This window comes from Deinococcus aerius (assembly GCF_002897375.1).
Lineage (GTDB): Bacteria > Deinococcota > Deinococci > Deinococcales > Deinococcaceae > Deinococcus > Deinococcus aerius.
Genome location: NZ_BFAG01000004.1, coordinates 199,956 through 253,149, shown reverse-complemented (window position 1 = coordinate 253,149; position 53,194 = coordinate 199,956). Strand labels below are relative to the sequence as shown.

The 53,194-nt window shown below is 70.3% G+C and carries 49 protein-coding genes and 1 CRISPR repeat array (1 of these 50 running past the window's edge); of the genes, 28 read left to right on the top strand and 21 right to left on the bottom strand.

The features are described from left to right. Positions 1-28: 28 nt before the first annotated feature. Positions 29-493: a CRISPR direct-repeat array (repeat unit 37 nt; unit sequence GTTTCAATCCTCAGCCCACCCGAAGGCAGGCTGCAAC). A 353-nt stretch (positions 494-846) separates the two neighbouring features. From DAERI_RS08070 to DAERI_RS08000, 15 genes are all read left to right on the top strand, one after another. Next, entirely contained in the window at positions 847-1,182 is a 336-nt protein-coding gene (locus DAERI_RS08070; RefSeq protein ID WP_103128907.1) for an NADH-quinone oxidoreductase subunit A, read from the top strand. 49 nt (positions 1,183-1,231) lie between these two features. Beyond that, a complete protein-coding gene (locus tag DAERI_RS08065; protein ID WP_103128906.1) occupies positions 1,232-1,768 on the top strand; it encodes a NuoB/complex I 20 kDa subunit family protein in 537 nt (178 codons plus the stop codon). Continuing rightward, positions 1,765-2,409, top strand: coding sequence for an NADH-quinone oxidoreductase subunit C (locus tag DAERI_RS08060; protein ID WP_103128938.1), 645 nt, complete (start codon positions 1,765-1,767; stop codon positions 2,407-2,409). Before DAERI_RS08065 ends, DAERI_RS08060 begins: the two co-directional genes overlap by 4 nt. Positions 2,410-2,456: 47 nt before the next feature. Further along, a complete protein-coding gene (gene nuoD / locus DAERI_RS08055) occupies positions 2,457-3,689 on the top strand; it encodes an NADH dehydrogenase (quinone) subunit D (protein ID WP_103128937.1) in 1,233 nt (410 codons plus the stop codon). A gap of 94 nt (positions 3,690-3,783) precedes the next feature. Further along, positions 3,784-4,299, top strand: coding sequence for a DinB family protein (locus DAERI_RS08050; protein ID WP_103128905.1), 516 nt, complete (start codon positions 3,784-3,786; stop codon positions 4,297-4,299). Between the two features lie 15 nt (positions 4,300-4,314). Further along, positions 4,315-4,929: an NADH-quinone oxidoreductase subunit NuoE gene (gene nuoE / locus DAERI_RS08045; RefSeq protein WP_103128904.1), complete on the top strand. Its 615-nt coding sequence runs from the start codon at positions 4,315-4,317 to the stop codon at positions 4,927-4,929. Further along, entirely contained in the window at positions 4,926-6,266 is a 1,341-nt protein-coding gene (gene nuoF, locus DAERI_RS08040) for an NADH-quinone oxidoreductase subunit NuoF (protein WP_103128903.1), read from the top strand. Before nuoE ends, nuoF begins: the two co-directional genes overlap by 4 nt. A gap of 49 nt (positions 6,267-6,315) precedes the next feature. Next, on the top strand, positions 6,316-8,502 hold the full coding sequence (gene nuoG, locus DAERI_RS08035) for an NADH-quinone oxidoreductase subunit NuoG (RefSeq protein ID WP_103128902.1): 2,187 nt from the start codon (positions 6,316-6,318) through the stop codon (positions 8,500-8,502). A gap of 88 nt (positions 8,503-8,590) precedes the next feature. Next, on the top strand, positions 8,591-9,757 hold the full coding sequence (nuoH, locus tag DAERI_RS08030) for an NADH-quinone oxidoreductase subunit NuoH (RefSeq protein ID WP_103128901.1): 1,167 nt from the start codon (positions 8,591-8,593) through the stop codon (positions 9,755-9,757). A 150-nt stretch (positions 9,758-9,907) separates the two neighbouring features. Beyond that, on the top strand, positions 9,908-10,447 hold the full coding sequence (gene nuoI, locus DAERI_RS08025) for an NADH-quinone oxidoreductase subunit NuoI (RefSeq protein ID WP_103128900.1): 540 nt from the start codon (positions 9,908-9,910) through the stop codon (positions 10,445-10,447). Between the two features lie 106 nt (positions 10,448-10,553). Further along, the gene (locus DAERI_RS08020) at positions 10,554-11,129 is read left to right on the top strand and encodes an NADH-quinone oxidoreductase subunit J family protein (RefSeq protein WP_103128899.1); all 576 of its coding nucleotides are present in this window, start codon (positions 10,554-10,556) and stop codon (positions 11,127-11,129) included. Next, positions 11,129-11,431: an NADH-quinone oxidoreductase subunit NuoK gene (gene nuoK, locus DAERI_RS08015; RefSeq protein ID WP_103128898.1), complete on the top strand. Its 303-nt coding sequence runs from the start codon at positions 11,129-11,131 to the stop codon at positions 11,429-11,431. The genes DAERI_RS08020 and nuoK overlap by 1 nt, the downstream gene beginning before the upstream one ends. Before the next feature lie 8 nt (positions 11,432-11,439). Next, complete coding sequence (gene nuoL, locus DAERI_RS08010) at positions 11,440-13,356, top strand: NADH-quinone oxidoreductase subunit L (protein ID WP_103128897.1); 1,917 nt, start codon at positions 11,440-11,442, stop codon at positions 13,354-13,356. A gap of 109 nt (positions 13,357-13,465) precedes the next feature. Beyond that, positions 13,466-14,890: an NADH-quinone oxidoreductase subunit M gene (locus DAERI_RS08005; RefSeq protein ID WP_103128896.1), complete on the top strand. Its 1,425-nt coding sequence runs from the start codon at positions 13,466-13,468 to the stop codon at positions 14,888-14,890. Next, positions 14,891-16,339 (top strand): NADH-quinone oxidoreductase subunit N, encoded by a 1,449-nt coding sequence (locus tag DAERI_RS08000; protein ID WP_103128895.1) that lies wholly within the window; start codon positions 14,891-14,893, stop codon positions 16,337-16,339. Positions 16,340-16,409: 70 nt separating this feature from the next. Here the strand turns inward: DAERI_RS08000 and DAERI_RS07995 are convergent, their stop codons facing one another. Further along, positions 16,410-17,861 carry a sensor domain-containing diguanylate cyclase gene (locus DAERI_RS07995; RefSeq protein ID WP_103128894.1) on the bottom strand — a complete coding sequence of 484 codons (1,452 nt, stop codon included), beginning with the start codon at positions 17,859-17,861 and terminating at the stop codon, positions 16,410-16,412. Continuing rightward, positions 17,845-19,383 carry a hypothetical protein gene (locus DAERI_RS07990; RefSeq protein ID WP_103128893.1) on the bottom strand — a complete coding sequence of 513 codons (1,539 nt, stop codon included), beginning with the start codon at positions 19,381-19,383 and terminating at the stop codon, positions 17,845-17,847. Before DAERI_RS07990 ends, DAERI_RS07995 begins: the two co-directional genes overlap by 17 nt. Positions 19,384-19,440: 57 nt before the next feature. Between DAERI_RS07990 and abc-f the strand changes: the two genes are divergently transcribed. Beyond that, a complete protein-coding gene (gene abc-f / locus DAERI_RS07985) occupies positions 19,441-21,312 on the top strand; it encodes a ribosomal protection-like ABC-F family protein (RefSeq protein ID WP_103128892.1) in 1,872 nt (623 codons plus the stop codon). 63 nt (positions 21,313-21,375) lie between these two features. Here the strand turns inward: abc-f and DAERI_RS07980 are convergent, their stop codons facing one another. From DAERI_RS07980 to DAERI_RS07935, 10 genes are all read right to left on the bottom strand, one after another. After that, entirely contained in the window at positions 21,376-22,317 is a 942-nt protein-coding gene (locus tag DAERI_RS07980; protein ID WP_165794126.1) for an Ig-like domain-containing protein, read from the bottom strand. A gap of 194 nt (positions 22,318-22,511) precedes the next feature. Continuing rightward, entirely contained in the window at positions 22,512-23,840 is a 1,329-nt protein-coding gene (locus tag DAERI_RS07975; RefSeq protein WP_103128890.1) for an erythromycin esterase family protein, read from the bottom strand. A 4-nt stretch (positions 23,841-23,844) separates the two neighbouring features. Next, entirely contained in the window at positions 23,845-24,510 is a 666-nt protein-coding gene (locus tag DAERI_RS07970; protein ID WP_103128889.1) for a phosphoribosyltransferase, read from the bottom strand. 58 nt (positions 24,511-24,568) lie between these two features. Further along, positions 24,569-25,468, bottom strand: coding sequence for a phosphotransferase family protein (locus DAERI_RS07965; protein WP_103128888.1), 900 nt, complete (start codon positions 25,466-25,468; stop codon positions 24,569-24,571). Between the two features lie 178 nt (positions 25,469-25,646). Then, positions 25,647-26,867 carry a toxic anion resistance protein gene (locus tag DAERI_RS07960; protein ID WP_103128887.1) on the bottom strand — a complete coding sequence of 407 codons (1,221 nt, stop codon included), beginning with the start codon at positions 26,865-26,867 and terminating at the stop codon, positions 25,647-25,649. An 80-nt stretch (positions 26,868-26,947) separates the two neighbouring features. After that, positions 26,948-28,018, bottom strand: coding sequence for an NAD(P)-dependent alcohol dehydrogenase (locus DAERI_RS07955; protein WP_103128886.1), 1,071 nt, complete (start codon positions 28,016-28,018; stop codon positions 26,948-26,950). Between the two features lie 102 nt (positions 28,019-28,120). Next, positions 28,121-29,629, bottom strand: coding sequence for a mannitol dehydrogenase family protein (locus DAERI_RS07950; RefSeq protein WP_103128885.1), 1,509 nt, complete (start codon positions 29,627-29,629; stop codon positions 28,121-28,123). 120 nt (positions 29,630-29,749) lie between these two features. Further along, a complete protein-coding gene (locus DAERI_RS07945) occupies positions 29,750-30,595 on the bottom strand; it encodes a carbohydrate ABC transporter permease (protein WP_103128884.1) in 846 nt (281 codons plus the stop codon). A gap of 1 nt (position 30,596) precedes the next feature. Continuing rightward, positions 30,597-31,529 carry a carbohydrate ABC transporter permease gene (locus tag DAERI_RS07940; RefSeq protein WP_103128883.1) on the bottom strand — a complete coding sequence of 311 codons (933 nt, stop codon included), beginning with the start codon at positions 31,527-31,529 and terminating at the stop codon, positions 30,597-30,599. A gap of 89 nt (positions 31,530-31,618) precedes the next feature. Beyond that, on the bottom strand, positions 31,619-32,959 hold the full coding sequence (locus DAERI_RS07935; protein ID WP_103128882.1) for an ABC transporter substrate-binding protein: 1,341 nt from the start codon (positions 32,957-32,959) through the stop codon (positions 31,619-31,621). 238 nt (positions 32,960-33,197) lie between these two features. Between DAERI_RS07935 and DAERI_RS07930 the strand changes: the two genes are divergently transcribed. After that, a complete protein-coding gene (locus tag DAERI_RS07930; protein WP_103128881.1) occupies positions 33,198-34,232 on the top strand; it encodes a LacI family DNA-binding transcriptional regulator in 1,035 nt (344 codons plus the stop codon). Positions 34,233-34,325: 93 nt separating this feature from the next. On the opposite strand, the gene DAERI_RS07925 is transcribed toward DAERI_RS07930, so the two are convergent. Continuing rightward, the gene (locus DAERI_RS07925; protein WP_103128880.1) at positions 34,326-35,171 is read right to left on the bottom strand and encodes a protease complex subunit PrcB family protein; all 846 of its coding nucleotides are present in this window, start codon (positions 35,169-35,171) and stop codon (positions 34,326-34,328) included. Between the two features lie 71 nt (positions 35,172-35,242). Between DAERI_RS07925 and gatC the strand changes: the two genes are divergently transcribed. The 4 genes from gatC to DAERI_RS23070 all read left to right on the top strand — a co-directional run bounded on the left by gatC (position 35,243) and on the right by DAERI_RS23070 (position 39,720). Then, positions 35,243-35,533, top strand: a complete 291-nt coding sequence (gene gatC, locus DAERI_RS07920; protein ID WP_103128936.1) for an Asp-tRNA(Asn)/Glu-tRNA(Gln) amidotransferase subunit GatC — start codon at positions 35,243-35,245, stop codon at positions 35,531-35,533. A 70-nt stretch (positions 35,534-35,603) separates the two neighbouring features. Beyond that, a complete protein-coding gene (gene serS / locus DAERI_RS07915; protein WP_103128879.1) occupies positions 35,604-36,899 on the top strand; it encodes a serine--tRNA ligase in 1,296 nt (431 codons plus the stop codon). A gap of 107 nt (positions 36,900-37,006) precedes the next feature. Further along, a complete protein-coding gene (locus DAERI_RS07910; protein ID WP_103128878.1) occupies positions 37,007-37,726 on the top strand; it encodes a hypothetical protein in 720 nt (239 codons plus the stop codon). A 56-nt stretch (positions 37,727-37,782) separates the two neighbouring features. Beyond that, entirely contained in the window at positions 37,783-39,720 is a 1,938-nt protein-coding gene (locus DAERI_RS23070) for an endonuclease (RefSeq protein WP_103128877.1), read from the top strand. Between the two features lie 61 nt (positions 39,721-39,781). On the opposite strand, the gene DAERI_RS07900 is transcribed toward DAERI_RS23070, so the two are convergent. Beyond that, positions 39,782-42,091 (bottom strand): 4-helix bundle domain-containing protein, encoded by a 2,310-nt coding sequence (locus tag DAERI_RS07900; protein ID WP_235610300.1) that lies wholly within the window; start codon positions 42,089-42,091, stop codon positions 39,782-39,784. A gap of 2 nt (positions 42,092-42,093) precedes the next feature. Continuing rightward, positions 42,094-43,116, bottom strand: a complete 1,023-nt coding sequence (locus tag DAERI_RS07895; RefSeq protein ID WP_235610299.1) for an imelysin family protein — start codon at positions 43,114-43,116, stop codon at positions 42,094-42,096. A gap of 75 nt (positions 43,117-43,191) precedes the next feature. On the opposite strand from DAERI_RS07895, the gene DAERI_RS07890 reads away from it, so the two are divergent. Further along, positions 43,192-43,596 (top strand): hypothetical protein, encoded by a 405-nt coding sequence (locus DAERI_RS07890; RefSeq protein WP_103128875.1) that lies wholly within the window; start codon positions 43,192-43,194, stop codon positions 43,594-43,596. 7 nt (positions 43,597-43,603) lie between these two features. Here the strand turns inward: DAERI_RS07890 and DAERI_RS07885 are convergent, their stop codons facing one another. Further along, positions 43,604-43,897 carry a hypothetical protein gene (locus DAERI_RS07885; RefSeq protein WP_103128874.1) on the bottom strand — a complete coding sequence of 98 codons (294 nt, stop codon included), beginning with the start codon at positions 43,895-43,897 and terminating at the stop codon, positions 43,604-43,606. Positions 43,898-44,116: 219 nt separating this feature from the next. On the opposite strand from DAERI_RS07885, the gene DAERI_RS07880 reads away from it, so the two are divergent. From DAERI_RS07880 to DAERI_RS07865, 4 genes are all read left to right on the top strand, one after another. After that, positions 44,117-44,641: a hypothetical protein gene (locus tag DAERI_RS07880; RefSeq protein WP_235610298.1), complete on the top strand. Its 525-nt coding sequence runs from the start codon at positions 44,117-44,119 to the stop codon at positions 44,639-44,641. Next, positions 44,634-45,275 carry a ComF family protein gene (locus DAERI_RS07875; RefSeq protein ID WP_103128873.1) on the top strand — a complete coding sequence of 214 codons (642 nt, stop codon included), beginning with the start codon at positions 44,634-44,636 and terminating at the stop codon, positions 45,273-45,275. Before DAERI_RS07880 ends, DAERI_RS07875 begins: the two co-directional genes overlap by 8 nt. Before the next feature lie 32 nt (positions 45,276-45,307). Then, on the top strand, positions 45,308-45,814 hold the full coding sequence (locus tag DAERI_RS07870) for a hypothetical protein (RefSeq protein ID WP_103128933.1): 507 nt from the start codon (positions 45,308-45,310) through the stop codon (positions 45,812-45,814). Between the two features lie 70 nt (positions 45,815-45,884). Then, the gene (locus tag DAERI_RS07865) at positions 45,885-46,583 is read left to right on the top strand and encodes a DUF2259 domain-containing protein (RefSeq protein ID WP_103128872.1); all 699 of its coding nucleotides are present in this window, start codon (positions 45,885-45,887) and stop codon (positions 46,581-46,583) included. A gap of 9 nt (positions 46,584-46,592) precedes the next feature. Here the strand turns inward: DAERI_RS07865 and DAERI_RS07860 are convergent, their stop codons facing one another. From DAERI_RS07860 to DAERI_RS07845, 4 genes are all read right to left on the bottom strand, one after another. Next, positions 46,593-48,245: a VOC family protein gene (locus DAERI_RS07860; protein ID WP_103128871.1), complete on the bottom strand. Its 1,653-nt coding sequence runs from the start codon at positions 48,243-48,245 to the stop codon at positions 46,593-46,595. A 155-nt stretch (positions 48,246-48,400) separates the two neighbouring features. After that, positions 48,401-48,898: a MarR family winged helix-turn-helix transcriptional regulator gene (locus DAERI_RS07855; protein WP_103128870.1), complete on the bottom strand. Its 498-nt coding sequence runs from the start codon at positions 48,896-48,898 to the stop codon at positions 48,401-48,403. A gap of 103 nt (positions 48,899-49,001) precedes the next feature. Continuing rightward, a complete protein-coding gene (locus DAERI_RS07850; RefSeq protein ID WP_103128869.1) occupies positions 49,002-50,276 on the bottom strand; it encodes an aspartate aminotransferase type Ic in 1,275 nt (424 codons plus the stop codon). 134 nt (positions 50,277-50,410) lie between these two features. Then, positions 50,411-50,869: a hypothetical protein gene (locus DAERI_RS07845; RefSeq protein WP_103128868.1), complete on the bottom strand. Its 459-nt coding sequence runs from the start codon at positions 50,867-50,869 to the stop codon at positions 50,411-50,413. Positions 50,870-51,000: 131 nt separating this feature from the next. Here DAERI_RS07845 and DAERI_RS07840 point away from each other — a divergent pair, with 131 nt between their 5' ends. Together DAERI_RS07840 and queA are read left to right on the top strand one after the other, a co-directional pair. Then, entirely contained in the window at positions 51,001-51,546 is a 546-nt protein-coding gene (locus DAERI_RS07840) for a LabA-like NYN domain-containing protein (RefSeq protein WP_103128867.1), read from the top strand. A 12-nt stretch (positions 51,547-51,558) separates the two neighbouring features. Further along, complete coding sequence (gene queA, locus DAERI_RS07835) at positions 51,559-52,638, top strand: tRNA preQ1(34) S-adenosylmethionine ribosyltransferase-isomerase QueA (protein WP_103128932.1); 1,080 nt, start codon at positions 51,559-51,561, stop codon at positions 52,636-52,638. A gap of 53 nt (positions 52,639-52,691) precedes the next feature. Here queA and DAERI_RS07830 read toward each other — a convergent pair whose 3' ends face one another. Beyond that, positions 52,692-53,194, bottom strand: the 3' portion of a protein-coding gene (locus tag DAERI_RS07830; RefSeq protein ID WP_103128866.1) for a GNAT family N-acetyltransferase. The gene runs 487 nt beyond the window's last position; 503 of the gene's 990 nt are visible here — the last part of the coding sequence; its start codon lies beyond the right edge, outside the window — the gene reads right to left on this strand; its stop codon occupies positions 52,692-52,694.

Sequence of the window (53,194 nt, the reverse complement as noted above, 5' to 3'; positions counted from 1 at the left end):
ACAGCCCCGGCACCGCTGAGCTGCTGGTGTTTCAATCCTCAGCCCACCCGAAGGCAGGCTGCAACGCCCGTTCCCGAAGGCGTCCGGGGTGCGGCCGGTGTTTCAATCCTCAGCCCACCCGAAGGCAGGCTGCAACGCAGGGCCGCGGCCTTCGCCAGCATCAAGGGATTGTTTCAATCCTCAGCCCACCCGAAGGCAGGCTGCAACTCGAGGCCGACATGGGGCGGATCAGCCCCACCGAGGTTTCAATCCTCAGCCCACCCGAAGGCAGGCTGCAACACTCGCTCTCGGACGCCCCCGCAGCAGCCGCACGTTTCAATCCTCAGCCCACCCGAAGGCAGGCTGCAACCTGATGCCGGACCTAGGAGAGAGGACGACATGACCGGTTTCAATCCTCAGCCCACCCGAAGGCAGGCTGCAACGATGCCGGTGACGGTGGGGGAGACGCAAACGGCGGTTTCAATCCTCAGCCCACCCGAAGGCAGGCTGCAACGGTAGTGTCGCCGCTCCTCGACCAGAACGCAAGTTCCGCAGGTTGCAACGCGAACTCCCTATTGAAGGAGGGGTGGAACAGCCCGCCCGCCCCGCCTCGAGGGAAAGGAGCTGCGCGACGCCTGTACTTTCCGGCGGCGCGAGACCCCCACCTTCCCCCCACCAAACCAGGTTCGCGCATCGTCTCAGGCGCCGTTTCGTGATAGAACATGAGGCGTACCACAAGTCGGTTCGGATCAGGTTCGTCAGCCCTCTCTTTTTTTACTCCCGCTAGTGCTCTTTTTCACAAAGTAGTAGGAGTAGAGAAACAGAGGCAGAAGGGAGACTCCCATCGAGTACGCGAATTTCGTGATCATGCTGCTTATCGCGCTGGGCATCGGCGTGCTGGCGGTGGTCGTCTCGGCGCTGCTGGGGCCGAAGAAGGCGAGCCGCACCAAGCTGATGGCCTACGAGAGCGGCAACGACCCGGAGCACGGCGGCGTGGGCACCGGCCAGCGTTTCCCGGTGCATTTCTACCTCGTCGCCATGCTGTTCATCGTCTTCGACATTGAGACGGCCTTTTTCTACCCGCTCGCAGTGGCTTACCAGAAGCTGGTGCCCTTCGCCTTCTGGGAAGCGGTGACGTTCGTGGGCCTGCTGCTGGTGGGGTACTACTACATCCTGAAAAAAGGGGTGCTGGAGTGGTCTTGAGAGCAAGGGCAACGCAGAGGGTCCCCTCAAGCCTCCTGGAGGTTCCCGTATGGCGCTGAAAGAACTCTTCGACCGCGACTGGCAGGAACTGGAATCCGAGGGCATCCTCTTTTCCAGCCTGGAGAAGCTGGTCGCCTGGGGCCGCTCCAACAGCCTGTGGCCCGCGACCTTCGGCCTGGCCTGCTGCGCCATCGAGATGATGAGTAGCACCGACGGGCGCAACGACCTCGCGCGCTTCGGGTCGGAGGTGTTCCGCGCGAGCCCGAGACAGGCAGACGTGATGATCGTGGCCGGTCGGCTAAGCAAGAAGATGGCCCCGATCATGCGCCGGGTGTACGACCAGATGCCCGACCCCAAGTGGGTCATCAGTATGGGTGCCTGCGCGAGCAGCGGCGGCATGTTCAACAACTACGCCGTCGTGCAGAACGTGGATCATGTCGTGCCCGTGGACATCTACGTGCCCGGCTGCCCGCCCCGCCCCGAGGCGCTGATCTACGCCGTCATGCAGCTTCAGAAAAAGGTGCGCGGCGAGGCCTACGACGAGCGCGGCCAGGAACTCCCGATGGTGGAGGCGTGGACCAGATGAGCGAGCGAATTGTCGTGACGACTGCGACGCCCGGGGCCGAGGTCGTGGAAAGCGGCAGTGTCGGCGAGTTGATGATGGAACTTGGACTGGGGGCGGACAAGACGAGCGAGCTGACCGCTATCGTTCCCGCCGAACGTCTGCGGGAGGTGGCCTCCCTGCTCAAGGAACGCGGCTTCATGCTGATGGACGTGGTGGGGGTGGATTACAGCGCCTACCCCGAGCGCCGCCCCGCCCGCTTCGCCGTGCTGCATAACGTCTACCACCCCGAGTCGCACCGCCGCCTCTTCCTGCGCGTGTGGCTGAACGAGGGCGAGCCGCTCGACAGCCTCTACCCCGTCTGGAAGGCCGCCAACTACCTGGAGCGCGAGGTGTACGACCTGATCGGCGTGGAGTTCGTCGGGCACCCCGACCTCCGCAAGATCCTGACGCCGGACGACCTGGAAGGCCATCCCCTCCGCAAGGACTATCCCATCGGCGAGACGCCCGTGCCCTTCCGCGAGGGCCGCTTCATCGACCCCGCCGCCTTCCGCGCGGGCCTGACGGGGCAGAGCCGGGGTCTGACGGGCTGGCGTGGCGAACTCCGGCGCGGTGAGGGCGAGGACCGCGTGCCGCCCGTGATGCCCGCAGGGGGACCGAAATGACCATCAAGGACCGGGACCCGAACTCCGGCACGTTGCCCCGCACCCAGATGACGCAGGGGCATCAGGAGTCCACGTCGGCCGAGCGGCTCGGGGGGCAGACGGGCGCCCTGCTGCACACCGAGATCATGAGCCTGAACGTAGGGCCGCAGCACCCTTCCACGCACGGCGTCCTGCGGCTCGTGGTGGATATGGACGGCGAGTACGTGGTGAAGGTCACGCCGCACATGGGCTACCTGCACACGGGCTTCGAGAAGACCTTTGAGCACCGCACCTACCACCAGGGCGTGACCTATGCGCCGCGCACCGACTATCTCCACTGTTTCGGCCACGAACTCGCCTACGTGCTGAGCGTGGAAAAGCTGCTGGGGGCGCAGGTGCCCGAGCGGGCGACCACCGTGCGCGTGATCCTGCACGAACTCGGGCGCATTCACTCCCACCTCGTCTTCGTGGGGACGGGGCTGCTCGACCTCGGCGCGCTGACGCCCTTCTTCTACGCCTTCCGCGAGAAGGAGGCCTTGCAGGACCTCTTCGAGGCCGTGTGCGGCTACCGGATGAACCAGGGGTATTTCCGGGTCGGAGGCCTGTCGCGCGACATCCCCGAGGACTGGCCCGCCCGCGTCTCCGCCTTCCTCGACACCTTCGAGAAGGGCGTGGACGAGTACGAGACGCTGTTCGCCAAGAACCCGATCTTCCTCGACCGGGCGACGGGTGTGGGCGTCATTCCGCGCGACGTGGCGATTGACCTGGGGCTGACCGGGCCGAACCTGCGCGCGTCCGGCGTGCCCCTCGACCACCGCAAGGCCAACCCCTACTGCGGCTACGAGACCTACGACTTCGAGGTGCCGTACTCCACGGCCGGGGACAGCCTCGCCCGCTTCCAACTGCGCCTGATGGAGTTCCGCGAGAGCGCCAAGATCGTCCGGCAGGCGCTGAAACGCCTCGCGCCCGGCCCGATCAAGGACCCCAACCGCAAGATTTCCCTGCCGCCCCGGCAAGAGCTGGAGACGAGCATGGAGGCGGTCATCCACCACTTCAAGCTCGTCACGGAAGGCTTCCACCCCCCGGTCGGCGAGGTGTACGTGCCCATTGAGTCCGCCCGCGGTGAGGTCGGCTACTACATCGTCTCGGACGGCGGCTCGATGCCCTACCGGGTGAAGATCCGCGCGCCGAGCTTCGTGAACCTCCAGGCGCTGGAGTACGCCTGCGTGGGGGCGCAGTTCGCCGACCTCATCACCATCCTGGCGACGATCGACCCGGTGCTGGGGGATGTGGACCGGTGAACAGGAACGTGGTCAGCGTTCAGCCGTCAGCAGATCGGGCGCTGGGGTTCACAGGCAACGGCCAACACTCCCCAGACCCATTTGAGGAGTTGTCATGACTTCCATGCCCCGTGAACTCCCCGCCGTCCTGCTCGAATCCTTTCAGCGCAATGGGCGGGTGAATGCGGCCATGCTGGACGCGATCACGGAGGCCGACCTGGACCTGAGTGACGGGCAGGGCGGCATGAGCGTGGGGCAGCATCTGGAGCACCTGGCGGGGATGCGCCGTTACTGGGTTGGGCGCGTCTCGCCCGCGCACGCCGAGGCCATGACGTTCACCACCCAGGAGGCCGATCAGCGCTTCTGGACCGTGACGCTGAGCCCCGCCGAACTCCGCGAAGCCTTCAGCCAGGGCGACGCGGCGGCGCTGGAGGCCGTGCAGAGCGCCTATGCCGAGGGCCGGAGCTTCACGGGCGTGTACGAGAGCGACCCGGCGCACTTCCTGCAACACACCATCGTCCACGACGCGCACCACCGGGGGCAGGTCATGAACCTGCTGCGGCGTGGCGGGCGCAGCCTGGAACAGATGGACGCGCTCGAACAGGCCACCTGGCCGATCTGGAAGGAGTAGGTGGGAACCTTTTCTATGGGTTACTTTTCCGACAAACAACCCCTCGTCGCCGACATCTTCAGCCGCTACCCGTCCTCCCCACAAGGGCGACGCTCGGCGCTGATGCCGCTCTTGCGCGAGGTGCAGGACGCCTTTGGGTACGTGTCGGAGACGCACATGGCGGAGATCGCCGCGTTGTGCGGCACGACGGCGACCGAGGTGCGGAGCGTGATGAGCTTCTACTCGACGTACCACACGTTGCCCACCGGCAAGTACCACCTCCAGGTCTGCTCGACCCTGATGTGCGCGCTGGCCGGAAGCGACGAGCTGTGGGACCACCTCGTCTCCACCCTGGACGTGCAGCCCGGCGAGGTCAGCCCGGACGGTCGCTTCAGCGTGCAGAAGGTGGAGTGTCTGGGGAGTTGCGGCACTGCGCCGGTCGTGCAGATCAACGACGAGGGGTACTACGAGCAGGTGACCCGTTCCAAGTGCGACCGGATGATCAAGGCGATGCGGGCGGACGCGCCCCCTCCCCCCGACAACCCCGTCCCTGTCACCGTACGGGAGGACGGGCGGCAGATGACGGCGAAGGGCGAGCGCGTCGGGGCCAGCATCCATGACCTCGCTCCCCTAACTGGAGGTGAAGTGTGACCGTCGCCGAACCCGCACCGAAACCCATTACCAGCGGCAAGGACCCGCGCTTCGCCCCCACCCTGTACGCGCACGTCGGGCAGCAGGGGAGTTGGACGCTCGACTACTACCGGCAGCACGGAGGCTACGAGGCCGTCAAGCGTGCCTTCGCCATGGGTCCCGACGCCGTGATCGACGAGGTCAAGAAGTCCGGCCTGCGCGGGCGAGGCGGAGCAGGCTTCGCCACCGGCCTCAAGTGGTCCTTCATGCCCCTCAAGGACGGCAAGCAGCACTACATCATCTGCAACGCGGACGAGTCGGAGCCGGGGTCGTTCAAGGACCGCTACCTGCTGTCGGAGGACCCCCACCAGCTCATTGAGGGCATGCTGATTGCCGGGTACGCCATGCGTGCCTCCGTCGGCTACATCTACATCCGTGGCGAGTACGTCCACGCCGCCGAGCGGATGTGGGCCGCCATCTTTGAAGCGCGGGCGGCGGGGCTGCTGGGCAAGAACGTCCTGGGCAGCGGCTTCGACTTCGAGTTGCAGGTCCACCGGGGCGCCGGGGCGTACATCTGCGGCGAGGAGACGGCGCTGATGAATTCGCTGGAGGGCCTGCGCGCCAACCCGCGCCTCAAGCCGCCCTTCCCCGCCGCCGCCGGGCTGTACGGTCTGCCGACGACGATCAACAACGTCGAGACCTTCTGCGCCGCGACCCAGATTCTCAAGTACGGCGCCGACTGGCACACGGGGATGGGCACCGAGAAGTCGAGGGGCATGAAGCTCTTCCAGATCAGCGGCCCCGTGCGGCGGCCCGGCGTGTACGAACTCCCGCTCGGCACCACCTTCCGCGAGCTGATCTACGACTGGGCGGGCGGCCCGCTGGAGGAGATGAAGGCGATCATCCCCGGCGGCTCCTCCTGCCCGATGCTGCCGTGGGACGAGAAGACGCTCGACACGCCGATGGATTACGAGAGCGTGGCTGCCGCCGGGTCCATGCTCGGCACGGGCGGCGTGACCCTGATTCCGAAGGCCGACTGCATCGTGAACGCGACCTGGAACCTCGTGCGCTTCTACGGGCACGAGTCCTGCGGCAAATGCACCCCCTGCCGCGAGGGCATCTCCTCGTGGATGACCCGCATGTACGAGAAGCTCGTGCGCGGACGCGGCCAGCCGGGCGACGTGGACCTCATCCTCGACATGAGCGACAACATCGGCGGGCGGAGCTTCTGCGCCCTCGCCGACGCCTGCCTGGGGCCGGTCCTGAGTTCCATCAAGCTCTTCCGCGAGGAGTACGACGTGCTGGCGCAGACGGGGCAGCCGATGTACCCGGCGCGGCGGCGGTGGAGGGAGAGTTGATGCTTCCGCCCCCGGTGCTGTTTTCCGTTCCCTGCCGTAAGGAGCAAGCATGAAAGTCGTTGTGGACGGCATCGAACTCGACCTGCCAGCGGGCACCAGCGCCATCGACGCGGTGTTCTCGGCAGGACGGGACGTGCCGTATTTCTGCGCCCACCAGTACCTCTCGCCCGTCGGCGCCTGCCGGATGTGCCTGATCGAGTCCGGCTCGCCGCGCAAGAACCCGGACGGCACCTTCGTGATGGAGGGCGAGGGCGACGAGGCCAAGCCCAAGATCTTCTGGTTCCCCAAGCCGATGGCCGCCTGCACCATGCAGGCCACGGAAGGGATGCACATCCGCACGGCGGCGACCTCGGAGGTCGTGGCGAAGTCGCAGGCGGGAATGATGGAGTTCACCCTCCTGAACCACCCGCTCGACTGCCCGACCTGCGACAAGGGCGGCGCGTGCGAGCTTCAGGACCGTGCCTTTGAGTACGGTTACGGAGCGAGCCGCTTCGGCTTCGACCGCCGCCACGCGGACAAGCACTACCCGCTCTCGGACTTCATCATCCTCGACCAGGAGCGCTGCATCCACTGCAAGCGCTGCGTGCGCTACTTCGAGGAGGTGCCGGGGCAGGAGGTCCTGGACTTCATCGAGCGCGGCGGGCACACCTTCATCGACACCGAGGAGGGCGGGCTGCCCACCGGCTTCCAGGGTAACATCGCGGACATCTGCCCGGTGGGGGCGCTCCTCGACAACGTGGCGCGCTTCCGGGGCCGCAATTGGGAGTACGACCACACGCCGACGACCTGCACCCTCTGCCCGGTCGGGTGCTCCATCACGGTGGATGCCCGAAATGGGCGGCTGGAGCGCATCGTCTCGCGCGAGAACCGCGAGGTGAACGAGTTCTGGCTGTGCGATGCGGGCCGCTTCGGGCACGTCTTCGCCTCCGAGGACCGGCTGACCAAACCCCTGATTCGCGTGAACGGCGAACTCCGCGAGGCGACCTGGGAGGAGGCCATCGTCGCCATGAAGCGCGGGCTGAGCGGCATGTACGCCTCCGACCTCGCCCTGTACCTGAACTCGGACTCCACGCTGGAGGAGGGCGCGGCGCTCGAAGCCCTCGCCGGGCTGACGGGCGCGCCCTCCGTGGACCACTGGCCGCGCTACCCGGTGAATGTGCCCTCCACGGCAACTCTGACGGATGTGGCGACCGCCGACGCCGTGGTGGTGCTGGGCGCCGACCTGGGCGAGGAGGCCCCGGTCGTCGAACTGCGCGTGCTGGAGATGATGCGCGGCGGCATCATCCCGCCCGAGTTCCCGCACGGCACGGCGATTGCCGACCTGCGCCTCGTCGAGCGCCCGACCCGCCACCCGGAGCGGCTGGCCGTGATCGGCCCGGATTCCCGTCTGGCGAAGCACGCCGGAACGCGCGTGAAGGTGGAGGGTGGGGGAGACCTGCTGGGCGCCCTCCTGAACCCGCGCACCGACGAGGCACGGGCGGTGTGGAAGCTGCTGACGGAGGCCAAGAACCCGGTCGTGATTCTGGGCGCGGACGTGCTGAACAATCCGTCCGGCGCGTTTGGGGCACAGGTCGCTAACCTCACCCGGCAGACGGGGGCGAAGATCCTCGCCATTCCCGCTGGGCCGAACAGCACAGGGCTCGCCCACCTCAACCTTGTCCCCCGTGCGGGCGGGCTGAGCTACAGCCGACTCGCGGACGCACGCGCGGCCTTCATCTCCCGCCTGGACCCCGGGGTGCGGGCGCGCGGCTTCACCATCGTTCACGACACACACCTGACGACGACCGCGCGACTTGCTGACGTGGTTCTCCCCGCCGTGACGAACTACGAGAAGCGCGGGACGACCGTGAACCTCGAAGGCCGCCTCCTGCCGCTGACGCAGGCAGCGCTGGATGCTGGGGAGGGCGCCGACCTGATCCGCACCCTGACCGCGCTGGCGGAGGTGCTGGAGGTTCGCGCTCCCGCCCGTGGGCTGAAGTCCGCACAAGCCCTGTTGCATAGCCGCCTCGGGGTGAATGTCGCCGACCTGCCCGCCAGTGGCCGGATTCAGCCGTTGGGCCGGACCTTCGACGCTCCAACGGGACAAACCTATGTCCCAAAGCTCTGGAAGGAGCGGATGCACGTGGACCCCGAGCGCAGGGGCAGCGGCGTCATGAACCACGCCGAGCGGCGGGAGGACCCCATGTGGGAGCTGCCCATGCTGGGCGCGGCGGTCCGCCCGGGGGGTGACGACTGATGGCTTCCACTCCGCGAAAGTCATCTCCGCTCCTGCTCGCTGCGCTCGGATGGCCGGGCGCGGGTGCCCAGCCATCGGAGGATTTCTGATGCCCGAGTGGCTCGTCCAACTCCTGATCACGCTCCTCAAGGGCGTGCTCGTCGCCTTTGCGCTGCTCACCACCTTCGCCTACATGACCCTGATCGAGCGGCGGCTCCTCGCCCGGATGCAGATTCGCCTGGGGCCGAACCGGGTGGGGCCTATGGGTCTGCTCCAGCCCCTCGCGGACGCGATCAAGAGCATCTTCAAGGAGGATGTGAGCGTCACGCTCGCGGACAAGCTGGTGTACACGCTCGCGCCCATCGTCGCCATCGGGATGGCGCTGACAGCGTTCGGCGGCATTCCCGCTGGTCCCGCCGGGTCCCTCTTCGGGGCCGACCCCTGGGTGTACAACCTCGACGCCGGAATCCTCGCGCTGCTGGCGATCACCTCGATGGGCGTGTACGGCATCTTCCTGGGCGGCTGGGCGTCGGGGTCCAAGTACCCCATCCTGGGCGGCCTGCGGTCGAGCGCGCAGATGATCTCCTACGAACTCGGCATGGGCCTGAGCATCCTGGGCCTGCTCATGCTGGTGGGGAGCACCAACTTCGTGCGGATCGTGGAGTGGCAGGCGGTGAGCGGCTGGCTGATCCTCTTCCAGTCGCTGGGCTTCGCGCTCTTCCTGGTCTCCTCCTTTGCCGAGACGAACCGCACGCCCTTCGACCTGCCCGAGGCCGAGCAGGAGATCGTGGCCGGATACCTGACCGAGTATTCGGCGATCAAGTGGGCGCTTTTCCAGATGGCGGAGTACGTCAACATGATCACCGCCTCGGCCGTGATGGCGACGCTGTTCTTCGGCGGCTACCGGGGGCCGGTGTTCCTGGAGGGCCTGATTCCCGGCATTTCCGGCTGGCCGATCATCTGGCTGGTCGTCAAGATCGCCTTCTTCCTCTTCATGTTCATCTGGGTGCGCGCCACGCTGCCCCGGCTGCGCTACGACCAGCTCATGCGCTTCGGCTGGAAGCTGCTCCTGCCCGTCGCGCTCGCCAACACGCTGCTCACCGCCGCTTACCTGGCGTTCGCGCGGGGCAGTGGGCTGTGGCTCCTCGGCCTGCTCAGCCTCGGCGGGCTCGTGCTGCTTCTCGCCCTGAGTGACCGCGTGCGCGCGCTGTGGAACACGCCGACGCAGCGGCGCGAGGGAGAGGCAGCGCCCGTCCGCACGGTGGGGGGCGACTGATGCGGGGTTACAGCGGGTTGTGCGTCTGTTTTGCAGGGGCGCCAGGCTCGCTCACCCCCTCCCAGCCTCCCCCCTCAAGGGGGAGGAGCAAAAGAGCGAACTCCCGTCAACCCATAACCCACCTCCCACAACCCTCCAAAGGAGCCACACATGGGCGTTCTTGAAATCGCCAAGGGCATGGGCGTCACGCTCGGGAAGCTCTTTCAGAAGCCGGTGACGGTGAGCTACCCCGAGCAGCGCGCGACCCTGCAACCCCGCTTCCGCGGGCGGCACGTCCTGACCCGCCACCCGGGCACCGGCCTGGAGAAGTGCATCGGCTGCTCGCTGTGCGCCGCCGTGTGCCCCGCCTACGCGATCTACGTGGAGGCCGCCGAGAACGACCCGCAGAACCCCACCAGCCCCGGCGAGCGGTACGCGAAGGTCTACGAGATCAACATGCTGCGCTGCATCTTCTGCGGCCTGTGCGAGGAAGCCTGCCCGACCGGCGCCGTGGTCCTCGGCAACGAGTTCGAGATGGCGGACTACCGTTACCGCGACCTCGTGTACGGCAAGGAGGACATGCTCGTCGGGGTGGAGGGCTCGCTGCCCCAGCGCCGGGAAGCTGCACGCACGGGCAAACCTGTGCGGCTGGGCTTCCAAGTGCCGCAGGGCCCGCGCCAGGAACTGGAGGGGGTGGAGTACCCGAGATGATGGCCGAATGTGTTGGTAGGACAGGGAAGTGGGCCGCACGCCCCCTCACCCCGGCCCTCTCCCACGAGGGGAGAGGGAGCAAGACACGCCACACCCGGGGCCGCCCATGATCGCCTTCATGCTCCTCGGCGCGCTGGCCCTGGTGGGCGCGATCATCACCATCGCGGCGAAGAATGCGGTTCACGCGGCGCTGGGGTTGGTTGGCACGCTGCTCAGTGTTGCCGGGCTCTTCGCCAGCCTGAACGCCTCGTTCCTGGCGGCGACGCAGGTGATCGTGTACGCGGGCGCGATCATGGTGCTGTTCCTGTTCGTGATCATGCTGCTGGGCGCCAATCAGCCCATCTCGGGGCGCGACCCGGTGCCCTTCGTGCGGGAGCTGGCGGGCATCGGCGGGGTGGTGCTGGCGGGGGCGCTGGCGGTGCTGGCGCTGACGTACCGTGATCCCCGCCCGCTGGCCGAGGGGGCTCAGGCGCTGCGCGGCGGCGGGGCCGGGCCGGTCGGCGAGGTGCTGCTGACCCGCTTCCTGCTGCCGTTCGAGGCGGTCAGCATCCTGCTGCTCGTGGCGATTGTGGGGGCGGTGGCCCTGGTGCAGCGGCCCGTGCCGCAGCCGGACGGCGTGCCTGACACGGAGGCCGTGAGCCTGCCCCTCCCCGGCGCCGAGCGGGAGGAGGTGCGCGCCTGATGGCCCCGACCGGCTACTACGTCGCCCTCTCGGGCCTGCTGTTCGCCATCGGCATGATCGGCGTGCTGACCCGCCGCACCGCGATCATGGTCTTCCTGAGCGTCGAGCTCATGCTGAACGCCTCGAACCTCGCGCTGGTGGCCTTCGCGCGCTCGTGGGGGGACCTCACCGCGCAGACGGCCGTGTTCATCGTGATGACCCTCGCCGCCGCCGAGGTCGCCATCGGCCTGGCGATCATCGTCGCCATCTTCCGCAAGCGCGAGACCACGAACGTGGACGACCTCGCCACCCTGAAAGGCTGAGTGCGGGCGTGCCCCTGTATTTGCTGCCTCTCTTCCCGCTGCTCGGCTTCGCGCTGCTGATCTGCCTGCCCCGCCTCTTTCCCGGCCGCTCGGCGGGCTGGCTCGGCTCGGCCACCGTGCTGGCGAGTTTCGTCGTCGCCGTGCTGCGCTACCTGGGCCAGACGGACACCGCCGCCCACGAGGTGCTGTGGACCTGGCTGCCGAACATGGCGCTGAACGCCAACCTCGCGGTCGGGTTCTGGTATGACCAGCTCTCCGCGCTGATGGCGCTGATCATCACGGGCGTGGGCTTCCTGATCCACGTCTATTCCGTCAGCTACATGGGCCACGACCCCAAGTTCGTCCGCTTCTTCGCGTTCATGAACTTCTTCGTGGCGATGATGCTGATTCTGGTCCTCGCCGACTCGTATCCCCTCATGTTCGTGGGCTGGGAGGGGGTGGGCGTGGCGAGCTACCTCCTGATCGGCTTCTGGTTCAGTGGCCGCAACTCGGAGGCCGAAGCCAGCGACATCCGCGCGGCGAGCGACCGCGAGGGCGTGGCGAACTCCAACGCCGCGCGCAAGGCGTTCATCATGAACCGCATCGGCGACCTGGGGTTCATGTTCGGGATGTTCCTGATCTACAAGCTCTACGGCACGCTGGTCATCCCCGAACTCTTGCAGCGGGTGGAGGGCGCGCAGGTCGCCGTCGCCGGAATCGAACTCGCCTGCCTGTTCCTGCTCGTCGGGGCGGTCGGCAAGAGCGGTCAATTGCCGCTGACGACGTGGCTCCCGGACGCGATGGCCGGTCCCACGCCTGTCTCTGCCCTGATCCACGCGGCCACGATGGTCACGGCGGGTGTCTACCTCGTCGCGCGCAGCCACTTCCTGTACGACCTCGCGCCCGTCGCCTCAACCTGGGTGGCGTGGGTCGGCGGGCTGACGGCGCTCTACGGGGCACTCTCGGCGCTGAACCAGCACGACATCAAGAAGATTCTGGCGTACTCGACGGTCTCGCAACTCGGGTACATGTTCATGGGTGTGGGCCTGCACGCCTACTCGGCGGGCGTGTTCCACCTGCTGACGCACGCTTTCTTCAAGGCGCTCCTCTTCCTGGCGGCGGGGGCCGTGATCCACGCCCTGCACGAGGAACAGGACGTGCGCGCGATGGGCGGGATGCGGCGCTTTATGCCCTTCACGCACATCGTCTCGCTGATGGGGGTGCTCGCCATCGCCGGGATCCCGATCTGGAGCGGCTTCTTCTCCAAGGACGCGATTCTGGCCGCCGCCTTTGAAGCCAGTCCGGGCCTGTACGTGATCGGGCTGGGCGTGGCGCTGCTGACCGCCTTCTACATGGGGCGCTGGTACTTCCTGGTGTGGCGTGGGGAGTACCGGGGCCACGTCGCGCACCCCCATGAGGCCGACACGGTGATGCAGGTGCCGCTGGGCATCCTGGCCGCGCTCGCCACGTTCGGCGGGTTCCTGAATATCCCCACCTTCCTGGGGGGCGGGCACGCCTTCGACAACTACCTGAGCCGGGCCGTTCCCGTTCATGCCCACGAAATCCCCGTGACGACCGAGTGGGTGCTGACGATCCTCGCGGTTGCCGCTGGTATTGGCGGGTTGCTGTGGGCGCTCGCCGAGCACCGTGCCCGCAGCCTGGCGAATGGGCCGCTGGGGCGGACGAGCTCCAATGCCCTGTACCTCGACCGCATCTACGACAGCCTGTTCAGCATCCCCAGCCGCGCGATTGCCGACGGGCTGGACGTGGTGGACCGGGGCGTGGAGGGCACGCTGGGCGGTATCGCGCGCAACAGCGCCGCTCCGGGAGGCCTCTTCACCCGCTGGCAGAGCGGCTTCGTGCGGGCCTACGCGGTCTCGATGCTCCTGGGCACGGCGCTGATCCTGGGGTACTGGGCGATCAAGACGATTGGGGGCGCGGCGTGAGGGGTGAGTCAAGGTTGCCGGGTCGCCCCCTCACCCCCAACCCCTCTCCCACGGGGGGAGAGGGGAGAAAAAAGGCTCTCCCGGCTCTCGATTCGGTAAGGGGCGCTCAATGATCCACCTGATGATTTTCCTGCCCCTGCTGGGGTCGCTCGCGCTGCTCGCCACCCCCCGGCGCTGGCGGGAGGAGGTGGCGGGCTTCGTCGCCGCCCTCACCCTGGGGCTGGGTCTGCTGATCTGGCGGGGGGGCGGCGCGGAACTCTTCAGCGTGAACTGGGTGCCCGCGCTCGGCGTGACGTACTCGGTGGCGCTGGACGGGGTGAGCCTCGCGCTGGCGCTGGTCACGGCCTTCATGTCCCTCGTCGCGGTGCTGTACGCGGCGCGGCGAATCGAGAATCCCGGCACCATGCTCTCGCTCGTGCTGGCGATGGAGACCGGCCTGCTGGGCATCTTCGCCGCGCGGGACCTCGTGCTGTTCTACGTGTTCTTCGAGGACGCTCTGCTGCCCGCGCTGATGATGCTGGCGATCTACGGCAAGCCGAACCGGATGCGGGCCCTCGTGCAGTTTGCGGCGTACACGCTGTTCGGCAGCCTGCTGATGCTGCTCTCGATCATCGGCGTGAAGTATTACGGGGGCAGCCCGACCTTCGCGCTCGCGGACCTTGTCAACTACCCGGTGACGGGGGTGACGCAGACGTGGCTGTACCTGGGCTTTCTCGCCGCGATGGCCGTCAAGCTCCCGATGTGGCCGCTGCACGCCTGGCTGCCCGACTTCCACGAGCAGAACCACGACAGCGGCGTGCCGGACGTGATGGGCACGCTCTACAAGGTGGGGGGCTACGGCATCTTCACCTTCGGCTTGCCGCTCTTTCCTGACGCCTCGGAGCAACTCCGCCCGATTCTGATGGGGCTGGCGGCCTTCACCGCCCTGTACGCCGCGTGGATCGCCTTTCGGCAAACGGACTGGAAACGGCTGCTCGCCTACGCGGGCCTGTCGCACATGGGGCTCGTGGCGCTCGGCGTGTTCAGCCTGAACGAGACGGCGACCATCGGGGCGATGTATCTCCTCGCCTTCCAGAACGTGTACACCGGGGCGCTCTTCCTCTCGGTCGGGATGCTTCAGGAGCGGGTGGGCAGCGTCCACACCCGCGTCGGCGGGGTGATGACCCAGGCGGGGGCGCTCGGCGGGATGACGATGGCGCTGTGGTTCGCCTCCATCGCCGTGCCGGGCCTGGCGGGCTTCGTGGGTGAGTTCAGCGTGCTGCTGGGCTCCTATCAGGTGCAGCCGTGGATCACCTTCGTGGCGGGCCTCTCAACCATCGCCGCCGCCGCCTACGCGCTGACCGCCTACCAGACGACCTTCTGGCAGGGCCGACCCCTCGGTGGCGTTCGGGTGGCCGACCTGCGCCACACCGAATGGCTGGTCCTCGGCCTGCCGCTCGCCGTGGCCCTCTTCTTCGGGGTGTACTCCTCACCGGCCCTCCGCCTGATTCAGCCCGCCGTGCGCGGCGTTCTTTCCGCTCTGGGGGGCCAGTAGATGCTGCAAATTCCTGACGTGTACCTCGCGCCGCTGCTGCCCATCCTGATCGTGCTGGCGGGGGCGGTGGCGAGCACCGTGCTGGGCTTCTCGCTGCCCCGCCGGGCGCTGACGATCATCAACCTCGTGCTGCTGGGGGTGAGTGCGGTCAGCATGGGCGCACTCTGGAACAGCGGCGCAACGGCCTTTGGGGGAGGCCTGCGGGCCGACAACGCCGCCATCCTGCTGGGCATCAGCATCCTGGTCGGCAGCGCGATGACGCTGCTCGTGAGCCTGGACACCGCCTTCCGCGCCCGCGTCAGCTTCCCCGAGTTCGACGCGATGCTGATGTACTCGGTGACGGGCACGCTCCTGATCGCCTTTTCGGGCGACCTGATCACCATGCTGATCGGCCTGGAGATCATGAGCCTGAGCAGTTACGTCCTCGCCACCCTGCAAGACTCGCGCCGGGCGGAGGAGTCGGGCCTGAAGTACTTCCTGCTGGGCGCGGTGGGGAGCGCCATCCTGATCTACGGGATCGCCCTGGTCTACGGCGCGACGGGCAGCCTGAACTACGCGGGGATCGCGGAGCGGACGGCGGGGCTCACCCCGCAGAACGTCGCCATCCTGGTCGGCGGGGCGCTGCTGCTGCTCGCGGGCTTCGCGTTCAAGGTCGCTCTCGCCCCCTTCCACCAGTGGACGCCCGACGTGTACACGGGCGCGCCGACGAGCGTGAGCCTCTTCCTGAGCACCGTGGTCAAGGTCGCCGCCTTCGCCGGGATGCTGCGGGTCTTCGGCGGGGCGCTCCAGAACGCGCCGGGCTGGGCCTCGGTCCTCCAGATCCTGACGGCGGCGACGCTCATCATCGGGAATGCCGCCGCACTCTTCCAGCCCAACTTCAAGCGGATGATGGCGTACTCGGCGGTCGCGCACACGGGCTTCCTGGCGATGACGCTGCTGGGCGTGCCCGGTCTGGGCGGGGCAGCATTGGCGTACTACCTCCTCGTCTATACCTTGATGACCGCCGCCGCCCTCGCCATCGTCGCGGCGCTGCAGCGCACCGAGGCGGGCATGAGCATCTCCGACCTGCGCGGGCTGTACTACCGCCACCCGGCCTACGCCGTCGCCCTGGCGGTCTGTCTCGCTTCTCTGGCCGGGCTGCCGCCCTTCGCGGGCTTCTTCGGCAAGTATCTCGCGTTCCAGGCGGCCTTCCAGAACGGGTACGTGTGGCTCTCCGTCCTCGCGGCCCTCGCCAGCGTCGCCGCGCTCGTGTACTACCTGCGCCCCGCGATGCTCATGTTCATGCCCGACCGCACCCCCGCCCGCGAGTACCCCCACGGGGAGCGCGCGGCCACGACCTTTACCGTCGCCCTGGGCGTGGTCGGCATCACCGTGCTGGGCATCCTGCCCAACCTGTGGTACGGGTGGGCGGCGAACCCGGCGATCTGGGAGACGCTGGCGGGAAGGTAAAAAGCGATCAGCATTCAGCCGTCAGCGAGCTGCTGGCGGCTGTTTCCTTTCTGTCTGACGGCCGACCGCTCTACTCCCGCTGCTCCTGCTGGTACTTCATCCGGTAGCGGCTGCGGCTGGCCGCCTCCACCAGATCGGTCGGGGTGCGGGTTTCCGGGCCGGTGGCGGCGGCGCCCACGCTGGCTCGCACGGTCAGGTCGCGGTAGCTCAGGCCGTCCACGGACTGCTGCACGCCCTCGCTCAGGCGGGTGAGGTCGGCGGGCCGGGCGTTGTCGAGCAGGACGGCGAACTCGTCGGGACCCCAGCGGAAGACCATGTCGCCCCGGCGCTTGGAGGACTGGAGCCGGGTGGCGAGCTGGCGCAGCACCTCGTCCCCGGCGGCGCGGCCATAGGTCTCGTTGACCCGCCGGAAGCCGCTGAGGTCCACGAGCAGCAGCCCGATGGGGCGCCCGGCGCGGCCCGGCCAGCGGTCCTCGATGGCGCGGGTAAAGGCGAGGCGGTTGCCGAAGCCGGTGAGGGGGTCGCGGGTGCCCAGGTTTCGCAGGGTCCACCAGCGTTCCAGAGCGACCAGGGCGGTCCCCACGATGGCGGCAAGCGAGACCGTCATCCCCGGGAACAGCACATTCACCAGCCACAGCGGCACTGCCAGGCCGAGCGCCCCCAGCGCGATCACAAAGCCCCACAGGCCCCGCACGAGCACGGCGAGCACGGCGGCGGCCACCGCCAGCAGCGCGGTGAGCCACAGCGGCAATTTCAGCAGCGGCGCGCCCAGCAGTGTGGACACCGCCCGCGCGTGGAGGAGTACGGCGGGCGTGACCTCCCCCGCCACGTCGCGCCAGGCGGCACCGGGCCGCCCCTCGGCCGTCAGCCCGATCAGGACCACCCGGCCCTGGAGGTCCCCGAAGCGCACGTTGCCGTTCACCACGTCCCGGAAGGGGATGACGGCCAGGTGCGCGGGGTCGCCCCGGCGGTGGCGCAGGAGCTGGGGCCGGGTCTCCAGCGGCACGGGCTGCCCGGCACTCACCGCGAGCTGGCGGGCGAAGGACGGTTGGAGGGCTCCGCCGGGGGCCGGGTAGGCCGTCTGGAAGCGGCGCACCGTGCCGCCCGGGTCGGTATTCAGCGTATCCACCCCCGTCCGCGCCCGGGGCACGGCGAGCGTCTCCCCCGGCTCCACCGCCACCACGACGTTCGGGCGGGCGAAGATTGTGGTCAGCGCCCCACCCCCACCCAGGTCGGAAAGGGGCAGGTCGAGGCCGACCGTCTGCACCCCCGCCTCGTCCAGGGTCCGCAGGGCCTGCCCGTACAGGCCGCGCGGCCAGCCCGGCAGCGGGCCGTAGTCTTGCAGCGAGGCGTCGTCGATGCCCACGACGACCACGCGCGGGTCGGGGGGCGCGGGCAGGGCGCGGTTCAGCGTGTCCCACAGCCGATCGTTGTCGGGAAGCGCGAGCGCCAGCCCCAGCGCGAGCAGGGCCGCGGCGGGCACCATCAGCCGCGTGAGGCGGCGGTCAGGAGAGGACCGCATGGGCCTCGTTCCCCGCCTCATCGCGCACGGTCAGGCGGACGGGCGTGCCCGGGGCCGGGAGGGTCAGGCGGAACGTGCCCGCGCCCCCCGCCAGCAGAACCGACTGCCGGAAACTCTCCCCGCCCAGGTTCGCGGTCAGGTCCACCCGCCCCGCCCCGGCGTCGCGCACGCTGCCGCTCAGCAGGAGGACCCGGCCCGTGCGCTCGGCGCGCACTCCTGACAGGGTCGGGGGCGTGCGGTCAATGGTGACCTTCAGGAGGCGCGTGCGCAGTTGCCCCCGCCCCTCGGCCCGGACCTGGACCGTGTGCGGCCCCTCGCTCAGGGCCGCGCCGCTCAGGCGGAAGCGCCCGGGCTGGCCGTCCACCGGGGTCAGGGGAAAGGTGCGCGTGCCCACCCGGGCGACCACGCGGGCCCCCGGCAGGCTGCTCACGCCCAGCGTCAGGTCCCGCAGCGCCCTGGGGACCGGGTCGATCTGGAGGGTCAGGGCGGCCCCGGCCGGAGCGGCGGGCACGGGCGGGCGGGAAGGGGGGGTGGCCGCGGTGCGGGCCGTTCCCGCGCTGGCGACCACGCCGGGGTCCCCGAACGTCTGCGCCAGCCTCGCCGCCCCCACCCGGAACAGGCTGCCGCGCACGGCGGAACTGGCGAGCAGCGTTCCGGGCCCCCCGCCCTGGACCACGTTCAGGACGGTGCCGCGCGTGAGCCCCAGCGTGACCTCGTGGCCCAGGACGGTGCGCTCGGTGCCCAGCACGCCCAGTTCGCCCCCCGCCTGGAGGCGCAGGTAGCCGCCCCCCGCGTAGCCCACCTCGGCCCAGGCGTTGCCCCCAGTGATCAGCCGGTCCCCGGTCCCCAGGGGGGCGCCGATCCGCGCGATCTGCCGCCCCGTGTCCCCGCCCACGTAGACCGGGCCGCGCGTGGCCTGCACGGTCACCCGCCCCACCCCCGTGAACTGGGCGGCGTACCAGGGGTCCGTCTCGGCGAAGGCGCTCACCGCCCCCGAGCCCAGCGCGACCTGCCGCCCGGCATTCAGCCGCACGACCCCGCCCGCCAGCGCGAGCCGAGCGTTCCCCGCGAGCAGGGCGACCCGGCGGGGGGCCCCGTTCGTCCCCAGGTCCACCCGCGCCTGGGCGCCCCCCTCCAGCACGAGGTGGTTCCCCAGGACATGCGTGCCGACCGGCCCCCGCAGCAGGAACTGGCCCCCCTGCAGGTCCGCCTCGTCCCGGTACGCCCGCAGGCGCGACTCCGGCCCGACGAGGACCGCGCCCGAACGCCCGCCCCCGTTGCTCTCCAGCCAGACCCGCCCCGCCCCGGTCCGCAGGCCCTGGCGCACCGGAGCCGGCCCGCTGATGGCCCGCCAGGTGATCCCCTCCAGCACCTCCGCGCGGCCCAGGACCTGCTGGGCCACCAGCGGGGCGGTCTGCGCGGCGGCCGTGCCCAGCAGCAGCGGGGCGGCCAGCAGCGCGGCGAGGGCGGGACGGGACCGGCGGCGAGTGGGGGCGGCGGGGGGCCACGGGGCGGCGCTCACCCCCCCAGCTTACGGGAAAATAGGGGCGGGGGCGTGGAAAAACGTATACTGCCCGGCGTGCTGGTCGCTGTTCAGGACGCCACGAAGGAGTATGGACCCCTCACCGTCCTGTCAGGGGTGAATTTTGCCGTCGAGCCGGGCGACCGGGTGGGGCTGGTGGGCCGCAACGGGGCCGGCAAGAGCACGTTGATGAGGCTGCTCACCGGCGAGGTGCGGCCCGATGGCGGAACGGTGCGCCGCTCCCCCGGCGTGCGCGTCCGGGCACTGACCCAGGACCCGGCCTTTCCCGAAGGCTCCACCGTGGACAGCGTGCTGGAGGCGGCCTTCCACGACCTCGACGCCCTGGAGGCGGAGCTGGCCGAGGCGGCGGCGGCGATGGCGAGCGGCACTCCCGAGAGCGTGCTGCACCACGAGGAGGTGCTCGAACACTATGTCCGCCGGGGCGGGTTCGAGCGCCGGGGCCGCAAGGAGGCGGTCACCCTGGCCTTCGGCTTCCGGGGGCGCGAGGGGGAGCAGGTGTCCGGCCTCTCGGGCGGCGAGCGCACCCGCCTCGCCCTCGCCGCCCTCCTCGTGGAGAATCCCGACGTGCTGCTGCTCGACGAGCCGACGAATCACCTCGACATCGTGATGGTGGAGTGGCTGGAAACATTCCTGGGCCGCTACCCCGGCGCCGTCCTCGTGATCAGCCACGACCGGGCCTTTCTCGACGCGGTGACAAAGGAGACGGCGTACCTGCGTGGGGGGACCCTGAAGGTCTATCCGGGCGGTTACACGACCTTCCGCGAGACGCTGGACGCCGAACTGGAGCGGCAGGCGGCGCAATACGCCCAGGACGCGAAGGCCATCGCCACCCTCCAGGCGAGCGCCGACCGCATGAAGGTCTGGGGCCTGGGCATGAGCAAGCTCGCCCGCCGGGCGAAAGCCATGCAGGCCCGGGTGGACCGGATGCAGGCCCGCGCTGCGGGTGCCCCCCCGCCCGAGGAGCGCACCACCCGCATCACCTTCCACGCCCCCGAGAGCGGCGACGTGGTGCTCGACGCGCGGCATGTTTCCAAGTCGCTCGGCGGGCGAACCCTCTTCCGGGACGTGAACGTGCAACTGCGCCGGGGCGACCGGGTGGCGATCATCGGGCGCAACGGGGCGGGGAAGACCACCCTCTTGCGGACCCTGCTGGGCCTGACGCCCAGTGACGATCCGCGCGCCCGGGTGCTGACCGGCGCCCGCGTGAGCGTCGGGTACTACGACCAGGCCCTGCGCGGGGTGGACCCCTCCCAGACGCTCTACGACGTGGCCCGCGAGTACGTCCAGAAGGACGTGGAGGCGCACACGCTGCTGGGCACCTTCATGTTCCCCTACGACCAGCACGACAAGCCCGCGCGCATCCTCTCGGGCGGCGAGCGGGCGCGGCTGGCGCTGCTCAAGCTCGCGCAGGAGGACCACAACCTCCTCGTGCTCGACGAGCCGACCAACCACCTCGACATGGAGATGGTCGAGGCGCTGGAGGAGGCCCTGGGCGCCTACACGGGCACCCTCATCATGGTGAGCCACGACCGCGCCTTTATCGAGGGGCTGGCCGACCGCATCTGGCTCATCGAGGACGGGGAGTTCTACGAGTACCCCGGCTGGGAGGACTACAAGGCCAAGCACCGCCCCGTGCAGGCGGCAGAGGTCCGGCCCGAACCGAAGCCTGCCCTCGCACCAAAGGGCAAGGGCCTGTGGCACCTCAAGCGCGAGGTGGAGGTGATAGAGGCCGACATCTCCCGGCTGGAAACTGAGTTGCTCCACGCCCAGGCCGCATTGTCCAGCGCCCCGCCCGGCGCCGACTTCGTGACATTGGGGCAGGCCGTGCACGACCTCGAAGTGCAGTTGGAGGCGAGGATGGAAGCCTGGGGCGAGAAACAGGCCGAGGTGGAGGCGCGGGGGGGCTGAGGAGCCAGGGCAAAAGGGAAGAGGGAGGCGTGCCGGGCCTCCCCCTTCCCCTGGTCCCGGCGCTTACTCCACGCGGGTGATCATGATGTAGTTGATCTTGGTATTCGTCCCGCCGATGGCGTCCACCGTGAGCAGACCGTCCGTAACGGGGACTGCGTTGGCCGTGGTCGCCTCCCTGAAGGGGTTGGCACGGGTGGCGGAGAACTTGTCGATCAGCGTCACGCCCTCGACGTTGACGGTGTGCTGGCTGGGGCCGCTGTCCTGGGTGCTCTGGTTGGCGTCACCCACACCGACCGTGACGTTGTACTTGCCGGGCTCGACCCGGTACTCCCAGGCCACGTTCTCGGTGATGTGCGGCAGCTTGCAGATGTTGCCGCATTGCAGGTGAATCAGGGTGTACTGGCGCTCCTCCACCGCAGTGGTGGCGCCCAGGTCGGTGCGGCGGTCGCGGGTGTTCTTGGAGGCGTCTATGGGGGTGGGAGTCACGCTGCGGGCGGTGTCCTGGGTGACCCAGCCGTAACCACGGGTGGTGTTGTAGGGCAGGCCGTTGTCGGCGGTGTAGCCCGTCGGCACCGGACCCGCCGTCTTCACCGGGCGGAAGCTGAAGCGGGCGGTGGGGTACGCCGTTTCCGCCGCTACCACCGTGATCGTCGTCTCGCTGAAGATGTTGGTGAAGCCGGGAACCGCCGAGGCCGCGCGGATGGTGGCCTTGCCGACCGCCTTGGCGGTGATCAGGCCATTCTCGTCCACCGTCGCGACGGTCTTGTCGCTGGAGGTCCAGGTCACCGCCTGGTTGGGCAACTGCTCCACCACGTTGCCGCGAACGACGACGTGGGCCTTGGTGGTCTCACCCGGGGACAGCGTGTTCCTGTCCAGGGTGATGTTGACATCGGTGACCTCGATAACGGTCGGGGTGATCCCGCCCCCGCAGGCCATCAGGCCCAGCGAGAGGGTCAGGGCGAGCGCGACGGTGGCCGAACGGCGAAGGGGTGCTTTGTTCATCATGCGGACCTCACGTGTTTTAAGGGGGCGGATATGGCGAGAACGGGAGAGGGACGTGTGTGCAGCCGCCTCACCCCATGTCATATCCAGCCGTGCGACATCAAAACGTTAATGGCAGCGTTAATAGCGTGAGATTACGGGTCGTCGCCATGTGGGCACGAAACGGGGAGAGGGCAGGTTCGTTCTCCCCTGTGCCCCTACTGCCCGAAGGGGAAGGTGTCGGCCACCTCTTCCGCCTCATCCCCGGCGGTCGCGTCGAGGGGCACCACGGCGCTCGTCTCGTCGAAATGCAGGAGGGCGTCGTACATCTCGGCTGGCCGGGTGTGGACGTAGTGGCTCCACCGCTCGGTCTCAGGCCGGTAGATCACGCCGATGAAGCGTTGCAGCCGCTCGTCCCGCAGCCCATCCGCCACGTCTGGGCTACGCAGGTCGAGCCAGAAGTCGCCGCCAACCTGGTGCAGCACGTCCTCCAGGCTGCCGGGCAGGCCGGGTCGCACCCGCCCCGTGCGGGCAGGCTCGCCCCAGTCGCCTGCGGCGGTCACGGTGCCGTGGTGGGTGCTCTGGCCGATGATGAAGGTCTCCTCGGGCCACCGTTCGCGCGTGAGTTGCCCCAGGTTGAGTTCGCCGCGCAGCCAGCCCATCTCGCTCGCGCGGGCGTCGCCCAGGTGCGAGTTGTGCGCCCACACCACGATCTTGGGTCGGCGGCCCTGCCCCTCGCCGTGTTCGACCAGGGCCTCCAGCGTCTCGGCCATGTGCGAGTCGCGGATGTTCCACGACTCGTCGCGGCCCCGGAACATCGCCCGGTAGTAATTCTCGGCGTTGATCGCCAGCCGCGCGTTCTGCTCGGCGTAAAAGTGCTCGTCCTCGCCCAGCGGTCCGCGGCTGGGCTCCGCCTCCCGCCGCTGGAGTTCGAGGAGCTGGGTCACGGCGGCGTCCTCGCAGGGCTCGCGGTTGCCGTACTCGGTCGCGTAGCCGTAGGCCTGGGGATTCTCGCCGAAGTGGTCGAAGCAGGCGTAGCGCTTCCGTGCGCGGGCCGCCGCCTCGGGGTCCACCGTGTCCAGGTACTCGACGACCGCCCGCATGGAGCGGTGCAGGCTGTAGAGGTCCAGGCCGTAGAAGCCCGCCTCCGCGCCCGGGTGGCGCCCGTTGTGGCCCCGCAGCCATTCCACGAAGTGGTGGACATCCTCGTTGCGCCACATCCACTTCGGGAAACGCTGGAAGTCCTCCAGGGCCTCCTCGGCGCTGCCGTCCTCGCTCTGGCCGCGCACGTAGCGGTTCACCCGGTAGGCGTCGGGCCAGTCGGCCTCCACCGCGACCGCCGTGAAGCCCCGCTCCTCGATCAGCCGCCGGGTCAGCCGCGCCCGCTCCCGGTAGAACTCATGGGTGCCGTGCGACGCCTCGCCGATGAGGACGAAGCGCGCGTCACCGATGCGTTCCAGCAACTCGTCGTAGTCGTGGGAGGCGCCGGAGAGGGGCCGGGCGGCGTCTTGCAAGGTCTGGATGAGGTCGGCTTCGGCGTGGGGCATGGCGTCACTCCTGGGTGGGGTGGAGGGAGGCGGCGCGGGTGAGCAGGTCGCGCACCTCGTCGTCGGTGGTCTGGTGGAAGTCGGCGTAAAACTGGCCGACCGCCATGAAGTCGCCCGGGGTGAACAGGCACACCACCTCGTCGGCCTGGGTCTCCAGCATCCGGCAGGCCTCGGGTGGGGCGACGGGCACGGCGACCACCGCGCGGGCGGGGGAGAGGGAGCGCAGCGCCTGGAGCCCGGCGCGCAGGGTGGCCCCGGTCGCCACGCCGTCGTCGATCAGCAGCGCGGTGCGCCCCTCGACCGGCGCCGGGGTGCGGCCCTCGCGGTACGCGCGCTCCCGCCGGGCGAGTTCGGCCTGCTCGCGCGCCTCGACGGCGGCGATGGCCCGTTCCGACACGCCCGCACGGCGCACCAGATCGTCGTTCAGCACCCGCACGCCGCCGGACGCGATGGCGCCCATCGCCACCTCCTCGTGCCCGGGCAGGCCGAGCTTGCGGACGAGGAACACGTCGAGGGGTGCGCGCAGGGCATACGCGACCTCGTAGGCGACCGGCACACCGCCCCGGGGAAGCGCGAGCACGGTCGTATCCGGCCAGCCGTGCCGTTCCAGCAGCCTTGCCGCGAGCTGCCGCCCCGCGTCCCGGCGGTCGAGAAAGCGGTCCTGGGCCATATCGAACCCCCGCCCCGATTGTCGGCGCCCCCCCCGAGCGGTGCCAGCCGTCTTCGCTTTAGGCCCCGTTGGCAGGGCGCTCATGCGGGGAGGACCGCGCCCCCGCCAGCCGCGCCAGACAGCCCCGGGCAAAGGTCACGGCTTCCGCCGTCCGGGCCGGGCGGTTCAGGGTGACGGCGCGGCTGGCCCGGTGAAAGGCGAGGAGCAGGCCGAACAGGGCCGCCTCGCGCCCGCAGGGGAGGGCCGCTGCCCGTGCCACTTCCACCGCCGCAGGCCAGCCGTGGAAGTAGGCGAGGCTCGCCACATCCCAGGCGGGTGGGCCGATGGCAGCGTCCCCGAAGTCCAGCAGGGCGGCCAGTCGGCCCGCCTGCCAGCGGAATTGCTCGCCGTGCAGGTCGGTGTGGCAGAGGGCCGTTCTGCCCCCGATCACGTCCCGCAGGTCCCCCTCCAACCCGGCCAGCGGCCCGGCGAGGTCGGGGGCGGCGACGATCAGGGGATGTCCTGTGAGGCCCGTTGTTCCGAACGGCCAGACCTCCTCAAGGCGGGTTCGCAGACCGTCCGCGGGTGTACAAGCGAGGCCTTGGAAGAGGTCCGCCCGGTCCTCCAGTAGCCCGTAGCCCGAGTGGGGGAGGGCGTGGAGGACGGCCAGCGCGCCGCCCAGGTCCGCCCAGCCTGCCGGGGAAGGCCTGCTCCCGTCTCCGCCCGCCAGGGTGTCCACCGTGAAGGCCCGGCCGGACGGGAGGAGGCCGACCTCCAGCACCTCCGGCGTGGGCACTCCGGCGGCGCGAAGGGCTCGGCGAACGGCGGCCTCCACGGTCAACCGGGCATCCTGCTCAGGGACGGTGAGTCGGGCCACCCGTCTCCCATCCGTGTACGCCACACAGGTAGCGCCAGACGCCAGGAACCGCGCGGAAGGCCCCAAGACCACCCGCGCGTCCTGCTCGTCAATCCCCGGCATCCCTGCCCGGCAGGAAAAAGGGGTGGTTCAGATCGGTGTTGTCCACGACCATGCCCGCGTATCCGTGATGTCGAGTTCCGGCGTTCGCACCCCGCCGAGAAGCAGGAGCATTGCAGCTCCGATCTTTGGGAGGATCACGTGCTCGGCGACCCCTGGTGGTGGAAAGCCCTGGCGTCCCTCAAAGCTTCAGGTCACCCTTCTCGGTCACGTTCAGCCCCTGCGCCACCTCGCGCGAGGCGTTCTGGCGCTCGCGGTCGAGGTAGGTCTGCGCCTGGCCGACCTCACGGCTCAGCACCTGGATGGTGTCCTTGAAGCGGTCGAGGGCCTGGGCGCGGTAGGTGCTGATCGCGTCGAGCGCGCCGTAGACCTCGCGGAAGGCGTTCTGGATCACCTGCGGGTCCACCGTCGCGCTGCCCGCCTGCTTCTGAATCTCGGTGGACTGCTGGCGCAGGAGGCTGGCGGTCGAACCGATCATGCGGCCCGTCGTGTTGTTCAGCGCCGTGACCTGGCCCAGCACCGCCTGCTGGGTGCCCAGGGCCTGCGCGACCATGATCGCCGTCCTGAGGGCACTCACCGTGGTCGTCGTCGCCCGGTCCACCCCCTTGATGAGTTCGAGGTTGTTGCGCCGCACGAGGTCGAGCGCGAGGTAGCCCTGAATCCCGACCGCGAGTTGCGTGAGCAGGTCGGTCACCCGCTGGCGCACCGCGAAGAGCAGTTCCTCGCGCACGATGCGGGCCTTCTCGGGGTCGGTGCTCTCCAGCAGGGCCAGGCGCTGCGTGAGGGCGTCGTCCACCGCCTTGCCGACGTGGGCGTACTGGCGCAGCTTCTGCATGGTCTCCCAGAGGTGGACCTTTTCCGTCTCGATGCTCGCGTTGTCGCGCCGCAGCTCGTCCTGCGAGCGGTAGAGCGTCTCCAGAATGGCGTTGAGGTGGCTCTGGGCGCTCTGGTAGCGGTCCAGGGCGTTCTGGGCCTTGCGCCCACCCGGCAGCTTGCCGAAGAAGCCGCGCATGGTGGGCGTGCGGCTGGGGTCGAGGTCCTCCACCGTGCGGCGCAGGTCGGTCAGGCCCTTCAGGATGTCGCTGCCCTCGGCGAGGGCTCCGGCGCGGGTGGCGCGCAGCGGGCGCTCCAGCATCCGGCTCGACACCTGCGCCGCCGCCCGCTGCTCCGGGGCGCCCAGGTCATGCACGGCGTCGAGCTTGCGCTTGAACTCCGGGCTGTGGGTGCCCGCGTGCAGCACGTCCTCGACAAAGGCCCGCGCCATCGTGTCCAGCCGGGCGCGGTCCTCGGGCGAGAGGGGCACCATGTCGGGGGCCTCCTGCGCCGGAACCTGTGGCACCGCCGCCGGAGCGTTCAGCAGCGACTCGGGGGGCGTCAGCGGCTCGGGTTTATCGGCACTCATGCCCCACAGTACGCCCCCCGGGGGTCAGGGGTTGCATCCGGCAAAAGGCGTATGGGTGCCGGAGGGCACATCACGGCAGGTCAGCCCACGTCGATCATGACCTTCATGCTCGTGCGCTTCTCGCGGTCGGCGAACTCGAAGGCCTCGGGCGTCCGGTCGAAGGTGTAGCGGTGCGTCACCAGGGCGTCGAGGTCCACCGCGCCCCTCTCCACGAGTGCGATGGCCGCCGGGTAGCAGTTGGCGTAGCGAAACACGCCCCGGATGCTGACCTCCCGGCTGGCCGCGCTCACGATGTCGAGGCTGACCTCGGGATCAGGCGGCAGGCCCACCAGGACGGTCGTTCCACCAGGACGAGGCGCGGCCAGGCTCAGGCGGGTGGTCGGCAGGCTCCCCGCCGTCTCGAAGGCCACGTCCACCCCGGCGTGCGAGAGCGGGAGGTCGCCCCGGGTGATCTCCTTGACGCGCTGAATCGGGTCCTCGTGCCGCGCGTTGATCGTGTGCGTCGCCCCGACCCTCCGCGCCAGGTCGAGTCGGAAGTCCTCCAGGTCGGCGGCAATGAGGGTCGTCGCCCCCGCCGCCTTGGCCGCCTGAAGCGTCGTGCAACCGATAGGCCCGGCCCCGAAGACGGCGACGCTCTGCCCGGGCGAGACCGCTCCCTTCCGCGCCGCCCAGACACCCACGGCCAGAGGTTCGATCAAGGCGCCCGCATCGTCGCTGAGCGTGTCGGGGAGCCTGAAGGTGAAGTCGTCGGGCCAGATCACATGCTCCGACAGTGCCCCGTGGACGGGCGGGGTCGCCATAAAGGTCATCTCCGGGCAGAGGTTGTACTCGCCGCGCTTGCAGTAGGCGCAGCGGCGGCAGGAGTAGCCGGGCTCCAGCGCCACGCGGTCACCGGGCCGCACGCGGGTCACGCCCTCGCCCACCGCGTCCACCACGCCCATGACCTCGTGGCCGAGGATGAGCGGCGCCTCGACCACGAACCCCCCGATCCTGCCGTGCGTGTAGTAGTGAACGTCGCTGCCGCACACGCCGATGCGCCGCACCCGCACGCGGACCTCCCGGGGGCCGGGCGCCGCCACCTCGCGCGTCTCCCAGCGCAGGTCGCGGATGCCGTGGAGGACGCTGGTGCGGGAGGAGCGGGAGTCTGTCATGCTTTCACCTTCTCGCGCGGCCCGGCGAGGCGGAAGGGGTCGAGGGTGGTCATGGAGCCCCCTGGGTGGGGAAAAGGGCCGGGTGTGGGGGTTGTCCCACGTTCACTCCGGCCGCGAGCCGACCGGGGCTCCGGTGGGGTTCTGGGCAGCGGCCTGAATCGCCCCCAGCACTCCCTCCCGGCGCAGACGGTCCCGCGCCTCCAGGTACGCCGAGCGGAAGCGGGCGCTTTGCCCCAGGTCCCCGAAGATGTCCCGGAGGTCCAGGAACGCGCCCGGCTGCCCGGCCTCGCGGAGGGCGGCGTCCGTCAGGCGTTCGGCCCGGGGGTCCACCAGGGGCGGGAAGCGCCCCTCCTGCACGGCGGCGACGTACAGGCTCCACGCGGCGATGACCAGCGCCGAGCGCCCGATCTCCCCGCCCGAGGCCAGTTGCTCCCCGACGACCGGGAGCAGGAACTTGGGGATGCGCTCCGAGCCCTCCACGACCAGGCGGGCCAGGGTGTCCCCGATGGCGGGGTTGGCGAAGCGGGCGATGAGTTCCTGTTGGTAGGCCGCCAGGTCGACCCCCGGCACCGGGCGCAGGGTGGGCGTGGCCTCGTGGGCCATGTAGCCCAGCAGGAACTCCACGAAGGCCGGGTGCTGGCAGACCTCGTGCGCGTAGGTGAAGCCCGCCAGCAATCCCAGATGCCCCATCGCCTGGTGCGAGGCGTTCAGCAGCCGCAGCTTCATCAGCTCGTAGGGCTCCACGTCACCCACGACCTGCACCCCGACCTCTTCCAGCGGGGGCCGCCCCAGGGTGAAGTGATCCTCCAGCACCCACTGGGTGAACGACTCGGCCACCACCGGCCACTCGTCGTCGATGCCGTACTCGTCCGCCACCTGCTGCCGCATCTGCGGGGTGGTCACGGGCGTGATGCGGTCGACCATCGAGTTCGGGAAGGCGACGTGCCGCGCGACCCATTCCCCCAGCTCAGGGTCCTTCAGCCGCGCGAACGCGGTAAAGGCCCGCCCCGCCACATGGCCATTCCCCTGCATGTTGTCGCAGGACATGACCGTGAAGGGAGCCAGGCCACGCTCCCGGCGGCGCCGCAGCCCCTCCGTGACGAAGCCGAAGACGGTCCGGGGGACCGAGCCCGGTGTCAGGTCGTGCCGCAGGTCGGGCGCCGAGGGGTCGAACTCGCCGGTCGCGTTGTTGATGCCGTAGCCGCCCTCGGTGACCGTCAGGGAGACGATCCTCGTTGCCGGGTTGGCCAGTTTCTCCAGCACCGCCTCCGGGTCGTCGGGCGCGAACAGGTATTCGCGGATCGCCCCGATAACCCGGGCCTCCGACGTGCCGTCCGGCGACCGGGTGACGAGGGTGTACAGGTTGTCCTGCCGGGCGAACACGCCCTTCATCCGGGCGTCGCCGGGCAACACGCCCACGCCGCAGATCGCCCATTCGGAGTGCCCGCCCGCGTTCAGCAGCCGGTCGAGGTACATGGCCTGGTGGGAGCGGTGAAAGCCCCCGACGCCGAAGTGGACGATGCCGGATGTGAGCTTCCCAGGGTCGTACCGGGGCACGGCGACCCTGGGGCCGAGGGTGGCGAGGGTGGACAGGTTGAGTTTGACCGTCATGGGCACTCCAGCAGGATGGGGGATCGGCGGGCCGGGCGCGGGAAGGAGAAGACCAGAAGGCGGGGCGGTTCAGCGCCGGTCTCCCTCCCCCACTTTCTGAGGCGGGGTTCCGGCCCGACCCTACTTCACTGCCCCGAAGCTCAGGCCGCGCACGAGCTGGCGCTGGGCGATCCAGCCGAAGACGAGCACGGGCAGCACGGTCAGGGTGGCGGCGGCGCTCAGTTGTGCCCAGAACAGGCCCTGGCTGGTCTTGAACTCGCCGATGAACACGCTCAGCGGCGCGGCGTCCGCCGAGGTGAGGTTCAGGGCGAAGAACACCTCGTTCCAGGCGAAGATCAGGGCCAGCAGCGCGGTCGCGGCGATGCCCGGCATGGAGAGCGGCAGCGCGATCCCGAAGAACTCCTGCGCCACCGAGGCGCCGTCCACCTTCGCGGCCTCGTAGATGGCGAAGGGAATCTCGGACATGTACGAGTGCATCATCCACACGACCAGGGGCAGGTTCATCGTCGTGTACATCAGGATCAGGCCGGGCAGCGTGTCGAGCAGCCCCAGGTTGCGAAACAGCAGGAAGAGGGGCACGATCACGCCCACCGCGGGCATGAACTTGGTCGAGAGCATCCAGGTCAGCACGCCCTGCGCCCGGCGGGTGGGGTACACCGCGAGCGCAAAGGCGGCGGGCAGCCCCAGGATGAAGGCGAGGAGAGTCGAGCCCAGCGCGGCGATCAGCGAATTTCTAAGCGCGGGCAGGTAGGTCGGCAGCGCCCGTTGGAAGTTGTCGAGAATCGGCGTGAAGAAGAAGACGGGCGGGGTGGCAAAAGCCTGCGCCTCGGTCTTGAAGGCGTTCAGGATCATCCACACGAGGGGAAACAGGAAGGCCAGCGCGATCAGGTAGGTCAGCAGCGTGAGCAGGATGTTGCGCCAGCGGTGGCGGTCACTGACGGTTCGGGATGCGGGTACGGTCGTCATCTCAGCCTCCCCGGTTGCTCGCGGTCGTGCGGCTGATCAGCCGCAGCAGGTACACGGCCAGGATATTGGTGAAGATCACGGTCAGCACGCCCGCCGCGCTCGCCAGCCCGATGTTGTACTCGGCGAACGCCTTCTGGTAGATGAAGTACGGCAGGTTCGTCGTGGCGATGCCCGGCCCCCCCGAGGTCGAGCCGTAGATTTCCCCGTACACCTGGAGCAGGGCGATGGTCTCCATGAGAACGACGACCTGGATGGCCTGCATCCAGTGGGGCAGGACGATGTGCTGGAATTCCTGCCAGGGGCTGGCGCCGTCGAGCCGCGCCGCCTCGATCTGGTCGTCGGGCAGGCTTTGCAGGCCGGTGAGCAGGATCAGCGCGGCAAACGGGGTCCACTCCCAGGTGATCATCATGATGACCGAGAGCATGGGGTGCTGGCCCAGCCAGTCCACGGGCGCCTGCCCGAAGCTCTGCGACACCCAGGCGAACAGGCCCGAGGTGGGGCTCAGCAGCATGTTCTTCCAGATCACCGCCGTCACGATGGGCATCACCAGGAACGAGGAGATCAGCAGGGTCCGCAGCAGCGCCCGCCCCAGAAAGTTGCGGTTGAGCAGCAGCGCCAGCGCCCCGCCGATGATCAGGGTCAGGATCAGCGTGCCGCCCGCCAGCACGACCGTGTTCAGCAGGATGCGGAGGTTCTGCGGATCGGTCAGCAGGTTCTGGTAGTTCTCCAGCCCGATGAAGGGGCGGCTGGTGGGGTCCACGAGGTTGTACCGGAAAAACGAGTAGTACACCGTCATGAAAAACGGCACCTGGGTCGTCAGGATCAGATACAGCATCGCGGGCCAGATCAGGGCGGCGGGCGTGAGCCGGATGCCGCGCTTGGGGGCGGGCGGCACCCGGGTCGTGGTGGTGGGCAGGGATTGGGCGGTGGTCATGGGGTCACCTCGGGGAAGGGGCGAGGGGGAACCGGAGGAATGCGAACGCCCCCAGTCCCCCCCACCCCAGCGTCACGTCAGGGGCCGCGTTACTTCTGGTAACCCGCTTCCCTGGCGACCCGGTTGGCCTCGTCCTGGCCCTGCTTGAGCGCCTGGTCGATGGAGGTCTGCCCGCTGAGCGCCCCCGCCATGATCTGCCCGACCCGGGTGCCCAGCGCCTGGAACTGCGGGATGGACACGTACTGGATGCCGGTGTAGGGCACCGGGTCCTTGGTGGGCCTGGTCACGTCCGCCCGGTTGATGGAGCTCAGCACGATATTGCTGAACGCCCCGGCGGCCTTCTTGTAGTTGGGGTTGGTGTAGGTGCTCGTGCGGGTGCCGGGGGGCACGGCGGCCCAGGTGCCCTTGGTCTTCGCAACGAGGTTGATGTACTCGGGGCTGGTCGCCCAGGTCAGGAACTTGAAGGCGGCGTCCTCCTTCTTGGTGCTCTTGGGAATCGCCAGGTTCCACGACCAGAACCAGTTGCTGCCGCGCGGGGTGCCGGGGCCGACCGGCGCGTTGGCAAACCCCACCGAGTTCACGATCTTGGAGGAGGAGGGGTCACTCAGGAACCCGGCGGCCACCGTCGCGTCCACCCACATGCCGCACTTGCCCTGGCTCATCAGGGTCAGGTTCTCGGTGAAGCCGTTGCTCGTCGCGCCGGGGGGGCCGTACTTCTTCAGCGTGTTCACGTAGAAGGTCAGGGCGTTCTTCCACGCCGGGGTGTTGAGCTGCGCCCGCCAGTTCTGGTCGTACCAGCGCCCGCCGAAGGTGTTCACCATCGTGGTGATAAAGGCCATGTTCTCGCCCCACCCGGGCAGGCCGCGCAGGCAGATCCCGTACACCCCCTGCGAGGGGTTGTGAATCTTGCTGGCAAAGGTCTGAATCTGCTGCCAGGTGGGGTTTTGCGGCATGGTGAGCCCCGCCTTCTTGAACAGGTCCTTGTTGTAAAAGGTCATGCTCGACTCGGCATAGAAGGGCACGGCGTACAGTTGCCCGTTCACCGTCAGCGCGCCACGGACGCTGGGCAGGATGTCATTCAGCTTGTACGAGGCGGCGATGCTGGGGTTCTTCTGGAAGAGGGGGGTGAGTGGGTCCAGCCAGCCGTTCTTGGCCCAGATCGGCACCTCGTACACGCCCACGGTGGCGATGTCAAAAGAGCCCGCGCCGCTCGCCACGTCCAGCGTGATCTTCTGGCGCAGCTCGTTTTCGGGCAGCACGACCCACTTCACGTTGATGTCGGGGTACTTCTTGTTGAACTCCGGCGTGAGCTTTTGCATCGTCACCATGTCCGGGTTGTTCACCGTGGCGATGGTGATGGTGGTCGCGGCCTGAGCGGCGCCGCCGAGGGCCAAGGTCAGAAGGACGAGCGGGAAACGGGAACGTGGCATGCGGGAACCTCCACCGGGGCGGGAGACGGCGCGGTGCGGCGCCCCCGGCACGTGGGCGGGGACGGGCAGGGTGGCCGCTCCACCCCGCGCTCTAAATGGTCTCGTGTCCATCAGTTAAACACAGCCGCACCGCCCTGTCTACGGGGGAGAAGAGCTAGCTGAACTCGGTTCATCAACCCGAATGGTCACGAGGCCAGCCGCGCCTTAGCATGGGGGCACAGGAGGCGAGGCGACTACAATGTTTCCCGTGGCTACCATCCAGGACGTCGCGCGGCTCGCGGGCGTGTCCCCCACCACCGCCAAGCGGGCGCTGCGGGAACCCGACAAGCTCTCGCCCGAGACCCTCGCCCGCGTGCGGGCCGCCGTCCAGACCCTGGAGTACGAGCCCGACCAGCGCGCGGGCAGCCTGCGCGGGGGCCAGAGCCGGACGGTCGGCCTGATCGTGGCGAGCGTCGTCGAGCCGTTTTTCGCCGAATTCGCGCGGGTGGCGGGCCGCACCCTGGCGGCGGCGGGCTACACGCTGATCATCAGCGAGAACGAGTACAGCGCCGCCCGCGAAGTCACGGAACTCCAGCGCCTCTACGGCCAGCGCGTCGCAGGCATCATCCTGCGCCCCGGGTACGGCGACGAGAGCCGCGACTACCTGCGCCGCCTCGCGGGCCGGGGCGTTCACCTGCTGGAGTTCGACTATGTCCCGCCCGGCAGCCCGTATCCCGGCCTCATGCTCGACAACGAGCGGGCGATGGAGGAGGCGGTCCGGCACCTGCACGGCCTGGGGCACGAGCGCATCGCGGCGCTGGGCACCTACCACCCGCAGATTCACCCCGAGACGCGCAGCAAGGCCTTTCCCCAGATCATGGCCGGGCTGGGGCTGACCGTTCCCGCCGAGTACCAGCGCGTCACCCTGCTCACCGAGGAGACGGCCTACCGCCTGACCCACGAGCTCATGGCCCTGAGCACACCCCCCACCGCGATCATCGCCTTGACCGGCACCGGGGGTATCGGGGCCTTCCGCGCCATCCGCGAGCGGGGCTGGCGCATCCCCGACGACCTCAGCCTCGTCACCTTCGACAACTACCCCTGGACCTCGCTTGTCACGCCGCCCATCACGGTGCTGGAGCAGCCGGTGGGGGAGATGGCGGTGAGCGCGGCGCGGGGGATGATTTCGCTCATCAGCGGTGAAGCCGTCTCCAGCCGTGTTTTCCCGGCGAAGCTGATCTCCCGCCTCAGTTGCGCCCCTCCGCGGGCCGTGCCGTCGAGCCGGGCGGGGTAGGGGCGGCGGTCCTCCGGCCCTGTCGCCCCCGTGCCACGCAAAAACCCCTTCGCGGGAAAGGGGTTTGGGAAGTTCTAACGGCTTCGGTGAACCTCAGCGGGTCTGCCCACCACCTGCGCCGGTCTGGAAGGGCCGGCCTGAGGAGTCCACCACCTGCACGCTGCGGAAGGTCCCCGGAACACGCACCAGCGTCCACGGGCTCGTGAGCGCCTGGGTGGTGATGGCCCCGGGACCGGGGGCGCGCACCTCCACCGTCAGGGTCAGGGTGTCGCCCTGCACGCTGGCCCCGGTCACCCGAACGCCGTAGCCCCCGGTGGGCCGCTGGCCCAGGAAGATGCCGACGACCGTTTCGCCCGGGCGCAGGCTGGGCACGGCGGGCGTTCCGGTCTGGCGTCCGTAGGCGAGGGTATACAGGGCGTTCAGAGCCGCCTGGCTGGTCGCCACCTGCACGGCGGTGGTGGCAACGTTGGCATTGGTGCCGCTGGCGAGTTCAGTGACCGTCACGCGGCCTCCGGCAGAGGGGGGAGTGGTGGGCGCCGCCGGGGTGCCCGTCCCCGGAGTGGTCGTCACGGTCCCGGTCGCCCCCGGGAGAGTGGGGGCCGCCCCGCTCGCCGTGAAGGTCACGAGGCTGCTGCTCAGCCCCGCCTCCCGCAGGCGTTGCAGCACGGCGACCCGCTCCACGGCGGTGCCGACCGTCACCCGCAGGCGGCCCTGGGCGGGGTCGATCTCCTTCGCCGTCAGGCCGGGCAGCCCTTCGAGCGCGGCGGAGGCGGCCTGAAGCTGCGAGAGGCGGAAGCCCGAGGGGTAGACGGGATCGGCCGCGTTCGTTGTGGCTGGGGCGGGGGCACTGAGCGGCGTGGCGGGAATCGAGTTCACGCCCTGGGCCGAGGCGTACGCACCCAGGGCCAGGGACAGGCAGAGCAGGACTTTTGCGGTCATACCCCAGCCTCGCGTGCCGCTCCTGACCGTGCATGAGTGCCCGTATACTCCCTTTCATGATTGATGCCGTCATGATTGACGCGGCGGAGGTCGAGCATCTCGCTCGCCTCGCGCGGCTGGAGCTGACCCCCGGGGAGCGGGAGACGATGCGCGCGGACCTCAACGCCATCCTCGGCTACTTTCAGCAGCTCAGCGCCGTGGACACGAGCGGGGTGGAGGAGATGCAGCGCCCGGTGGACCTCGTGAACGTGCTGCGCGAGGACGAACCCGGCGCCGTGTTCAGCCGCGACGTGGTGGAGGCCCTGGCCCCCGAGACCGAAGGCGGCTTCGTGCGCGTGCCCCGCACGGTGGAGGCCGAGTAATGGCTGGCCTCAGGCTCGGGGGCGGCCCCTCGCCTTTCTTGCCGGTCGCTGACCGGCTCTGGAGGCTGTGATGCTGGACCTCAAGTTCATCCGCGAGAACCCCGAGGCCGTGAAGCGCGCCATCGAGGTCAAGGGCGTGAACCTCGACCTGGACGAGTTGCTGCGGATCGACCGGGAGTTGGTCGCCCTGAAGCAGCAGGTCGAGGCCATGCAGACCGAGCGCAACGCGAACGCGAAACTCGTCCCGAAAGCCAGCCCCGACGAGCGCCCCCGCCTGATCCAGAAGGGCAAGGAACTCGCCGAGGAGATCAAGGCCCGCGAGCCGGAACTCCGCGCCCACGAGGACGCGCTCAAACAGCTCCTCCTGCGGGTGCCCAACATCCCCCACCCCAGCGTGCCCGTCGGGAAGGACGACTCCGAAAACGTCGAGTTGCGCCGCGAGGGCCAGCTCCCCGAATTCCCCTTCCAGCCCCTCGACCACGTCGAACTCCTCGAACGGCAGGGCTGGGCCGACCCCGAGCGGGTGGCGCGCGTCTCCGGCAGCCGCTCGTACCTCCTCAAGGGCGACGCGGTCATGCTGGAGATGGCCGTCCTCATGTTCGCGCTCGACTTCCTGCGTGGGCGCGGCCTGACCCCGCTCAGCACCACCGCCCTCGTTCGCCCCGAAACCTTTGTGGGCTCGGGCCACTTCCCCGGCGGCGAGGATCAGGTCTACAAGATCGAGGGCGACGAGCTGATGCTGGCCGGAACCGCCGAGGTGCCGGTCAACAGCCTGTACGCGGGCGAGCAGCTCTCGTCCGATCAGCTCCCCATGGCCTACGCCGCGATCAGCGCCGCCTTCCGCTCGGAGGCCGGGTCGGCGGGCCGGGACGTGCGCGGCCTGATCCGCGTCCACGAGTTCCGCAAGGTCGAGCAGTACGTGATGACCCGGGCAGACGAGGCCGAGGCGCTGCGCTGGTTTGAGGCCATTCTGGAGAATGCCGAGGCGATCCTGCGGGCGCTGGAACTCCCCTACCGCGTCGTGCAGAACTGCACGGGCGACATGGGCGCGGGCAAGGTGCTGATGTATGACATCGAGACCTGGGTGCCCAGCGAGGGGCTCTACCGCGAGACCCACTCCTGCTCGTACCTGGGCGACTGGCAGGCCCGCCGCACCGGCCTGCGCTACCGCGACGAGCACGGCAAGCTGGTGTACGCCCACACGCTCAACAACACCGGCATCGCCGCGCCGCGCATCCTGGTGCCCCTGCTCGAGAACCACCAGCGGGCGGACGGGACCATCCGCGTGCCGCAGGCCCTCCGCCCCTACCTGGGCGGGCGCGAGGTGCTGGGCGTGCCGGTGCGCGAGGTGGACGTGACGGCCTGAAGGGTCAGCATCTCCATGGGGACCGGGCTGACTCCTCCCGGTCCCCGACTTTTGGCGCGTCCACAATTTCGTCCTCAGCGCTGCATCTGGTCCCGTACTCTGGAGGGGTGAAACGTCTCGCGCTGCTGCTCCCCCTGGCCCTCGCCGCCTGCGGGCACGTCGTGGTTCCGCCCGGGGCGCTGCCGCCCCTGCGCGAGAGCGCCCTGGGGGAAACCCTGGTGCTGTCGGGCATGGCCCAGAACTGGACAGCAGGCCAGACGGCCCAGATTCGGTTCGAGCAGACCCCTGTGGGGACCGTGCGGGCGGACGGGACCTTCGGCGTCTCGATCCAGGCCAGCCCCTCCTCCCTTGCGGAGCCGTTGCCGTGGCTGCTGCCCACTCCGGCCGGCGGGGAGGAACGGGCGTGCGCGCTCCAGACCGTTACCCTCTCGGATGCACAGGCCCGGATGTACCGGCTGGACAGCTTCCTGCTGCTGACCGGCGCGGCCCAATCGTTGGGTCCCCAAACGTCTCCGGCCGTTCCGGCCCCCTTGCTGCTGCGCGAGCAGGGCGACACCAAGGTCGTCCTCGTCTACGCGGACCGGGATGTGCGCGTCAGCGGCCAGAAGTCCTGCACGGGAAAGTTCTGGCCGTGGAACGCCTCGTCCGCCGACTGGGCACAGGGATCGTCCATCAACGTGTTCCTGCGCCGGGGGTGGAACACCGTCACCCTGACCCAGAAATACCTGGGCGAGAACAAGTGGCAACTCGTCGTGCAGGGCGGAGAGACTGAGCCCCCTACGCCCTGGCGGTACAACGGCGTCCCCCTCCTGGGTGGGGGTGCCTGAAGCTGCGCCCGGAGGTCCGCCCCACCCTCCTCACCGCCCACCCGCTAGCCTGACCTATGGACATTCCGCCTGAGGTGCTGGAGCAGACGCAGGCCCGCTTCACCCGCCGTGACCCCGAGCGGGCCGTGACGATGCAGCACCTGACCGTGGGCGGCCCCCTCGCCGCCGACTCGCGGTTCCGGGTCGAGGCCCGCCTGACCCGCCTGGGGGTGCCCCTGCCCGACGCCCGCGCCGTCGCCGAGGGCCACGAGGACGCGCTGACGGTCGCCGCCCGGTTGCCCGACGATGCCCGGCTGCCGCTGGAACGCATCATCGGCGCGAACGATCTGGTGGGGGTGGCGTACCTCGACCTCGCGCGGGCGGCGGCGCGTTCGGTGGGGCGGGTCGTGCTCAAAGATGCCCAGGGCCGCACGGTGGGCTTTGGGACGGGCTGGCTGTGTGGCCCCCACGCGATCCTCACCAACCACCACGTGCTGGAGGACGCGGCGGCGGCCCGCACCTCGGTCATCGAGTTCAACTACGAGTTGAAGCCGGACGGCACCCTGCGGGACCGGGTGACCCTGGACCTCGACCCGGACACCCTCTTCCTGACCTCGGAGACGCTGGATTACTCGCTCGTCGCGGTGAAGGGGGACACCTCCGCCTTCGGCTGGCTGCCCCTCTTCGGGACGACGGGGAAGGTGCTCGTCGGCGAGGCGCTGAGCATCGTCCAGCACCCCTCGGGCGAGCCCAAGCAGATCGCGCTGCGCGAGAACCGGCTGGTGGACCTCCTGCCCGACTTCCTGCACTACGAGACGGACACGGCGCCGGGGTCGAGCGGCAGCCCCGTCTTCAGCGACTCCTGGGAGGTCGTGGCCCTGCACCACAGCGGCGTGCCCCGCACCGACGCCCAGGGCCGTCCCCTGCGCCGCGACGGCCAGCCCCTGCAACCCGGCGACTCGGACACGTTGATCGACTGGATCGCCAACGAGGGCGTGCGTGTCAGCCGCATCGTGGAGGACCTGCGCGCCCGCCCGGACGCCGCCGGAAACGCGATTGTCGCGGAGGTCCTCGCCGCCCAGCGCCCGCCGCTGCCCGGTCCTTCCGAGGTGCGGGGCGGGGCGGAGGTGGGGCGCGTCCTCGACCTGGGCGCCATCACCGTGGGGCCGGACGGCGTGGCGACCCTGCCCGTCACCCTGCGCCTGCGCGTGGGGGGGGAGGAGGGAGGACAGCCCAGCCCACCACCCGCCCGCCCCTACCTGGACCCCGAGGACGCCGGACACGTGGCGGCCTACTACGCGGGGGTGCCGGAGGGGGGCACGCCCCAGGCCCGCTTCCTGGCCCTCTCGGACCTCGTCACCCGGACGCATACCCGCACCCCCACCTACGACCCCGCCGACGAACTCTACCCCTGGGTGGACCTCTGGCCGGACGGAAAACTCCGCAGCCTCTACTCGGCGCGCGAGCACACGCCGGGGGAGCTGATCGCCGCCGACCGCGCCGCGCAGGAACGCCGCACGACCCTCGCCGCCCGCGAGGGGCTGAGCGTGGACGCGCTGGAGGAGGCGCTGCCGTACAACTGCGAGCACGTCGTTCCCCAGTCGTGGTTCGGCAAGCGCGAGCCCATGCGCGGCGACCTGCACCACCTCTTCGCCTGCGAGCCGGGCTGCAACTCCTTCCGGGGCAACACCCCCTACTTCGACTTCCCCGACTACGGCGAGGCGGTCAGGAGCGACTGCGGGCGGCGCGACCCCGGCGAGTTCGAGCCCGCACACGGCAAGGGGGCCGCCGCCCGCGCCACCTTGTACTTCCTGCTGCGGTATCCCGGCGTGGTGCGCCAGTACGGGGAGCGCCACCTGGCGACCCTGCTCGCGTGGCACACAGCCGAGCCGCCCGCCGAGTGGGAGCGGCACCGCAACGCGGCCATCTTCGGGCGGCAGGGGAACCGCAACCCCCTCATCGACCACCCGGAGTGGGCGGACGGGATCGCCTTCAGCGAGGGGCTGGGGCGGTAGGGAAGAGTGCATAAGACAAGAGCCGGACTCCCCGGCCCGGCTCCTCCAAACAGATGGACCTTCAGGAAGGCGTCGTCGGTGCGGCCCCGCCCCCCGGGTGGCGGCCCCCTCGGCGCCGGGCCTCCAGCCTGCGGTTTTTCAGGCCCTCGGCGGCGAAGTAGCTGCCCACCACGGCCAGGGCGGACACGACCTGCGCGGCCAGCCCCTCCCAGGTGGGGTAGATGCCCAGCCACAGGCTGACCCACGAGGGGAACTCCAGGCCCAGGGGGTGGACCGGGAACCAGCCCACGAGTTGCAGCACGTGGACGGTGTTGCCCACCATCACGGCCAGCACGGCGCAGATCATCATGCCGGTCCAGACGAGGAGCTTTTTCATGGGCAAGCGGGCTTGCAGGGCGAACACCAGCAGGCCCACGCCCAGCACGCTCAGGGTGCCCAGGCCGGTGCCGGTCAGGACGGGACCCGCCCCCGACTGCAAGACCAGCGATTGCAGGAACAGCACCGTCTCGAAGCCCTCGCGGTAGATCGAGGTAAAGCCCAGCACGACGAGGCCGATCCACTGGGCGAGTGCCGCACCCCCGCCGCGGGTCAGGCCGTGCTTGTGCTTCTGGAAGGCGGCCATGCGGTCCGTCCAGTACACCTGGTGGAAGAACCAGTTCATGATGAGCAGCAGCACCCCGATGGCGACCACGCTGACGACTGCCTCCAGCTTCTCGCCGTAGCGGGCAAAGAGGCCCAGGGCGCCGCTCAGCACGAACCACGTCCCCGCCGTCGCCAGCAGCGCCCCGAGGGCGCCCAGCCACATCGGGCGGCGCAGGTGACGCACCTCGGCCCGGCGCAGGCTGCCCATCAGCGCGGCGAGGATCAGCACGGCCTCCAGGCCCTCGCGGAACACGATGACGCCCGCGTTCGTCGCCGCGGCGGCGGGCGCGACCTCGGTGCCCAGCCTGTCGGCCGTCTCCTTGAGCGCCACGTCGAGCGCCGAGCGCGCCTCGCGGAAGCGGGCCGCGTCCGCCCGGGCGTGGATCAGCCGGGCCAGGCCGTCCGGCCCCTGCCCGTTCCAGAAGAGGTTCTCCAGCCGCAGCTTGAGGTCGGGGGCGAACACCGCGATGCGCGCCTCCGCGCCGCTCTCCAGGGTCGCGTAGGCGTCCAGGCGCGCGGTCTCCGCCGTCCGCCAGTCGCCCGCCTCGGCCGCCGTGACCACCGCGTCGAGCTGCTGGCGGATCACGCTCAGGTCGGCATTCGCGTCGTGGGCCAGCCAGGGGGCGGGGAACGCGGCCCTGACCTTTGCCAGCAGCGCGTTCACGTCCGCCTCGATCTGGCCGGGTGCGGGGGCGTCCCGGTGCGCCGCCGCCCGGTTCAGGCCCGCCTCCAGCCCGGCGAGGCCCGCCCGCAGCCCCGCGGCGTCCACGCTCCCCGGCAGCAGCGGCGCGAGGTCGGCGAGGGCCGCGCCCGCGCCGCTCAGGAAGGTCCTGGCCTCGCTGACCTCCAGGTCGCTCGTCACGACGGGCTCGCCGCCGCTGAGCTTCACGCCCCGCCCGTACTCCACCGGCACGAGGGCCAGGAAACGGGTGACCTGCCCAGCCCGCGCCCGCACCTCGGCGGCGGAGAGGGGCGCGGCGCGGAAGCCCTCCAGGTCAGCCTGCACCCGGGCGAGTGAGGCGGGGAGCGCGGCGAGGTCAGCCTCGATGCGGGCCAGCCGCGCCCCCCCGCGCTGCTCCCGGTAGGCGGGGGCCAGCAGGGCGAAATAGCCGCGGGCGAGGGCGGCCTGCTCGGCGCTCCGGGTGCGCCAGCCCCGCGCCCGGGCCGTCCCCAGGTCGCGCAGCGCCCCGCTCAGCCGGGCCTGGTAGCCGTCCAGCACGTCGGCGCGCACCGCCTCCAGGGCGGCCCGGGGCGTCAACTGGCCCGCCGCCAGCGCCTCGACGGCCCCGGTCGCGTCCGCGCTCAGGCGGGTGAACGAACTCGCGGTGCGGAACTCGCGGGCGGCGAGCCAGCCCCGCGCCGCCGCGGCGTCCCCGGCCTGAAGACTGCGTTCCAGCCCGGCGTAGGTGCCCTTCAGCACCGCCGTCCAGGCCCGGGCACGGGCCGCGGCGAGGGCCGCCTCGTCCCCGGCCCTCGCCGCCCGGAGGGCGTCCCCCAGGGCCTCCTGCACCGCGCCCGCCGCCCGCGGCTGCACCTCGCGCAGGGACGGGAGGAGGGCCCCGGCGGCCCGCCCCGCCTCCCGCACCAGCGCGGCGGAGCGGGCGGGGTCAAAGGTCACCTCGAGCTGCGCGTCGGCGAGCCGGGCGCGCAGCGTCTCGGCCGGGGTGGCGAGGTCGGCGGCGAGGGCCGGGCCGGCCAGGGCCAGCAGCAGCGCCAGGACGCGCCTCATCCTCATTCCCCGACCCGCACGCCCAGCAGCGCCGCCGCCTGGGTGAGGCGCCCGGTGATCGCCGTCGCGCGGTTCTGCGCCTCGGCCTGGAGGGTCTCGGCCTGCTCGGGGGTGAACCTGCGCCGGCGTTCCTGCGCCTCCAGGCGGCCCACAAAGGCGGCCAGGTCCCCCAGGCCCGCCCGGATCTGGGCGTCCAGCGGGGCGCTCCTCGCCCGCACGTCGGGGCTCAGGCCCGCGTACATCGCCTGCCAGGAGCGCACGTTGCCGCCCAGGTCCGAGAGGCGCGAGATCACCACGAAGTCGGTGCGGCGGCTCCGGCCCCCCAGCACGAAGCGGCTGGTCTTCCAGTTCTCGAAGAACACCGGCCCCACCGTGGGCACGTTCCCCGCCAGCGCGCCGAATACGTCCGCCCGGGTGGGCGTCCAGGCCCCCGCGGCCCGGCGCAGCGCGAGCGTCTGGCGGTTGAGTTCGGCGGCGGCGGCCTTCAGCACGTTGGCGTCGGGCAGCCCGTCCCCGAAGTCGATCCTCCCGTTGCCGTTTACGTCGAAGGGCACCCCGCTCCCGAAGGCCTTCACCGTGCCCCACAGCGCCGCCTCGTTCACCCCGAAGAGGTTGCCGGGCTTGGGCAGCACCCGGCCATTCGGCAACTTCAGGTCGAAGGGCACCACGGCCTCCCCGCCCTCGGCGGCACTCGTGCCCGCGTCGAGGATCAGGTCGAAGCGGCTCAGGGCGTCCACCCCCGCCACGATGCCCTCGATCTCCTCGTAGGCGGGGCTGGCCTTGGACCACCCGGCGCGGGCCTCTTGCAGCACGGCGCGGGTCTGGGCATTCTTCGCCAGCTTGCGGTAGTCGAAGCCCGCGGCTTTCGCCAGGGCGTAATACCGGTCCGCCGCCCGGGTCAGTTGCGCGGTTCCGGCGGCCTGAACCGCGAGTTTGCCGCCCAGATAGGTCTTCACGCCGTCCAGCGGGGCGGCCCCGGCCATGCCCGTCAGGGCGGCGGTCAGCAGGAGGAGGGAGAGCTTCACGGCCCAATCCTGGTTTAATCCGAGTGGAAAAGTCAAGTTTGCCGCCTGACCTGTCCCCGCTGCTACCCTTCCCCCATGGAAACCCGTCCCACCTCGGCCCGCACCGACAAGGGCGTGCGCGGCTTCGACCTCGACCTGCACGTGACCTTTGCCCAGGCCCTGCCGCGCGAGGCGGCGCTGGCCGTGCTGCGCCCCGCCGAGGGCTTCACGGTGGACCTGTACGCCCGCCACGACGACCCCGGCGGCCCGGTGCCCTCCGCCCGCCTGACCGGCCCCTTGCGCGACCCGGAGGCGCTGCGCGCCATTCTCGCCGCCTGGCTCGCGGGCGACGTGCGAACGGTGGAGGTCGGCCTCCACGGCTTCCTGCGTTCATCGACCGGGCAGACGGACTGGATGCCCTGGAAGCGCAACGTGGTCCTGGGGCGCGCGGAGGTGGGCCGGGTGACCTTCGAGGAGGGCGTGCGCTACGTGCTGGAGTAGCCGGGGCTCAGGCGCTCAGCGGCAGGACGAGGGCCCGGGCCTTGGCCTCCTCGTCCCCGCCCGGGCGCAGCACGAGGACCCCCAGCCGCGCGTCGGGGCGCAGCAGGTAGGGCAGGCAGGTGTGCGTGAGGGTCAGCAGCGCCTTGTCGGCCTGGGCCTGCGCCTCGGGGTCGGGCAGGCCGCGCAGCACGAGGACGGCCCGGTCCCCGGCCTGGCTGACCCACACGTCGACCACGCCCTGCTGATCCACGCCCCGGTGGTCCCGGTACTCGAACTTGTGCCCACGCCTGAGAAGCTGCATTTCCTGTTCACTCCCTTGATCCAGACCCCAGCGGCGCGGCCCACCAGCCGTTCCGGGGTCTCCAGACTGTCCTTGCCCCGTCAGCGTAAGGTTCCGCCGGGTGGCCTTTGTCCCGCTGGCTTTTCGGGGGTCCCCCGGGAAAGGGTACGAGGAGGGCCCCGCCGCCGTTCCCCCACGGCCTCACGGTTGCGCCGGAGGGGGCCTCCCTACAATGGCCCGGTGACCCATGACGGCCTCAGGGAGATGCTGCTGGAATTCCAGGGTTACGTGCTGGCTTACCGCCTGCGCGCGGCAGTGGGCGGCCGGGTGACGCCGCGCGGCGAGCAGCTCAGCCTGCCGGGGTATGCGGCGCTGCGGCTGGAGCGTCAGGCCCTGGCGCGCCGCCTGGTCCGCGAGGGGCTGGACCGCGGGGGCATGGGGCGGCTGGAGGGGCTCTCCGACGAGCTGATGTTCGGCTTCTGGCTCAACCCCGCCGAGGTCGCCGCCTTCCTGCGCGCCGCGATCCGCCAGGGCGGGCACCCGGCGCTGGGGGACCCGGACGCCTTCGCGGCCCTCCTGACCCCCACCGAGCGCGAGCGCCTGGGCGACCTGGGCGTGCGCCTGGTGTGCGCCCACCACCTCACCTGCCTCTCGCTCGCCGCGCCCCTGCTCGACCCCGACGCCCTGGGCCGGGTGTGGCAGCGGGTGGAGGCCACCACCCCGCCCCTCTTCGTGGACGAACTCGCCGGGGCCGGACATGCCTGACCCGGGCGCCCTTCAGGGGGTGTTGCGGGCACTCCTCCCCCGCCGCTGCCCCGGCTGCGACGGGCAACTGGGGCGCTCGGCGGGCCTGTGCCCGGAGTGCCGCGCGGCCCTGCGCCCCCGGGTCGAGGCCCACTCGCCCCTGTGGCCCCGCCCGGAGGGGCACCTCGTCACCCTGGGCGCGTACCGCGGCGTGACCCGTCGGGCCGTCCGCGCGCTGAAGTTCGGCGGCGCGCGCGACCTGGCGGGGGCGCTGGGGGAGGCGCTGGCGGACGGGGTGCCCGCCGCCTGGAACGTCGCCTCGGTCGTGGCCGTGCCGCTCCACCCCGGGCGCGAGCGCGAGCGGGGCTTCAACCAGTCCGCGCTCCTGGCCGGGGCGGTCACCGCCGCCCTGGGGGTGCCGAGCGTCCCGGCCCTGCGCCGCACCCGCGCCACCGCCCAGCAGGCCCGGCTGCACGCGCACGAGCGGACCGCGAACCTGGCGGGGGCGTTTGGGGCCGACGCCCGGCTTCTCCCGCCCGGCCCGGTCCTGCTCCTCGACGACGTGCTGACGACGGGAAGCACGCTCGCGGCCTGCCGGGACGCGCTTGAGGCCGCGGGCGCTGGGCGGGTGTATTTCGCGGTGGTCGCCCGCTGACGCCCCTCATGCACGTGCGGTACGGTGCCCCCATGAAGCTCTCCCTGCCCGTTGCGCTCGCCGCTGCCCTGCTGCTGGGCGGCGCGGGGGCACAGACCCTCGTGCCCTTCAAGAACCTCAAGCTGCCCTTCACGGTCAGCCTTCCCAAGGACTGGCTGATTATGGACCTGGGGGATGGCTTGGCCGGGGTAACCGTGGTTTCCAGCAAGACGCCGCCCGCCAGCATGATCCGGCTGCTGTACGCGCCCAAGAACGGCAAGAACACGGAACTCAAGCAGGAGTTCCGCAACTTCGAGGCGGGTGTTCAGCAATCCGGGGCCAAGCTCAAGCTCTACCGGGGCCGCAACGTCAGCTACGGCGGCGTCCGCGGCGTCGAGCGCGAGTACGGGCTGTCTCACCCCAAGGGCAACCTGCGCCTGCGGGTCTGGTTCGGCAACGGGGCAAAGAACCTCTACTCCTTCCAGATCACCGACACGCCCGAACGCTACAAGACCAGCAACGCCCTGTTCAGCCGCGTGCTGGCGAGCGTCCGCTTCTGAGCCAGCGTTGAGAGGGGAGGCCAGCGTCCCGAACCTCCCGAACGGCTAAGCTGGGTGGGGAGGTTCCCCTATGCGTGCCCTGCGGACGACCGCGCTGACCCTGCTGGCCCTCGCCTCGGCGGCCCTGGCCGGAAACCGCCTGGACGTGCGGCAGGTGACCTTTTCGGCGGACGGCACCCGGGCGCTGGTGCTGACGGCGGGCGTGCTGGACGGCAGCGGCTTCAGCTACGCCGCCGCGCAGGCCCTCGACACCCGGACGGGCCGCACGCTGCTCCGGGCCTCCGCCCAGTCCGGGACGCGGCCCGTCCCCGCCGTGGTGAGCGCCCTGCTGGCCCGTGAGCGCTCCCGCCTCGCCCCGCTGGGCCTGGCCTCCGGGCGCGCGGCGCGGCCCGTCTTCGCCCAGCCGGTCCCTACCCATGCGCCCGTCTGGACCGAGGGCACGCCCGCGGGCAGCACCCTCGTCGCGCCCGTGCGCCTGTGGACGCGGCCCGTCCCGGTGCGCCTGAGTGTGCGGCGCCTGCCCTCGGGCTGCCGCTTTTCCGAATTGCTCCCGCGTGGGGAAGGACCCGCCGGGTTCACCCTGACGGTCAACGGGCAGACCGTCCAGAGCGACCGTGTTCTGCCCGCCGGGCGGGAGTGCGCCGCCCGTTACGCCCTGGAGCGCGTGTACGTGCGGGGCAACCGCGCCGTGTTCATCGTCCGCGCCTACACCCCGGGCTTCGAGGGGCCGAACGCGGAGGTCGTGCCGGTGGCGGCGTTGTTGAAGTAGGCCCTCCCCTCAGAGCTGCCCCGCCACCGCCTGCATCATCCGGCGCACCGCGTCCAGCTCGTCCCCGTTGATGGTGTGGCCCAGGCCCGGGTACACCCGGTCGTCCACCTGGGCACCCCGCGAGCGCAGATGTGCGGCGCTCTCCCGAAAGCGAGTCAGGGGGATGTGCGCGTCGTCGGGGGCCACACCCATGAAGACGGGGAGGCCGCCCAGGTCGCCCGCCCGGTCGAGGGTGATGAGCCCGCCGCTCAGCGCCGCCACGCCGCCCAGCCTCCTCCCCGTGCGGCTGGCGTACTCCAGCGCGAGGCACGCCCCCTGCGAGAAGCCGCCCAGCACCACGTTCCGCGCCGGGATGCCCCGGGCCTCCAGCTCGTTCAGCACGGCGTCCACCGTGGCGAGGGCCCGGTCCAGGTGCGGCTGGTTGCGCTCGACGGGCGCCAGAAAGGAGAGGGGATACCACGAGTTCCCCTCCGCCTGCGGGGCCAGGTACGCGAAGGCGCTGAGGTTCAACTCGTCCGCCAGCGAGAGGATGTCCCGCGCCGTGCCGCCCCGCCCGTGAAGCAGGACCATCGCCACCCGCGCCTCGCCGAGGGGACGGCCAGCGGTGTGGACCTGGAGGCCGGGGACTTCGGGGGCGGCCTGCGGGTTCCGGCCCCCGTCCAGCTCCCGACTGCCGATGCTCACCCCGTACTCGCGGTTCACGATCCTCGGCACGTGCGCCTCAATGGCCGCGCGCTGGGGCTCGTACCACGCGGGAAGTTTGAGGTGCTGGCCGAGTTCCTCCACCGGCTCGTCGTCCGGGAAGCCGGGGGCGTCGGTGGCGATCTCGAACAGGACGCCGTTCGGCTCGCGGAAGTAGATGGAGTGGAAGTATTGCCGATCCTGCACGGGCGTGGGCTGGTAGCCCGCCTCGGCCAGCCCGGTCAGGTACGCCTCCTGCTCGGCGTCGTCGCGGGTCCGCAGGGCGACGTGGTGGATGCTCCCCGCCCCGAACGATCCGCGCGGCTGGCCCGGCCGCTCGACCACGTCGACGAACAGGCCCACGCCCTCGCCGCTGCCCCGGAAGCGGGTGCGCGTGCCCTCGGCGTCCGGCTCACTGCCGACCTCGGTGAAGCCCAGCCGCCCCACCAGCAGGTCGCGCACCGGCCCCGTCTGGCGCACCCAGGCGGTGACCGAGTGGAAGCCGCGCAGCTCGTGTTCGGCGGGCACGGGGCTGGCGGGCCAGGGCTGCACGGGCTGGCCGTCATCGAAGACGAGTTCCACCCAGGTCCCGTCCGGGTCCTCCACCGTCAGCACCCGCTCGCCGAACCGCTCGCCCGCCCGGGGGGTGAGGCCCTGCTCCGTCAGCCGCGCCCGCCAGTAGCCCTCGCTCGCGCGGGGGACGCTGTAGGCCGTCGCCACGACCTCGCCATTGCCGCGCACGCCCCGCTTCGCGCCCGGCCAGGGAAAGTGGGTCATGATCGTGCCCGGCTGCCCGGTGAGGTCGCCGTAGTAGAAGTGGTACGTGCCGGGGTCGTCGAAGTTGACGGTCACCTTGACGAGCCGCTGCCCCAGCACCTGCGAGTAGAAGTCGATGTTGCGCTGCGGGTCACTCGCCATGACGGTGACGTGATGCAGCCCCTGGACGGGCGTGGTGCCGGGAATGGGGGAGAAGGGAGTCATGCGGCTATGATAGCTTAACGTTGAACGATTCGCTGTGACCCGGGCCACCTGGATTCGGGGGCGTTCGCGGCGGCCCGGCTGATCCGGGTCCTTCCCGCAAAAAGCCCGGCTTCACGCGGGGTGGGGGCATCCTGCCGGACTGCGCCAGCGGGTGCTCAGGCGCCGCCCCGCCTGCCCCCTGATGCCGTCATCTCCTCGTCCACCCCGCCCAGACCGCGCCCCAGCTTGCGCGTCAGGGCGGCGAGCTGGCCCAGCTCCTGCGGCGTCAGCCCGCCGAACACGTCCCGGATACCGCGCACGTGGTCGGGGAGCACGCGCGTGACGAGGGCCTCCCCCTCCGGGGTGAGAAAGACGTTCATCACCCGGCGGTCCTGCGGGTTGCGCTCGCGGCGCACCAGGCCGTCCCGCTCCAGGTTGTCGATCACCATCGTGAGGTTGCCGCTGGAGCGCAGAATCTTGTCGGCGAGCTGGCGCTGGCTGAGCGGCCCCAGGTGGTAGAGCGCCTCGATCACGCCGAACTGGCTGACCGTGAGCCCGTGGTCCGCCAGGTGCCGGTTGGCCGCCACCTCGACCGCATGGGCCGCCCGCCACAGCTTGATGTAGGCGTCGAGCGCCGCGCGTTCCTCCGGCGAGCCTGCGTAGCGGGTGGGCATGGGGCTATCCTCGGCGCAGCGGGGACGGGAGGTCAAGCTGGCACGCGTCCGGGCGCGGGGGACAGGGCCAGCCGCGGGGAGGCCACGCGGGGATGGCCCGGCCTCAGCGCCCCCGTCCCTGCCGGTACTCCTCGGTCGCCAGCCGGACGCACGCCGCGACGACCTGCATGGCGAGGCGCACCTCCTCCAGCGGCGGGCGCGTTGGCGCCAGGCGGATGTTGCGCCCCGCCCGGTCCTGCCCCGCCGGGTAGGTCGCCCCGGCGGGCGTGAGGCTCACCCCGGCCTCCTCGGCGAGTTCCACCACCCGCGCCGCCACCGGCTCGGCCGTGTCCAGGCTGATGAAGTACCCGCCCCTCGGCGAGGTCCACGTCGCGTACTCGCCGTTGCCCCCCAGCTCGGCGCGCAGCACCTCGTCCACCGCGCGGAACTTGGGGGCGATCAGGGCCGCGTGCGCGCTCATCAGCCCCTCCAGGCCGCCCGGGTAGTTCTCCAGAAAGCGGACGTGCCGCGCCTGCTCCAGCTTGTTCGGCCCGATGCTCTGGGCGTTGAGGTACTTCGAGAGCCACTTGATGTTGTCCTCGCTGCTCGCCACGAAGCCCAGCCCCGCCCCCGCGAAGGTGATCTTGGAGGTCGAGGCGAACACGAAGGCCCGGTCGGGGGAGCCCGCGTCCCGCGACAGCACCACGAAGTTCACCGGCTCGTCGCGGTCCTCCTCATACAGGTGGTGCGCCCGGTAGGCGTCGTCCGCAAAGATGGTGAAGTCGGGGGCTGCCGCCTGGAGCCCCGCCAGCCGCCGCGCCTTGTCCGCGCTGATCGACTCGCCGCCTGGGTTGGAGTAGGTGGGCACGAACAACACCCCCTTTACCGAGGGGTCGGTCCCCGCCAGGCGCTCGATGGCGTCCACGTCCGGCCCGTCGGGCTGCATGTCCACGGTCAGCAGCTCGAAGCCCAGCGTTTGCAGCAGCAGGAAGTGGCGGTCGTAGCCGGGCACCGTCACGATGATCTTGGGCGACTGGGTAATCCAGGGGCCGCTGCTGCCCCGAACCCCGTGGAGCAGGGCGAAGGTCAGCACCAGCCCCTGAAGTTCCAGGCTGGAGTTGTTCCACACGAGCATGTTCTCGGCCTTCACGTCGAGGTAATGGGCGAACATCGCCCGCGCCGAGGGCAGGCCCGTTACGCCGCCCGGGTAGTTCCGCAGGTCCTGGCCGTCCATCCTCACGTCGTTCTCGCCCAGCACGCCGATCAACCCGTTGGAGAGGTCGAAGTCCGCGTCGGAGGGCTGCCCCCGCTGCATGTTGAGCTTCAGGCCGCGCGCCCGGAAGGCTTCATAGGCTTGGCGGGCCGACTGGAGGGCCGAGGCCGGGGCTTCACTCGTCATGCCCACAGGCTACCCGCGCCAGGGAAGGAGGGGGAGGGGGTTGGTTAGTGGGGAAGGGGTCAGGCCCCCGTTGCCATGCCGAACGGAGTGAAGCATCCGCACGCCGCGCCGTGTGGAGACCCTTCGTCTACGGCTCAGGGTGACCTGTCTCGGTCTTCGGAGGGGATTAAGTCTCCAGTCTCGGTCGGTGGCTCATCCCGTGGATAGCGGGACACGACCAAACCGATGTTGAGCCGTCCCATCCTTCCCAGCAGTTCGGGTGAGAAGTAGTCCGCCTGTGCGGCCACGTCCCGATCCTCGATTCCGAAATCGAGAACAACATCCTGCACACCCGGAAAGGCGGCGAGCAGTTCCAACTCGCGCTCGTATTTCTTCAGAAAGGCCAGGGCGTCGGCCTGCTGCCCGTCGAGGTCCGTGAACTCGGCCTCGCTGACGGTGAGATTGAACCCGGAAATCGTGTCAGGGTTTTCCTGCCGTTCATACCGCCGCAGACCTTTACGCCGGACGATGATGAGCAGCTCTGTCAGCTCCACCTGCGCCAAGTAGCGGTCAACGTCAAATTCGGAGCCGTAAGCGCGTAGGACACAGGACACACGGGCAGGGTAGGCGTCACCGGAGGCTGCCCTCAATTCGCCGAATGCTCTATGCTGCCTGCGCCCGCCCCCGGCGAGGCCCTTTTTCAACGGCCCCTCTTTTCCAGCCCCACCCAACAGGAGAACACCCAATGCAGTACGTGGTTTCCCGCCCCCGCGTGGGCGTTTTCATCGACACCCAGAACCTCTACCACTCGGCCCGCGACCTGCTGGAGCGCACCGTCAATTTCGAGACGATCCTGAAGGTCGCCACCGAGGGGCGCGAACTCGTCCACGCGATCTCCTACACGGTCGAGCGCGAGAACGAGGCGACGGCGCGGCCCTTCATCTACAAGCTCTCGGCGCTGGGGTACAAGGTGCGGCGGATGAATCTGGTCCTGAGCCACGTCGCCGAGGGCGGCAAGCACATCTACGAGGGCAACTGGGATATGGGCATCGTGGCCGACATGGTGCGCCTGATGGACCACCTCGACATCGTGGTGCTGGGGAGCGGCGACGGCGACTTCACCGACATCGTCGAGGTATTGCAGGAGCGCGGCAAGCGGGTGGAGGTCATCGCCTTCCGCGAGCACACCGCGCAGAGGCTCGTGGACGCCGCCGACCGCTTCACGCACCTGCCGGATATTCAGGACGCCCTGATGCCCGCCCGGCAGAAGGTCGAGCGGGAGAAGCCCTAAGCGGTGAGCGACGTGGCTGAGACCGTCAGACCCGACGCAGACGCCGTCCTCGCCCGCCTCGCCTTCGACCTGCCCCCGGAGAGGATCGCGCAGACGGGCGCCGAACCGCGCGACTCCTCCCGGTTGATGGTGGTGGGCGAGCGGATTGAGCACCGCATTTTCCGGGAGTTGCCGGACCTGCTGCGGCCCGGGGATGTGCTCATCTTCAACGAGAGCCGCGTCATTCCCGCCCGGGTGATGGCGCGCAAGCCCGTGGTGAACGGCCAGGGCGGCGGCCAGGTCGAAGTCCTCCTGCTGCGGGAGGAGGAGGCAAACGTCTGGTCTGCCTACCTCAAGCCCGCCAAACGCGCCGGGAAGGAGTTGTGGTTGGGCCAGCCCGGGGGAACACAGCACCGGGCGGAGGTCGTCGGCGCCTTGCCCGACGGGGCCCGCCTGCTGCGCTTCGACCATGACATCAGGCCGCACCTCGACGAGATCGGGCGGCTCCCGCTCCCGCCGTACATCCACGCCGGGGACAGCGACGAGACGTGGCGCGAGCGGTATCAGACGGTGTATGCCCGCGAACCCGGGAGTGTGGCCGCGCCGACCGCCGGGCTGCACTTCACCCCCGAACTCCTCGCCCGGCTGGACGAGGCGGGGGTGGAGCGGCACGCGATCACGTTGCACGTCGGCGCGGGCACCTTCCGCCCCATCACCGGCAGCGTGGCCGAGCACGTGATGCACGCCGAGCGGTACGCGATCAGCGAAGGCACGGCAGGGGCGATCAACCAGGCGAAGGCGGAGGGGCGCCGCGTCGTGGCGGTCGGGACCACGACCGTCCGCGCCCTGGAGAGCAGCGCGAACGAGGACGGCACGGTGCGCCCCGGCGAGGGCGACACCCGCATCTTCATCACGCCGGGGACGCCCGTGCGGGTGCCCGACCTGCTCATCACCAACCTGCACCTGCCCGGCTCGACGCTGATGCTCCTCGTCGCCGCCTTCGCGGGCGAGGCGCGCATCCGGGCCGCGTACGACGCCGCGCTCGCGGGGGGCTACCGCTTCTACTCGCTGGGCGACGCGATGCTGCTGGAGAGGGCAGTGGGGAGTGGTTAGTGGGGAGTGGGAAAGGACAGGCTGAAGCGCGCGCCTTTTCTATTCCCCCCTCCCTACTGACGACTCACCGTCCGCCTCAGCGTCACCAGCGCCGCCTCCCGCACGAACCCCAGCCGTTCGTTGACGGCGAGCATGGGGTGGTTGATGGAGTGGTTGCTGGTCCGGGAGTGGGTGAACCCCCGGGCGAGCCCGGCCCGCGCGGCGGCCACCTTGAGGGCGAGGGCGATTCCCCGTCCGCGCCAGGCCGGGAGCACGCCCGTCAGCCCGTTGTGCAGGGTGCCGGGGCGCGCGGGAATGGGGAGGTACAGCTCGCTTAACCCCACCCACTCGCCGTCCGGGGCCACGGCGAGGAACAGGCCCTCGGGGTGGATGCGCCCCGCCACCCGCAGTTGCCACGTTTCAAAGGGCCACACTTCTATGGGCGTGGTCGTCGGCACGTCCCGCAGCAGGGCGGCGACCAGGGCGTAGAGGCGGCGCTGCGCGGCCTCGTCGAAGTTCCTCACGAGATCGCTCAAGGGGGCGATTCGCACACCCGCCTCCCTGACCCGCTCCTCCA

What these genes read in the sequence shown, in the direction of transcription:
- DAERI_RS08070 (WP_103128907.1), top strand. Translation starts at nt 847, where the DNA reads ATGCTGCTTATCGCGCTGGGCATCGGCGTGCTGGCGGTGGTCGTCTCG.
- DAERI_RS08065 (WP_103128906.1), top strand. Translation starts at nt 1,232, where the DNA reads ATGGCGCTGAAAGAACTCTTCGACCGCGACTGGCAGGAACTGGAATCC.
- DAERI_RS08060 (WP_103128938.1), top strand. Translation starts at nt 1,765, where the DNA reads ATGAGCGAGCGAATTGTCGTGACGACTGCGACGCCCGGGGCCGAGGTC.
- nuoD (WP_103128937.1), top strand. Translation starts at nt 2,457, where the DNA reads ATGACGCAGGGGCATCAGGAGTCCACGTCGGCCGAGCGGCTCGGGGGG.
- DAERI_RS08050 (WP_103128905.1), top strand. Translation starts at nt 3,784, where the DNA reads ATGACTTCCATGCCCCGTGAACTCCCCGCCGTCCTGCTCGAATCCTTT.
- nuoE (WP_103128904.1), top strand. Translation starts at nt 4,315, where the DNA reads ATGGGTTACTTTTCCGACAAACAACCCCTCGTCGCCGACATCTTCAGC.
- nuoG (WP_103128902.1), top strand. Translation starts at nt 6,316, where the DNA reads ATGAAAGTCGTTGTGGACGGCATCGAACTCGACCTGCCAGCGGGCACC.
- nuoH (WP_103128901.1), top strand. Translation starts at nt 8,591, where the DNA reads ATGCCCGAGTGGCTCGTCCAACTCCTGATCACGCTCCTCAAGGGCGTG.
- nuoI (WP_103128900.1), top strand. Translation starts at nt 9,908, where the DNA reads ATGGGCGTTCTTGAAATCGCCAAGGGCATGGGCGTCACGCTCGGGAAG.
- DAERI_RS08020 (WP_103128899.1), top strand. Translation starts at nt 10,554, where the DNA reads ATGATCGCCTTCATGCTCCTCGGCGCGCTGGCCCTGGTGGGCGCGATC.
- nuoK (WP_103128898.1), top strand. Translation starts at nt 11,129, where the DNA reads ATGGCCCCGACCGGCTACTACGTCGCCCTCTCGGGCCTGCTGTTCGCC.
- DAERI_RS08005 (WP_103128896.1), top strand. Translation starts at nt 13,466, where the DNA reads ATGATCCACCTGATGATTTTCCTGCCCCTGCTGGGGTCGCTCGCGCTG.
- DAERI_RS08000 (WP_103128895.1), top strand. Translation starts at nt 14,891, where the DNA reads ATGCTGCAAATTCCTGACGTGTACCTCGCGCCGCTGCTGCCCATCCTG.
- DAERI_RS07995 (WP_103128894.1), bottom strand. Translation starts at nt 17,861, where the DNA reads ATGCGGTCCTCTCCTGACCGCCGCCTCACGCGGCTGATGGTGCCCGCC.
- DAERI_RS07980 (WP_165794126.1), bottom strand. Translation starts at nt 22,317, where the DNA reads ATGATGAACAAAGCACCCCTTCGCCGTTCGGCCACCGTCGCGCTCGCC.
- DAERI_RS07975 (WP_103128890.1), bottom strand. Translation starts at nt 23,840, where the DNA reads ATGCCCCACGCCGAAGCCGACCTCATCCAGACCTTGCAAGACGCCGCC.
- DAERI_RS07970 (WP_103128889.1), bottom strand. Translation starts at nt 24,510, where the DNA reads ATGGCCCAGGACCGCTTTCTCGACCGCCGGGACGCGGGGCGGCAGCTC.
- DAERI_RS07965 (WP_103128888.1), bottom strand. Translation starts at nt 25,468, where the DNA reads ATGCCGGGGATTGACGAGCAGGACGCGCGGGTGGTCTTGGGGCCTTCC.
- DAERI_RS07960 (WP_103128887.1), bottom strand. Translation starts at nt 26,867, where the DNA reads ATGAGTGCCGATAAACCCGAGCCGCTGACGCCCCCCGAGTCGCTGCTG.
- DAERI_RS07955 (WP_103128886.1), bottom strand. Translation starts at nt 28,018, where the DNA reads ATGACAGACTCCCGCTCCTCCCGCACCAGCGTCCTCCACGGCATCCGC.
- DAERI_RS07950 (WP_103128885.1), bottom strand. Translation starts at nt 29,629, where the DNA reads ATGACGGTCAAACTCAACCTGTCCACCCTCGCCACCCTCGGCCCCAGG.
- DAERI_RS07945 (WP_103128884.1), bottom strand. Translation starts at nt 30,595, where the DNA reads ATGACGACCGTACCCGCATCCCGAACCGTCAGTGACCGCCACCGCTGG.
- DAERI_RS07940 (WP_103128883.1), bottom strand. Translation starts at nt 31,529, where the DNA reads ATGACCACCGCCCAATCCCTGCCCACCACCACGACCCGGGTGCCGCCC.
- DAERI_RS07935 (WP_103128882.1), bottom strand. Translation starts at nt 32,959, where the DNA reads ATGCCACGTTCCCGTTTCCCGCTCGTCCTTCTGACCTTGGCCCTCGGC.
- DAERI_RS07930 (WP_103128881.1), top strand. Translation starts at nt 33,198, where the DNA reads ATGTTTCCCGTGGCTACCATCCAGGACGTCGCGCGGCTCGCGGGCGTG.
- DAERI_RS07925 (WP_103128880.1), bottom strand. Translation starts at nt 35,171, where the DNA reads ATGACCGCAAAAGTCCTGCTCTGCCTGTCCCTGGCCCTGGGTGCGTAC.
- gatC (WP_103128936.1), top strand. Translation starts at nt 35,243, where the DNA reads ATGATTGACGCGGCGGAGGTCGAGCATCTCGCTCGCCTCGCGCGGCTG.
- serS (WP_103128879.1), top strand. Translation starts at nt 35,604, where the DNA reads ATGCTGGACCTCAAGTTCATCCGCGAGAACCCCGAGGCCGTGAAGCGC.
- DAERI_RS23070 (WP_103128877.1), top strand. Translation starts at nt 37,783, where the DNA reads ATGGACATTCCGCCTGAGGTGCTGGAGCAGACGCAGGCCCGCTTCACC.
- DAERI_RS07900 (WP_235610300.1), bottom strand. Translation starts at nt 42,091, where the DNA reads ATGAGGCGCGTCCTGGCGCTGCTGCTGGCCCTGGCCGGCCCGGCCCTC.
- DAERI_RS07890 (WP_103128875.1), top strand. Translation starts at nt 43,192, where the DNA reads ATGGAAACCCGTCCCACCTCGGCCCGCACCGACAAGGGCGTGCGCGGC.
- DAERI_RS07885 (WP_103128874.1), bottom strand. Translation starts at nt 43,897, where the DNA reads ATGCAGCTTCTCAGGCGTGGGCACAAGTTCGAGTACCGGGACCACCGG.
- DAERI_RS07875 (WP_103128873.1), top strand. Translation starts at nt 44,634, where the DNA reads ATGCCTGACCCGGGCGCCCTTCAGGGGGTGTTGCGGGCACTCCTCCCC.
- DAERI_RS07870 (WP_103128933.1), top strand. Translation starts at nt 45,308, where the DNA reads ATGAAGCTCTCCCTGCCCGTTGCGCTCGCCGCTGCCCTGCTGCTGGGC.
- DAERI_RS07865 (WP_103128872.1), top strand. Translation starts at nt 45,885, where the DNA reads ATGCGTGCCCTGCGGACGACCGCGCTGACCCTGCTGGCCCTCGCCTCG.
- DAERI_RS07860 (WP_103128871.1), bottom strand. Translation starts at nt 48,245, where the DNA reads ATGACTCCCTTCTCCCCCATTCCCGGCACCACGCCCGTCCAGGGGCTG.
- DAERI_RS07855 (WP_103128870.1), bottom strand. Translation starts at nt 48,898, where the DNA reads ATGCCCACCCGCTACGCAGGCTCGCCGGAGGAACGCGCGGCGCTCGAC.
- DAERI_RS07850 (WP_103128869.1), bottom strand. Translation starts at nt 50,276, where the DNA reads ATGACGAGTGAAGCCCCGGCCTCGGCCCTCCAGTCGGCCCGCCAAGCC.
- DAERI_RS07840 (WP_103128867.1), top strand. Translation starts at nt 51,001, where the DNA reads ATGCAGTACGTGGTTTCCCGCCCCCGCGTGGGCGTTTTCATCGACACC.